Source organism: Occultella gossypii (assembly GCF_019947135.1).
GTDB classification, from domain to species: Bacteria; Actinomycetota; Actinomycetes; order Actinomycetales; family Beutenbergiaceae; genus Occultella; species Occultella gossypii.
Genome location: NZ_JAGSHT010000014.1, coordinates 56,670 through 113,016, shown reverse-complemented (window position 1 = coordinate 113,016; position 56,347 = coordinate 56,670). Strand labels below are relative to the sequence as shown.

The 56,347-nt window shown below is 71.5% G+C and carries 51 protein-coding genes (2 of these 51 only partly in view); 22 read left to right on the top strand and 29 right to left on the bottom strand.

Translation table 11 applies throughout. The features are described 5' to 3' along the window. The 9 genes from KCQ71_RS15690 to KCQ71_RS15650 all read right to left on the bottom strand — a co-directional run. Positions 1–145, bottom strand: the 5' end (the start) of a protein-coding gene (locus KCQ71_RS15690; protein WP_223407545.1) for a hypothetical protein. The gene continues 356 nt to the left of window position 1, outside the view; only the first 145 of its 501 coding nucleotides appear in the window; its start codon is at positions 143–145; its stop codon lies off the left edge, out of view. Next, positions 142–972 (bottom strand): DUF4129 domain-containing protein, encoded by an 831-nt coding sequence (locus KCQ71_RS15685; RefSeq protein WP_223407543.1) that lies wholly within the window; start codon positions 970–972, stop codon positions 142–144. Before KCQ71_RS15685 ends, KCQ71_RS15690 begins: the two co-directional genes overlap by 4 nt. Before the next feature lie 38 nt (positions 973–1,010). Continuing rightward, entirely contained in the window at positions 1,011–1,484 is a 474-nt protein-coding gene (locus tag KCQ71_RS15680) for a dihydrofolate reductase (RefSeq protein ID WP_308116649.1), read from the bottom strand. Between the two features lie 24 nt (positions 1,485–1,508). Continuing rightward, positions 1,509–2,306 (bottom strand): thymidylate synthase, encoded by a 798-nt coding sequence (locus KCQ71_RS15675; protein WP_223407539.1) that lies wholly within the window; start codon positions 2,304–2,306, stop codon positions 1,509–1,511. Positions 2,307–2,367: 61 nt separating this feature from the next. After that, a complete protein-coding gene (locus KCQ71_RS15670; RefSeq protein ID WP_223407538.1) occupies positions 2,368–3,159 on the bottom strand; it encodes a nucleotidyltransferase domain-containing protein in 792 nt (263 codons plus the stop codon). Positions 3,160–3,217: 58 nt separating this feature from the next. Next, positions 3,218–3,991 carry a hypothetical protein gene (locus KCQ71_RS15665; protein ID WP_223407536.1) on the bottom strand — a complete coding sequence of 258 codons (774 nt, stop codon included), beginning with the start codon at positions 3,989–3,991 and terminating at the stop codon, positions 3,218–3,220. 56 nt (positions 3,992–4,047) lie between these two features. Beyond that, positions 4,048–4,473 (bottom strand): OsmC family protein, encoded by a 426-nt coding sequence (locus KCQ71_RS15660; RefSeq protein ID WP_223407533.1) that lies wholly within the window; start codon positions 4,471–4,473, stop codon positions 4,048–4,050. A 52-nt stretch (positions 4,474–4,525) separates the two neighbouring features. Next, positions 4,526–5,080: a maltokinase N-terminal cap-like domain-containing protein gene (locus tag KCQ71_RS15655; protein WP_223407531.1), complete on the bottom strand. Its 555-nt coding sequence runs from the start codon at positions 5,078–5,080 to the stop codon at positions 4,526–4,528. Positions 5,081–5,122: 42 nt separating this feature from the next. Further along, positions 5,123–6,277, bottom strand: coding sequence for a hypothetical protein (locus KCQ71_RS15650; protein ID WP_223407529.1), 1,155 nt, complete (start codon positions 6,275–6,277; stop codon positions 5,123–5,125). Between the two features lie 34 nt (positions 6,278–6,311). Here KCQ71_RS15650 and KCQ71_RS15645 point away from each other — a divergent pair, with 34 nt between their 5' ends. The 3 genes from KCQ71_RS15645 to KCQ71_RS15635 all read left to right on the top strand — a co-directional run bounded on the left by KCQ71_RS15645 (position 6,312) and on the right by KCQ71_RS15635 (position 12,059). Further along, complete coding sequence (locus KCQ71_RS15645; protein WP_223407527.1) at positions 6,312–7,328, top strand: NAD-dependent epimerase/dehydratase family protein; 1,017 nt, start codon at positions 6,312–6,314, stop codon at positions 7,326–7,328. 85 nt (positions 7,329–7,413) lie between these two features. Continuing rightward, positions 7,414–8,391: an NAD-dependent epimerase/dehydratase family protein gene (locus tag KCQ71_RS15640; protein WP_223407525.1), complete on the top strand. Its 978-nt coding sequence runs from the start codon at positions 7,414–7,416 to the stop codon at positions 8,389–8,391. A 56-nt stretch (positions 8,392–8,447) separates the two neighbouring features. Further along, positions 8,448–12,059, top strand: a complete 3,612-nt coding sequence (locus KCQ71_RS15635) for a bifunctional proline dehydrogenase/L-glutamate gamma-semialdehyde dehydrogenase (protein WP_372454044.1) — start codon at positions 8,448–8,450, stop codon at positions 12,057–12,059. 45 nt (positions 12,060–12,104) lie between these two features. Here the strand turns inward: KCQ71_RS15635 and KCQ71_RS15630 are convergent, their stop codons facing one another. Beyond that, a complete protein-coding gene (locus KCQ71_RS15630) occupies positions 12,105–12,797 on the bottom strand; it encodes an NUDIX hydrolase (RefSeq protein ID WP_223407523.1) in 693 nt (230 codons plus the stop codon). Between the two features lie 203 nt (positions 12,798–13,000). Between KCQ71_RS15630 and KCQ71_RS15625 the strand changes: the two genes are divergently transcribed. The 3 genes from KCQ71_RS15625 to KCQ71_RS15615 are packed head-to-tail and all read left to right on the top strand — an operon-like array spanning position 13,001 to position 16,243. Continuing rightward, the gene (locus tag KCQ71_RS15625; protein WP_223407521.1) at positions 13,001–13,912 is read left to right on the top strand and encodes an ABC transporter ATP-binding protein; all 912 of its coding nucleotides are present in this window, start codon (positions 13,001–13,003) and stop codon (positions 13,910–13,912) included. A gap of 22 nt (positions 13,913–13,934) precedes the next feature. Next, positions 13,935–15,083 carry an ABC transporter permease gene (locus KCQ71_RS15620; protein WP_249423076.1) on the top strand — a complete coding sequence of 383 codons (1,149 nt, stop codon included), beginning with the start codon at positions 13,935–13,937 and terminating at the stop codon, positions 15,081–15,083. Beyond that, complete coding sequence (locus tag KCQ71_RS15615) at positions 15,080–16,243, top strand: ABC transporter permease (RefSeq protein ID WP_223407517.1); 1,164 nt, start codon at positions 15,080–15,082, stop codon at positions 16,241–16,243. The genes KCQ71_RS15620 and KCQ71_RS15615 overlap by 4 nt, the downstream gene beginning before the upstream one ends. Positions 16,244–16,303: 60 nt before the next feature. Here the strand turns inward: KCQ71_RS15615 and fdhA are convergent, their stop codons facing one another. Continuing rightward, entirely contained in the window at positions 16,304–17,521 is a 1,218-nt protein-coding gene (gene fdhA, locus KCQ71_RS15610; RefSeq protein ID WP_223407515.1) for a formaldehyde dehydrogenase, glutathione-independent, read from the bottom strand. A gap of 255 nt (positions 17,522–17,776) precedes the next feature. Here fdhA and KCQ71_RS15605 point away from each other — a divergent pair, with 255 nt between their 5' ends. Beyond that, positions 17,777–18,793, top strand: coding sequence for an ATP-binding cassette domain-containing protein (locus tag KCQ71_RS15605; RefSeq protein WP_223407513.1), 1,017 nt, complete (start codon positions 17,777–17,779; stop codon positions 18,791–18,793). Continuing rightward, positions 18,790–19,623, top strand: coding sequence for an ABC transporter permease (locus KCQ71_RS15600; RefSeq protein ID WP_223407511.1), 834 nt, complete (start codon positions 18,790–18,792; stop codon positions 19,621–19,623). The genes KCQ71_RS15605 and KCQ71_RS15600 overlap by 4 nt, the downstream gene beginning before the upstream one ends. 16 nt (positions 19,624–19,639) lie before the next feature. Here the strand turns inward: KCQ71_RS15600 and KCQ71_RS15595 are convergent, their stop codons facing one another. From KCQ71_RS15595 to KCQ71_RS15585, 3 genes are all read right to left on the bottom strand, one after another. Then, positions 19,640–22,798, bottom strand: a complete 3,159-nt coding sequence (locus KCQ71_RS15595) for an ATP-binding protein (protein ID WP_223407509.1) — start codon at positions 22,796–22,798, stop codon at positions 19,640–19,642. A 2-nt stretch (positions 22,799–22,800) separates the two neighbouring features. Further along, positions 22,801–23,151 carry a hypothetical protein gene (locus KCQ71_RS15590; RefSeq protein WP_223407507.1) on the bottom strand — a complete coding sequence of 117 codons (351 nt, stop codon included), beginning with the start codon at positions 23,149–23,151 and terminating at the stop codon, positions 22,801–22,803. Between the two features lie 160 nt (positions 23,152–23,311). Beyond that, complete coding sequence (locus tag KCQ71_RS15585; RefSeq protein ID WP_223407505.1) at positions 23,312–24,283, bottom strand: GlxA family transcriptional regulator; 972 nt, start codon at positions 24,281–24,283, stop codon at positions 23,312–23,314. Between the two features lie 165 nt (positions 24,284–24,448). Between KCQ71_RS15585 and KCQ71_RS15580 the strand changes: the two genes are divergently transcribed. Further along, on the top strand, positions 24,449–25,045 hold the full coding sequence (locus tag KCQ71_RS15580) for a hypothetical protein (RefSeq protein WP_223407503.1): 597 nt from the start codon (positions 24,449–24,451) through the stop codon (positions 25,043–25,045). A gap of 48 nt (positions 25,046–25,093) precedes the next feature. Next, on the top strand, positions 25,094–25,465 hold the full coding sequence (locus tag KCQ71_RS15575) for a DUF4342 domain-containing protein (RefSeq protein WP_223407501.1): 372 nt from the start codon (positions 25,094–25,096) through the stop codon (positions 25,463–25,465). Between the two features lie 18 nt (positions 25,466–25,483). Here KCQ71_RS15575 and KCQ71_RS15570 read toward each other — a convergent pair whose 3' ends face one another. From KCQ71_RS15570 to KCQ71_RS15545, 6 genes are all read right to left on the bottom strand, one after another. Next, a complete protein-coding gene (locus KCQ71_RS15570) occupies positions 25,484–26,650 on the bottom strand; it encodes a DNA glycosylase AlkZ-like family protein (protein ID WP_223407499.1) in 1,167 nt (388 codons plus the stop codon). A 34-nt stretch (positions 26,651–26,684) separates the two neighbouring features. After that, positions 26,685–27,698, bottom strand: a complete 1,014-nt coding sequence (locus KCQ71_RS15565) for a LacI family DNA-binding transcriptional regulator (protein ID WP_223407497.1) — start codon at positions 27,696–27,698, stop codon at positions 26,685–26,687. A gap of 66 nt (positions 27,699–27,764) precedes the next feature. Next, a complete protein-coding gene (locus KCQ71_RS15560) occupies positions 27,765–28,676 on the bottom strand; it encodes a carbohydrate ABC transporter permease (protein WP_223407495.1) in 912 nt (303 codons plus the stop codon). Further along, the gene (locus KCQ71_RS15555; protein ID WP_223407493.1) at positions 28,676–29,683 is read right to left on the bottom strand and encodes a carbohydrate ABC transporter permease; all 1,008 of its coding nucleotides are present in this window, start codon (positions 29,681–29,683) and stop codon (positions 28,676–28,678) included. Before KCQ71_RS15555 ends, KCQ71_RS15560 begins: the two co-directional genes overlap by 1 nt. Positions 29,684–29,810: 127 nt before the next feature. After that, positions 29,811–31,142: an ABC transporter substrate-binding protein gene (locus KCQ71_RS15550; RefSeq protein ID WP_223407491.1), complete on the bottom strand. Its 1,332-nt coding sequence runs from the start codon at positions 31,140–31,142 to the stop codon at positions 29,811–29,813. Positions 31,143–31,411: 269 nt separating this feature from the next. After that, complete coding sequence (locus tag KCQ71_RS15545; protein WP_223407489.1) at positions 31,412–31,912, bottom strand: DUF2505 domain-containing protein; 501 nt, start codon at positions 31,910–31,912, stop codon at positions 31,412–31,414. A gap of 158 nt (positions 31,913–32,070) precedes the next feature. Between KCQ71_RS15545 and KCQ71_RS15540 the strand changes: the two genes are divergently transcribed. Then, positions 32,071–33,525, top strand: coding sequence for a sensor histidine kinase (locus KCQ71_RS15540; RefSeq protein ID WP_223407593.1), 1,455 nt, complete (start codon positions 32,071–32,073; stop codon positions 33,523–33,525). A gap of 58 nt (positions 33,526–33,583) precedes the next feature. On the opposite strand, the gene KCQ71_RS15535 is transcribed toward KCQ71_RS15540, so the two are convergent. After that, entirely contained in the window at positions 33,584–33,832 is a 249-nt protein-coding gene (locus KCQ71_RS15535; protein WP_154793131.1) for a WhiB family transcriptional regulator, read from the bottom strand. Positions 33,833–34,110: 278 nt separating this feature from the next. Between KCQ71_RS15535 and KCQ71_RS15530 the strand changes: the two genes are divergently transcribed. After that, the gene (locus tag KCQ71_RS15530) at positions 34,111–34,551 is read left to right on the top strand and encodes a hypothetical protein (protein WP_223407487.1); all 441 of its coding nucleotides are present in this window, start codon (positions 34,111–34,113) and stop codon (positions 34,549–34,551) included. Here KCQ71_RS15530 and KCQ71_RS15525 read toward each other — a convergent pair. Next, positions 34,548–38,066, bottom strand: a complete 3,519-nt coding sequence (locus KCQ71_RS15525; RefSeq protein ID WP_223407485.1) for an FtsK/SpoIIIE domain-containing protein — start codon at positions 38,064–38,066, stop codon at positions 34,548–34,550. The two genes, KCQ71_RS15530 and KCQ71_RS15525, sit on opposite strands and share 4 nt — an antisense overlap. Before the next feature lie 100 nt (positions 38,067–38,166). On the opposite strand from KCQ71_RS15525, the gene KCQ71_RS15520 reads away from it, so the two are divergent. Genes KCQ71_RS15520 through KCQ71_RS15505 form a run of 4 tightly spaced genes read left to right on the top strand, consistent with a single transcriptional unit; the run spans position 38,167 to position 42,975 of the window. Continuing rightward, positions 38,167–38,775 (top strand): TetR/AcrR family transcriptional regulator, encoded by a 609-nt coding sequence (locus tag KCQ71_RS15520; RefSeq protein WP_223407483.1) that lies wholly within the window; start codon positions 38,167–38,169, stop codon positions 38,773–38,775. Continuing rightward, complete coding sequence (locus KCQ71_RS15515; protein WP_223407481.1) at positions 38,772–40,487, top strand: MDR family MFS transporter; 1,716 nt, start codon at positions 38,772–38,774, stop codon at positions 40,485–40,487. The genes KCQ71_RS15520 and KCQ71_RS15515 overlap by 4 nt, the downstream gene beginning before the upstream one ends. A 42-nt stretch (positions 40,488–40,529) precedes the next feature. Beyond that, entirely contained in the window at positions 40,530–42,560 is a 2,031-nt protein-coding gene (recQ, locus tag KCQ71_RS15510) for a DNA helicase RecQ (RefSeq protein WP_372454043.1), read from the top strand. A 22-nt stretch (positions 42,561–42,582) separates the two neighbouring features. Next, positions 42,583–42,975: a DoxX family protein gene (locus tag KCQ71_RS15505; RefSeq protein ID WP_223407479.1), complete on the top strand. Its 393-nt coding sequence runs from the start codon at positions 42,583–42,585 to the stop codon at positions 42,973–42,975. Between the two features lie 65 nt (positions 42,976–43,040). On the opposite strand, the gene KCQ71_RS15500 is transcribed toward KCQ71_RS15505, so the two are convergent. The 7 genes from KCQ71_RS15500 to KCQ71_RS15470 all read right to left on the bottom strand — a co-directional run bounded on the left by KCQ71_RS15500 (position 43,041) and on the right by KCQ71_RS15470 (position 51,080). Next, entirely contained in the window at positions 43,041–45,635 is a 2,595-nt protein-coding gene (locus tag KCQ71_RS15500; protein ID WP_223407477.1) for an ABC transporter permease, read from the bottom strand. Beyond that, positions 45,635–46,426: an ABC transporter ATP-binding protein gene (locus KCQ71_RS15495; protein WP_223407475.1), complete on the bottom strand. Its 792-nt coding sequence runs from the start codon at positions 46,424–46,426 to the stop codon at positions 45,635–45,637. Before KCQ71_RS15495 ends, KCQ71_RS15500 begins: the two co-directional genes overlap by 1 nt. Positions 46,427–46,549: 123 nt before the next feature. Continuing rightward, entirely contained in the window at positions 46,550–47,263 is a 714-nt protein-coding gene (locus KCQ71_RS15490; RefSeq protein WP_223407473.1) for a response regulator, read from the bottom strand. Continuing rightward, a complete protein-coding gene (locus tag KCQ71_RS15485; protein ID WP_223407472.1) occupies positions 47,260–48,693 on the bottom strand; it encodes a sensor histidine kinase in 1,434 nt (477 codons plus the stop codon). The genes KCQ71_RS15490 and KCQ71_RS15485 overlap by 4 nt, the downstream gene beginning before the upstream one ends. A gap of 186 nt (positions 48,694–48,879) precedes the next feature. Further along, complete coding sequence (locus KCQ71_RS15480) at positions 48,880–49,860, bottom strand: carbohydrate kinase family protein (RefSeq protein ID WP_223407470.1); 981 nt, start codon at positions 49,858–49,860, stop codon at positions 48,880–48,882. A gap of 42 nt (positions 49,861–49,902) precedes the next feature. Continuing rightward, positions 49,903–50,670: an SOS response-associated peptidase gene (locus KCQ71_RS15475; protein ID WP_223407468.1), complete on the bottom strand. Its 768-nt coding sequence runs from the start codon at positions 50,668–50,670 to the stop codon at positions 49,903–49,905. A 122-nt stretch (positions 50,671–50,792) separates the two neighbouring features. Beyond that, on the bottom strand, positions 50,793–51,080 hold the full coding sequence (locus KCQ71_RS15470; protein WP_223407466.1) for a hypothetical protein: 288 nt from the start codon (positions 51,078–51,080) through the stop codon (positions 50,793–50,795). A gap of 96 nt (positions 51,081–51,176) precedes the next feature. On the opposite strand from KCQ71_RS15470, the gene KCQ71_RS15465 reads away from it, so the two are divergent. The 6 genes from KCQ71_RS15465 to KCQ71_RS15440 form a co-directional block, all read left to right on the top strand. Continuing rightward, the gene (locus KCQ71_RS15465) at positions 51,177–51,656 is read left to right on the top strand and encodes an SRPBCC family protein (protein ID WP_223407465.1); all 480 of its coding nucleotides are present in this window, start codon (positions 51,177–51,179) and stop codon (positions 51,654–51,656) included. A gap of 180 nt (positions 51,657–51,836) precedes the next feature. Next, complete coding sequence (locus KCQ71_RS15460) at positions 51,837–53,111, top strand: ABC transporter substrate-binding protein (RefSeq protein ID WP_223407463.1); 1,275 nt, start codon at positions 51,837–51,839, stop codon at positions 53,109–53,111. A 144-nt stretch (positions 53,112–53,255) separates the two neighbouring features. Next, positions 53,256–54,110: a carbohydrate ABC transporter permease gene (locus KCQ71_RS15455; protein WP_223407590.1), complete on the top strand. Its 855-nt coding sequence runs from the start codon at positions 53,256–53,258 to the stop codon at positions 54,108–54,110. Beyond that, on the top strand, positions 54,107–54,997 hold the full coding sequence (locus KCQ71_RS15450; protein ID WP_223407461.1) for a carbohydrate ABC transporter permease: 891 nt from the start codon (positions 54,107–54,109) through the stop codon (positions 54,995–54,997). Before KCQ71_RS15455 ends, KCQ71_RS15450 begins: the two co-directional genes overlap by 4 nt. 249 nt (positions 54,998–55,246) lie before the next feature. Then, positions 55,247–56,155 carry an SH3 domain-containing protein gene (locus KCQ71_RS15445; protein WP_223407459.1) on the top strand — a complete coding sequence of 303 codons (909 nt, stop codon included), beginning with the start codon at positions 55,247–55,249 and terminating at the stop codon, positions 56,153–56,155. Between the two features lie 60 nt (positions 56,156–56,215). Beyond that, on the top strand, positions 56,216–56,347 hold the beginning of the coding sequence (locus KCQ71_RS15440; RefSeq protein WP_223407457.1) for a LacI family DNA-binding transcriptional regulator. Its footprint extends 900 nt past the window's final position; 132 of the gene's 1,032 nt are visible here — the first part of the coding sequence; it begins with the start codon at positions 56,216–56,218; its stop codon lies beyond the right edge, outside the window.

Here is a 56,347-nt window from a genome sequence, read left to right as displayed (position 1 = left end):
CGACGAGCGCTACGGCGAGACCGATCATGAGCGAGTGCGCCGCGTCCAGCCCGATGGTGAACGCGAGCACGGGGCCGCCGACGCCCACCACAACGGGCCAGACCCACCAGCGGCGTCTGCGCCCGTCGTCCGGGTGCACGCTCACCCCTCGTCCTCCGGTGCCGGCCGGGCGGACTCGGCGTCGCGTCTGGCGGCGGCCTGGAGGGCGGTCCAGCTGCGGGCCAGGTCGGCGAGGCAGGTCGAGGCGGTGGTCACGTCGCCGGCGGTGACCGGAGCGGTCGAGAACCGGGCCCGGTGGTAGAGCCGGAGCAGGGTGGCAGTGGCGCGGGGGTCCGCCTCGGTCCGGTCCAACACCCCGGCGGTGAACTCGGTGGGCGTCTGCGCGGGCGCCCGGACCACGCCGGAGCGGGCAGCCGCGTCCTCGAGGGCGAGCCAGGCCGCGACGATGGCGTCCCGCGGCTCCCGGATCTGGTCGAGATGCTTCAGCGCGGCGCTCACGCCCTGCTCCAGCACCGGCAGCTCCGGTTCGGTGTCGGCGACCTCGCCGCCGACCAGCCGGCTCTGGGCGTCCGCCTCGTCCTCGAGCGGCCGCCGCAGGTATGCCAGATACCGCATCAGGAGCGCGATCACGATGACCGCCGCCACCAGGCCGGCGACCAGGCCGAGCCAGCTCAGGTCCGGCACCGGAAGGTCCTCGAGGAACTCAGGCATGCTCGGGGTCGGTTCGGGCGTGGGCTGCTGCTCCGAACCGGTGCTGCTGGGGGGTTCGGCGGTCGTCACGTCGACCTGCCACCGCTCGGTGATCTCCCAGGGCCCGACGGCGGTCGCCGCGAGCACCGCGAACAGGCACACAGCCGCGACCAGCGCCGTGCGCCCGGCGGCGACGATCGGCAGCAGACCGCGTGGATCGTCGGGCCGGGCGCTGCCCCGGCCCGCGTCGTCGTTGGCCTCGGGGCCGCCTGGTGCAGTCATCGTCCGAGCAGCCTACCCAGGTGTGTCGGCCGTCACGTTCACGGGCGCCCGTAGGTCAGGATCCGGAACCGCAGACCACCGGCGCCGGTGCGCCACGGCCCGGCCTCGGTGACCTCCCACTCCGGCCCGATCGGTGGGGCGAAGGTGTCGCCCTCGACGTCCAGGTCGATCTCGGTGACGACGAGGACGTCCGCGTGGGGGATCGCCCGCGCGTAGACCTCACCGCCGCCGCAGACCCAGGCGTCCTCGTCGGCGACCAGCGCGAGGGCGGCGTCCAGGGTGGTGGCCAGCTCCGCGCCGTCGGCCACGTAGTCGGGATTCCGGCTGAGCACCACGTTGCGCCGGCCCGGCAGGGGCCGGAACCGCTCGGGCAGCGACTCCCACTGCCGGCGGCCCATGACCACGGCATCCCCCGCCGTCGTCGACCGGAAGTGGGCGAGGTCCTCGGGTAGGTGCCAGGGCAGGTCGTTGTCGCGTCCGATCACTCGGCCACGGGCCTGCGCCCAGATCATTCCCAGCATGGTCCTCGCTCCGGCTCAGACCGCGATCGGAGCCTTGATCGTCGGGTGGTGGGAGTAGCCGACGACCTCGACGTCCTCGTAGGTGTAGTCGAACAGGCTCGGCGCTGCGTCCAGGCGCAGCGTCGGGAACTCGTACGGATCCCGGGTGAGCTGCTCGCGGACCTGGTCGACGTGGTTGCTGTAGATGTGGCAGTCGCCGCCGGTCCAGATGAAGTCGCCCACCTCGAGGCCGACCTGCTGAGCGACCATGTGGGTGAGCAGGGCGTACGAGGCGATGTTGAACGGCACCCCGAGGAACAGGTCGGCGCTGCGCTGGTACAACTGGCAGGAGAGACGACCGTCGGCCACGTAGAACTGGAAGAACGCGTGACACGGGGCGAGGGCCATCCGGTCGAGTTCGGCGACGTTCCACGCGGACACGATGATGCGCCTGCTGTCCGGGGTCTCCCGCAGCTGGGTGAGCACCTGGTCGATCTGGTCGATGTGGCCGCCGTCGGGCGTCGGCCACGAGCGCCACTGGACGCCGTAGACCGGGCCGAGCTCGCCGTCGTCATCGGCCCACTCGTCCCAGATCCGCACCCCGTTCTCACGCAGGTAGGCGACGTTGGAGTCACCGCGAAGGAACCAGATCAGCTCGTGCACGATCGACTTCAGGTGCACGCGCTTGGTGGTGACCAGCGGGAAGCCGCGGGCGAGGTCGTAGCGCAGCTGATGCCCGAACACCGAAAGGGTGCCGGTACCGGTGCGGTCGCCCTTGGTGGCCCCGGTGGCCAGGACGTGGGCGAGCAGATCCTCGTACTGGGTGTCCGGCATGGAGCCAGTGTAGGTCTGCCCGCAGCGGACTCTCCATGCGTGCCGCGCCGACGGTTGTAGGTCAGCGCCATCCCCAGTGGCGGCGCTGGGCATCGATCGCCCAGTCGTTGATCCTGTCGAAGTCCGCGACTGCAGGGAGCGGCGACGCGTCGTCGTCCAGCAAGGTACGGACCTGGGCCTCCAGGCCGGCGACCTCGAGGGAGACCTCGGTGCGAGGTACCTCACCGCGCTTCACGGACAGGACACGTTCGCGCTCCCGTTCGGGCAGGGGCAAACTCAGCGTTCCCGTCGATGCGATCTCGAACCCTTGATAGGCGAGTCGTAGCGCGTGGCTGCCGTACTTCACGTCCCAGCCGTACTTCTCGATCAGTTCCGGCCGATTGGGTACTTTTCGCTTCGACGCACCCAGCATCCGCTCGTGTTGCGACTGCATGTAGCCGAGGAATCGCTCGACGGCCTGCTGCGACAGGAAGGACGACCGCATCGATCGCAACTCCGTTCCGAGCGGCGTCAGCACGACCAGGGACTCCTCGGGCGCGAACAGCGGCAGCATCACAGTCGGGTTGCCCCTGATCCCCAACCGGAGGTACTTGCGTAGCGAGTACAGGATCAGATCGGTGTCGCCATGACCACTACGCACACCTTCGGGTTGCGTCCGCCAGACATAGTCATCGCGGTACTTCCCGACGCCGAGCGCGTGCGAGGGCGGCTCGATATAGACACCCATCTCGTCGTGATCGTCGGTGCCGGCGATCGCGATTCCGTGCACACCACTGCCGACCACCGACCGCAGGATCTCATTCGGGAGCGCGATCGCCGAGTCGCCGTACTCGACGTTCTTGACCTCCGACATGACGACCACCCTGCCCGACCACCAGAGCCGCGTGCACCCTGTTATCGACCCGCCCGCCTCAGGAGCCGTCCGCCGTGGTCTCGCTGCCCTTCGGCAGCGGCTCCTTGAACAGGTCATCGGGCTCGACCGTCACGGCGGTGCCCTCCACCTCCCGTGTGAAGAAGGCCGGGGCCGGGCCGAACGCCTCTTTGGTGCCACCGATCATCGTCTTGCCCATCAGCCGGCCGCCGGCGAACCCGACCACTGCGCCGACACCGAACGGCAGCAGCCGCCCGAGCATGATCGACCCGCCCTTGGCCGCGGCCACCTTCACGACCCGACCGCGCAGGGCCTTGTTGACGCTCTTCACGGTCGCCACCGGGAGCCGGGTGAGCAGCACCTTCGCCCACGTGACCGAGCTCAGCCCCAGCTGCTGCTCGAACAGTTGCGGGCCCTGCTCGCCGAGCAGGGAGCTCATCAGCAGCGCCCGCCGCCGGTGGACGTCGCCGACGGCGATCCCGTGCACGTCCGCCACCGCCAGGGACAGTGCGCTCGAGGCGGCCAGGAACACGCCGACCTGTCCCGCGGTGAGGGCCACCGCCGCGGTGGTGCCGATCACCGGGAACGCGGCGGCCGCACCGACCGCCGCCCCGGAGCCGCTGACGGCGAGCAGGTACCGCTTCTCGAGGAGGGCGATGATCTCCTCCGGGGAGGCGGTCGGGTTCTTGCGCCGCAGGCCGTCGACGTAGGCGTGCACGCGTCCCGCGGGCACCGTGACAGCCGTGTCGATCAGGCGCTCCAGGGTTCCGGAGCCCTGCTCGCCGTTCTGGTCGTCCTTGGCCCTGCGTCCCATGGGTCCTCCTCGTGGTGCCTGTGCTCGGTGCGGTGTGCTCGGGTGTCGCGGCCGCCCTAGCGGGCGTCGGTGATGCTCAGTGTGTGGGGCATCCCGGCATCCAGTGTGCGCCCCACGGTGCAACCGCGCTCCACGGCGCGGCGCACGACCTCCTCCAGGTCGGCGCGGCCCTGCTCGTCGAGACCGGACAGGTCGAGCACGATCTCGACCCGGCCGGAGCCGTACCGGTTCTCGTCCTCGACCTTCTCGGTCTCCACCCCGACCGAGGCGCGGAAGTCACGACCCAGACGCCGCGACAGCGGCCAGTCGGCGCTCATCAGGTTGCAGGCCGCGAGCGAGAGCTTCATCAGCTCCCCCGGGGAGAAAACGCCCTCGGCGTCGTCCGGTCCGATGCGGACCTCGGCGCCGCGCGCGTTGTGGCCGGTGTAGGTCCGCTTGCCGGTGCGGTCGGCCCACAGGGCCGCGGCGGGGGTGGCTTCCATGCTCCGATCGTGCCATGTGAGCCCGAGCACGCGAGTGCTCGCGTGCCGAGTTTCAGGCGGTGGCGACCACGCCGCTGCCGCCGTCCCAGGTCGCCAGGAGTGCCGGCGACCCGGTCTCGACCGCGCCCGGCTCACGGGCGAGGCGCACGGAGAGCCCGTCGGGTGACGCGGCGGGATCCCACACGGTCAGGCGCACCGTCGGCTCCCGGGTCTCGACGAAGGTGTCGCCCTCCCAGACCTCGAGGGGTGCCTGGTGCTGGAGCCCGGCGAGTGCGCGTCCGTAGGCAGCCATGGCCACGGGATCGCCCTGGCCGTCGTACACCCAGCGCCGGCCGAGGACCGAGTGCTCCGTGGTGGCGATCAGGTGCGCGCCGGCGCCCTCCAGCGGTGCGGCTCGATAGGTCAGCACGGCCTGGCGGACCGGACCGTCCCGGGTGACCAGGAGCGCCTCGATGCCGACCTCGCCGTCCGGGTCGTCGAAGCGGTAGCTGCCGACCTGGCGCAGTTCGCCGGGGCCTTCGAGCCCACCGGAGGCCGGCGTGGCGAGCCAGGTCGCGAGCAGTTCCATCTTGGTCGGGGTGAGGGTCGCGCGGTGGATGATCGCCATGGTGGTCGAGCCTACCGACGTACCGGCGACCGGGCCGGGTGGTCAGCCGGAGGTGGCCGCGTCGCGCGCGGCGAGCAGGCGCAGGTAGCGCACCCGGTGGGCGGCGATGTCGGCCATCTTCACGGCCATGTCGTCGATGAAGTCGACCCGGTACACCGCGTCGGTGAGCACCGAGATGGCGTAGTACAGCCCCGTGAACGTGGCCATGGCCACCGACACCCGGATCAGGGTCTGGCTGAGCACCAGCGTGTCCCCGAACAGGTCCACCTCCTCGCGCCAGCTGCCGCCGTCGATCGCCCACTCGGCCATCAGGCCGGGCGTGATCGTGAGCACACCGAGGGCCAGGAAGAACACCCCGACGCCGACGCTCACCACGATCACCTGGAGCAGCTGGTTGGCGCCGACCATGGCCGCGACATTGGCCCGCTGCGGACGGGTCAGCGCCGGCAGGGCTGCGGCCTCCGGGACCTCCCGCTCGGCCCGGTCGAGGATCTCCGCCGTCTCCCGGGACAGCCGGATCCGCAGGATGAGCACGATCAGCGCCACGAAGAACGCCCCGAGGATCAGGTCCGAGGCACCCGGGGTGTGGTCGAAGACCTGCCACACCTCGGTGGTGTAGAAGAGTGCGATCGAGAAGATCAGCAGCAACGGCAGGAACCGGATCAGCCGCAGCAGCGAGTCCCCGAGCTCCTTGCCGACCCGGGACATACCCCACCAGAGGGTGGCCGCCAACCCGTAGCCGACCACGCCGCGCACGATCGCCAGCAGCACCACGTTGCCGACCGCCACGGAGATCCCGGTGACCCACTGCCCGCCGAAGACCACGGGCAGCACCGCGGGCGCCAGCACGAAGAACACCAGCTCGGCCGTGCCGACGTCCTGGGGGAGCGTGCCCCAGGGCCGCCCCCGGAGCACGTTCAGTCCGGCGTAGCCGGCGAACAGCAGTCCGATCGCGCCGACCAGGACGGCCAGGTTGACCCACCAGGCCCAGTCCAGGCGCACCGCGGCGAACACCTCGAGCAGCATCACCACGACCAGGAACGGGGCAGCGCGTCCGTACACGTCCCGTCGCGAGGTGTGCCCGTGCACGAGCAACGGCAGTCCGTACCTGCGGAACGTGCGTTCGCAGGCCGCGATCTGCGCGGCGGCCTCCTCGGGCCGCGCCGGCGACCGCTCGGATGTTGTGCCGGATGTCATGCAGGCAGGCTACTGGCGACCCTACGGTGGGGTGATGAGCACCGCGCTGATCATCGGCGGCAACGGACAGATCGGCGTCCCCGCGTCCCTCGCGCTCGCCGCCGACGGGTGGCAGGTCCGGGTCCTGCATCGCGGCAGCCGCCCGCTCGAGCCGGACCTCGTCGAACGCGGCGTACGCGAGGTGCGCGGCGACCGCGACGACGAAACGGTGCTCGCCGCCGCGGTCGGCGACGGCGTCGACCTGCTCGTGGACTGCGTCGCCTTCAACTCGGGCCACGCCGAGCAGGTGCTGCGCCATCGCGCGGACCTGGGCTCCGCCGTCGTGATCTCCTCCGCGGCCGTCTGCGCCGATGGTGACGGCCGATACCTGGGCGGGCCGGAGTTCCCGCACCTGGACGTCGGGCGGGGCGAGGACGGCCCGACGGCGGAGCCCGGCCTGGGCGGGTACGCGTCGGGCAAGGTGGAACTCGAGCAGGCGTGGCTCGCCGCCGACATTCCGGCCACCGTGCTGCGGCCCGGCGCGATCCATGGCCGCCTCGCGCAGAACCCGCGCGAGTGGTTCGCGCTCAAAAGGGTCCTGGACGGCCGCACGGACGTGGTGCTCGCCCACGAGGGGCGCTCGCAGTTCCACACCAGCGCCGTCGAGAACATCGCCGAGCTGATCCGCCTCGCCGCGGCCAGGCCAGGGCGGCGAGTGCTCAACGCGGTGGATCCGCAGGCCCCGACCACCACCGAGATCGTGACGGCGGTCTACGCGGCCCGGAGCCGCGATGTCACGGTGCACCCGATGCCCGGCGAGCCGGAGGGGAACGTGGGACTGAGCCCGTGGGGGGTGCCCGTGCCCTTCGTCTTCGACATGTCCCGCGCAGCCGCGGACCTCGGCTACCGGCCGGTCACCGACTACGCGGCCTCACTGGGGCCGTATCTGGACTGGATCGAACGCGCGGCCACCGAGCGGGACTGGCGCGAGGCGTTCGCCGAGTTCGCGGCAGGTGGCGCCGACCTGTTCGATTACGCGGCCGAGGACGCCTGGCTCGCCGCACGCCGGTAGGTTCGTACCTGTCGGCACCGCGCCTGGGCCGATCCTGTGCCAGACCCGCCCCGGCCCACCGGGGCCACGCCCGAGGAGAGACATCGTGACGAGTGTGTTGTTCATCGGTGGGAACGGCCAGATCAGCGCGTCCTGCGTGGACCTTGCCCTGTCCCGGGGGATGGCCGTGACAGTGCTGAACCGCGGGACCACGCACACCCGGACCCTGCCCGACGGCGTCGAGGTGCTGCACGCGGACGCACACGACGCGGCCGCGCTCGGCGAGGCCCTGGCCGGCCGCGAGTTCGACGCGGTGGCCCAGTTCCGTTCGTTCACGCCGGAGCACGCGGCCGCGGACGTCGAGTTCTTCACCGGCCGGACCGGCCAGTTCGTCTACATCAGTTCCGCCTCCGCGTACCAGACGCCACCCGCCGTACTGCCGGTCACCGAGGAGACGCCGCTGGAGAACCCGTACTGGCAGTACTCCCGGGACAAGGCCGAGAGCGAGGAACTGCTCCTCGCCGCGCACGCCGACCGCGGCTTCCCGGTGACCGTGGTGCGGCCCTCGGCCACCTACGACCGGACCCGGGTACCGACGTCCGGCGGCTGGACGGACGCCGCCCGGATGCTCCGCGGTGCGCCGGTCGCCGTCGTCGGCGACGGCACCACGCAGTGGACACTCACGCACGCGCGGGACTTCGCCGTCGGGTTCGTCGGCCTGCTCGGGCGCGCCGACGCCGTCGGTGAGGCGTTCCACATCACCTCGGACTTCGCGCCCACCTGGAACGAGATCTTCACGATCCTGTCCGAGACTCTCGACGTCGAGGCGAACCTGCTGCACGTGCCGGCGACCGAGATGGCCGCCGTGGACGCCGACTTCGGCGCCGGGATGCTCGGTGACAAGGCCAACTCGTTCGTCCTGGACAACAGCAAGATCCGCGCCTTCGTGCCGGAATTCGCCCCGAGCACTACCGTGGAACAGGGATTCGCCGAGTCCGTGGCCTGGCACCTGGAACAGGGCTTCGGACCCGTCGGTGACCCGAAACTCGAGGCGATGTTCGACGAGATCGTCGCCCGGCACTGATGCGACACCCCGTGCCCGAAATGACGTCTCGGGCGCAGAGCACGCAAGATGGGAGCATGACCGTCCCGACCGACCACCCCCAGGAACCGACCCACCGAACGGATCCGGTACGGACCACCGCGGGTTCGATGCCGACCGTGCCCGGGCCGGGCCGGATGCCCACGGTCGACGACGTCGTCGAGGACGCGGTGGCGCTCGCGCACCGCTGGGCGAGCGCGACCCACGCGGGGGAGAGCGGTGCCGAGCGACGGGCCACGGCGCGACTGGCGGCGCTCGTCGCCGACCCGGCCGGGCTCGACCTGGCGGTCCGGTTCGTGGACCGTGTGGCACGTCCGGAGGACCTGAGGGTCGCCGCGGACGAACTGGGCCGGATCCGCGCCGACGCCGCCGGTGGGTTCCTGTCGAAGGCGGACCGTGGCCTGCTCGGGCTCGGGTCCGCGGTGGCCGGTGTGGCACCCGGCGTGGTGGTTCCCCTGGCCCGGCAGCGGCTGCGCCAGCTCGTCGGGCACCTGGTGGTGGACGCCCAGGACCCGGCCCTCGGCGCCCACCTCGCCAAGGCCCGGGCGGAGGGCTATCGCCTGAACGTCAACCTGCTCGGCGAGCACGTGCACGGCGAGATGGAGGCACTGCGCCGCGCGGAGCGGACCCGGGCACTGCTGGAACGCCCCGATGTCGACTACGTCTCGATCAAGGTCTCCTCGCTGGTGTCCCAGATCAGCACCTGGGACACCGCGGGCACCACCAAGCGGGTGCTCGAACGCCTCCGGCCGCTGTACCGGTCCGCCGCGGCGAAGACGCCGGTGGCGTTCGTGAACCTGGACATGGAGGAGTACCGCGACCTCGACCTCACCGTCGAGGTGTTCGAGGCGATCTGCCTCGAGCCGGAGTTCCTCGGACTCGAGGCCGGGATCGTGCTCCAGGCCTACCTGCCGGATTCGGCGGGCGCGCTGCGCCGGCTGATCGCGTTCGCTCGCCGCCGCCGGGAACTCGGTGGGGCGCCGATCAAGGTGCGGCTCGTCAAGGGCGCCAACCTGGCGATGGAGCGAGTGGAGGCCGAGCTGCACGGCTGGACGCAGGCGCCGTTCGGCACGAAGGCGGAGGTGGACGCCAACTACGTGCGGGCCCTCGACGAGGCGCTGCGCGGGGAGTCCCTCGGCGCGTTGCGGATCGGCGTCGCCTCGCACAACCTGTTCGACGTCGCCCTCGCGCACCTGCTCGCGACCGGCCGCGGTGTCGCCGGGATGCTCGACGTCGAGATGCTCCAGGGCATGGCGCCTGCGCAGGCCCGTGCGGTCGCGGCGGACCTGCGCGCCGGCGGTCCGCTGATCCTGTACACGCCGGTGGTGGCGCCGGCGGACTTCGACGTGGCCGTGTCCTACCTGGTGCGCCGGCTGGAGGAGAACGCCGCCCCGGAGAACTTCCTGCACGCCCTGTTCGCCGGCGGGACCGGCCACGGTCATGACGCACGCGCCGTGATGGCCGATCAGGAGGCGCGGTTCCGGGCGAGCGTCGAGGCCCGCAGGACGGTCTCCGACCGACCCCGCCGGACCCGGGAGCGGACGCCGGCGGGTGCAGACTTCGCGAACTCGGTGGACTCCGACCCGGCGGTCTCGAGTACCCGGGACTGGGCGGTGACGGCCCTCGAGGGCCCGGCTCGGGCGCTCACCTCACCCGAGCTGACCACGGTGGCCATGGTGGACGACGTCGTCACTCGGGCCAGGCGCGCCGGCGCCACCTGGGCGGCTCTGCCGGCTGTGGAACGGGCTGCGGTGCTGCGCACCGCCGCCGACGCCATCGAGGCGCGCCGCGCCGACCTGGTCACGCAGATGGCCCACGAGGGCGGCAAGACCGTCGGCGAGGCCGATCCGGAGGTCTCCGAAGCGGTCGACTTCGCCCGGTACTACGCGGACTCCGCCCTCGACCTCGAGCGGCTGTCCGAGGCCGAAGGGCTCGCCTTCACCCCGACCGGACTGGTGCTCGTCACCCCACCCTGGAACTTCCCGGTCGCGATCCCGGCCGGCGGGGTGCTGGCCGCGCTCGCGGCCGGTTCACCCGTGATCATCAAGCCGGCCCCCGCCGTGCCCGGGTGCACGGAAGTGGTGGTGGAGGCGATCCACGGAGCCCTGGCCGAGCACGGGCACGACCGCGACGTGCTGAGCGTGGTGCGGGTCGCCGAGGATGAGGTCGGCCGACACCTGGTCGCGCACCCGCAGGTCGAGACGGTCATCCTGACCGGTGCCTGGGAGACGGCCCGGATGTTCACCCAGTGGCGGGCCGACCATCCCGGCGGTCCCGGGGTGCTCGCCGAGACCAGCGGCAAGAACGCGCTGATCGTGACGCCGAGCGCCGACTACGACCTCGCCGTCGCGGATGTCCTTCGCAGTGCGTTCGGGCACGCCGGCCAGAAGTGCTCGGCGGCCTCGCTGCTCATCCTGGTCGGCTCGGTGGCCGGTTCGGAACGCTTCCGGCGGCACCTGATCGACGCCGTCGCCTCGGTGCGGGTCGGCTGGCCGGAGGACCTCGGCACCACCATGGGGCCGATCATCGAGCCCGCAGGCGGCAAGCTGCTCGACGCCCTCACCCGGCTGGAGCCGGGGGAGACCTGGATGGTGGAGCCGCGTCGGCTCGACCCCTCCGGTCGGCTCTGGTCGCCCGGTGTCAAGGAGGGCGTCTGGCCCGGGTCCCCGTTCCATCTCACCGAGTACTTCGGCCCCGTCCTCGGCGTCATGACCGCCGCCACCCTGGACGATGCGATCGACATCGCGAACGCGGTGCCCTTCGGGCTCACAGGCGGGCTGCACAGCCTCGACGCGGATGAGATCGCCCGCTGGAGCGATCGGATCGAGGTCGGCAACGGGTACGTCAACCGGCACACCACCGGGGCGATCGTGCGTCGTCAGTCCTTCGGCGGCTGGAAGCGATCCGCCGTCGGACCGGGGGCGAAGGCGGGCGGACCGAACTACGTGGCCCAGCTCGGCACCTGGATCCAGGAGCACCGGCCCGCCGGCGCCGGGGTCCCCGGGACCCGGGTGCGCGCGCTGGCGCAGACGCTGGCCGCGCTCACCACAGATCCCGGTGAGAGGGAGTGGCTGGAGGTGTCGATGAGTTCGGACGCCGCCGCCCGCGACGACGTGTTCCGCGTCGAGGCCGACCCGTCGGCGCTGCGCAGCGAGTCGAACGTGTTCCGGTACCGCCCGATCCCGCACCTGACCATCCGTGCCCAGGCGCGCACCCTGCCGATCGAGGTCGCCCGGGTCGCGCTCGCGGCCGAGTGCGCCGGCGTACCGGTGAGTGTGAGCCTCGCCGCGGATGTCGCCGTCGCGGCGAACGAGTCCGCCGCAGGCTTCAGCGACGCGGCCCGTGCCATCGGATACATGGGCTGGCGCACCGAGACGGCTCAGGAGTTCGCCGACCGGATCGCCGCGGGGGACGTGCGCGGGCGGGTGCGGGTGATCGGCCGGGCCGACGACCTCTGGGCGGCCACCGCGGCGCCCGACGCCGACGTCACCCTGCTCACCGGAGAGGTACTCGCATCCGGGCGCAGGGAGATGCTCGGCGTGCTCCGCGAGCAGGCGATCAGCAGCACTCGGCACCGGTTCGGGCACCTGCCGCCTGCGCCGCGGGAACCGGAATCCCCTGGAGCGGCCGCCGCAGCGCCGGCTGGCTGAGATCCCAGCCGGTGCCCGGCGCCGGTTCGCGGTGCCCCGCTCCGGTCACGGCTCGCCCGGCTTCGTGAGCAGGTCGGCGCCGCGGGCCTCGTCCCACCCCATCCGGTAGACGTTGCCGGGGTCCCACGGCACCGTCCAACCGAGCTGGTCGAAGACATGGTCGAGCAGGTTCCCGGTGAAGCCCCACACCCAGCCGGTCGGGCGGCGGAACCCGCGGCTGCCGAAGCCGCCCATGTGCACCGTGGCCCGCGCGGCCGGGTCGAGCAGTTCGGCCACCGGGACCCGAAGCGTGTGCAGGACCTCCCCGGGCGCGACCTCGTCCCGTGCATGGGCCGTCTCCGACCAGGCGAGCACCGGGGTGACCACGAACTCGCTGAGCGGCACCAGCACCGGGGGTAACGGACCGGCGACCTCCACCTGATCGGGGGTGATGCCGGTCTCCTCGTGCGTCTCGCGCACGGCCGCGGCGACGGCGTCCTCGCCGGGCTCGAGCCGCCCGCCGGGCAGGGCGATCTGACCCGGGTGATGGCGCAGCAACGGGGACCGCTGCACCAGGAACAGGTCCAGGCCCGGATCCGAGCCGGCCCGCGCGGTCGGCGTGAACAGCAGCAGCACCCCGGAGCGCCGGAACCCCCTCGAGGTCTCCTCGGAGTAGGCGTGGGCTCCGCCCAGCGGTTCGAACCGGCCGGACGCGGCCCAGGCCGCGAGCTCGGAGAGTTCGTCGCGACGTGGCTGCACGTCAGCCAGCCTACGGGCCAGGTCCGTGCGCCGGTGCGCAGTGCCGGCGCGGACCCTCGCACGGGTGGCTGGGCGAATGCTCTCGCCCGTCGTCGCCCGGGTATGTCACCATGGCCGCGGACGGGGACGATCGACGGCTGGGGACGCCTGTGGCGCATGAGCGCGGAAGCACGACGAGTCGGCGTGTTCTCGAGGTCGAGGAGGTGGTCCGACGATACGGCGAACTCACCGCCGTCGACGGGATCTCCTTCGAGATCGCACCCGGCGAGACGTACGGTCTGCTCGGCCCGAACGGCGCCGGCAAGACCACCACGATCTCCATGATCGCCGGGCTGCTCGCAGCCGACTCCGGAGCGGTCCGGGTGCTCGGTGAGCAGATGGGCCCGTCCCGGGTCGCCGTGAAGCGGCACATCGGGCTCGTGCCCCAGGACCTGGCCATCTACCCCGAGCTCAAGGGCCGGCAGAACCTGAACTTCTTCGGTCGGCTGCAGGGCCTGCGCGGCAAGGAACTGACCACCCGTGTCGACGAGGTCCTCGATCTCGTGGGGCTGACCGACCGTGCAGGTGATCCGGCCAAGGAGTACTCCGGCGGCATGAAGCGCCGCCTGAACATCGGGATCGGACTCCTGCACCGGCCCACCCTGCTCATCCTCGACGAGCCGACCGTCGGCGTCGACCCGCAGTCGCGCAACGCCATCCTGGAGTCGGTGGAGGCGTTGTCAGGAGAGGGCATGGCGGTGCTGTACACGACCCACTACATGGAGGAGGCGGAGCGGCTCTGCGACCGCATCGGAATCGTCGACTCCGGGCAGCTGCAGGCCGAGGGCACCCGGGACGAGCTGATCCGGCTCATCGGCGGGCTGGACCGGGTCCGCCTGGACGGTTCCGGTGACCTCGCCGCGGCCGCCGACGCCCTGGGTGACCTGGCCGCCGTCGAACAGGTCGACGTGGACCGCACGGGACTCTCGCTCGCCGTCCGCGAGGCACCGACCGCCGTCGCCGAGCTCGTCACCCGAGCGATCGCGGCGGGTGTGACGTTGGCGGACGTGGAGATCACCCGCCCGAACCTCGAGCAGGTCTTCCTGCACCTCACCGGCAGAGCGTTGCGGGACTGATCCGATGCGACAACTGTGGGTGATGACCTCATCCGACCTGCGCCAGCGCCTCCGCGACAAGTCGGTGATCATCTTCTCGCTGATCGTGCCGCTCGCCCTGATGTTCGTGTTCAACCTGGTCTTCGGTGGGACCGACGAGATCGAGCTCGAGCCGGTGACGGTCGCGGTGTCCGCGCCGGCCGACGACGAGGTCGCGCAGACCCTGCTCGATGCGATCACCGGGACCGGCGTCGTGGACGTGACCGTCGAGCAGGTGCCGGCGGAAGTGGCACGGACCGCGGTGGCCGACGGCGAGGCCAACCTGGCCATGATCGTTCCGGAGGGTTTCGGCGAGGACGTGCTCGCCGGCACCGGTGGCGACCTCGAGTTCGTCGAGGGGGACACCTCCGGCCTCGAGACCGGCGTGGTGATCGTCGTCAGCCAGTCGGTCCTCGACGCCTACGCAGCCGGCACGGTCGCGGCAACCGCAGGCGGTGGGCTCGGTCTCGACCCCGAGGAGCTCGGGCGCGTCGCGGTCGAGGCGGCCACCGCCGGGCCGACGGTCGAGTCCACGGAGGGCGAGACGTCCGATGAACAGTTGGGGCAAGGGGCCGCGCTCGTCGCCGGGCAGGCGGGCCTCTTCCTCACCTTCACGGTCGGCTTCGGGGTGCTCGGACTGATCTCCGAACGGCAGGAAGGCACGCTGGCCCGGCTCCAGTCGATGCCGATGCGCCCGGGTCTGATCGTGCTCGCCAAGGCGCTGACCGCGTTCGTCCTCGGCGTCGTGGCGACGTCCGTCCTGCTGACCCTCGGCGGGCTGTTCTTCGACGTCTCGTTCGGACCGCCGGCCCTCGTCGGGCTGCTGATCCTGTCCGTGGTCACCGCGATCACCTCACTGACCTTCATCGTGGTGCGGGTTGCCCGGACGGCCGAGCAGGCCGGCATCATCCAGTCCATCCTGGCCATGGTGCTCGGCATCGCCGGCGGCGCGTTCTTCCCGGTGACAGCCTCGGGCTCGCTCGCCAGGGTTCTCGATCTCAACCCGATCGCCGCGTTCACCCGCGGGCTCGGCATCACCTCGAGCGGCGGCGGGCTCGCCGACCTCGCTGCGCCGATCGCGATCATGCTCGGCTTCGCCGTGGTGATGCTCGTGGTGGCCCGGCTGATCCCCGACCGGGGGGTGTCCCGATGAGGGTCGTCGGTGCCATCGCCGGGGTGGAGCTGCGACGGTTCCTGCGGGACCGCTCGAACCTGTTCTTCGTGTTCGTGTTCCCGCTGATCCTCGTGGTGCTGATCGGCTCCCAGTTCGGGGCCGCGTCGTCCTCGGGCCGGGTGGTGATCAGCGGCGCAGACTCCTCACTTCGCGCCGCCCTGGTGGCCGAGCTCGAGGAGGCGGCGGTCACGGTCAGCTACGCCGGCGCGGACGCCGCCAGCGAGCAGATCGCCCGCGGCCGGGTGGATCTGGGTCTGGAGCTCACCGACGAGGCGGCGGCCGCGTTCGACGCCGACGAGGACCTGACCGTCGTGGTGACGTCGAGCTCGAGCGGCGGCGCCATCACCGCCCGGCAACAGGTCGATCGGGCCCTGAATGCGCTGCAGCTGCGTCTACGGCAGGAGGCCGCGCTCGTCGGCGCGGGCGCGGACCCGGCAGCCGTCGACGAGGCACTCGAGACCGCCGCGGCGCAGGTGGTGGCGCCGACCGTGACGGTGACGAACACCTCCAGCATCTCCGAGGCCTTCGCGGGGGCCTCCGGCTTCACGGTAGGTGCCTCCGCGCAGGTCCTGCTGTTCGTGTTCCTGAACACCCTCGCCGGGTCGGCCACCATGATCCAGGCCCGCAAGTACCGGGTGGTGGCCCGGACCCTCGCGGCGCCGGTCGCCACCGTGCAGGTGATCGGTGGTGAGGCGCTGGGCCGCTGGGTGATCGCGATGGTCCAGGGGCTGTACATCATGCTCGGCACCGCCCTGCTCTTCGGCGTCGAGTGGGGCAACCTCGCGCTTGCCACACTGATCCTCGCGATGTTCGCGGCTGTGGCCGCCGGTGCGGCGATGGTCGTGGGGTCGGCGCTGGACAACGACAGTGCCGCCTCCGGGCTCGGTGTCGGTCTTGGTCTGGTGCTGGCCGCGCTCGGCGGGTGCATGCTCCCGCTCGAACTGTTCCCGGACTCGCTGCAGACGGTCGCCCACTTCACCCCGCATGCCTGGGCCTACCAGGCTTTCGCCGAGGTGACCCGGCGCGGGGGTACCTTCGCCGATATCGCCGGCGATCTCGCGGTGCTGCTCGCCTTCGCCGTGGTGCTGCTGGCGCTCGGCTCCGTGCTGCTGCGGCGCAGCCTGGCCCGCGCCATCTGACCGCCGAAACCGGACCGCCCGACGGCCCCCGCACGGGGGCCGTCGAGCGGCGCCCGGGACCTACGCGGCGTCGAGGTAGCCGTTCGGGTTCAGCACATACTTCTGTGCGGCGCCCTTGTCGAACTCGGCGTATCCCCGTGGTGCGTCCGCGAGCGTGATCGCGGTCGCGTTCACGTTGCCGGCGATGTGCACGCGGTCGTGCAGGATGGCCATCATCAGTTCCCGGTTGTACTTCATCACCGGGCACTGACCGGTGGTGAAGGACAGCGACTTGGCCCACCCGGTGCCGAGGCTGAGCGAGAGGGCACCCTTCTTGGCGGCCTCGTCGATCCCTCCCGGGTCGCCGGTCACGTACAGGCCCGGGATGCCCAGCGCGCCGCCGGCCGCCGTGAGATCCATCAGGTCGTTCAGGACCGTCGCGGGTGCTTCGCTCGCACCCTCACCGTGTCCCTTCGCCTCGAACCCGACCGCGTCGATCCCGCAGTCCACCTCCGGAACCCCGAGGATCTGCTCGATCTGTTCCACCGGGCCACCCTTGGTCAGGTCCACCGTCTCGCAGCCGAACGACTTCGCCTGCGCCAGCCGGTCGGCGTTCATGTCGGCGACGATCACGGCGGACGCCCCGAGCAGCAACGCCGAGGTCGCCGCGGCCAGGCCCACCGGGCCCGCACCAGCCACGTACACCGTCGAACCCACGCCGACGCCGGCGGTCACGGCGCCGTGGAACCCGGTGGGAAAGATGTCGGAGAGCATGGCCAGGTCCAGGATCTTCTCCATCGCCTGGTCCTTGTCCGGGAACTTCAGCAGGTTCCAGTCCGCGTAGGGCACCAGCACGTACTCGGCCTGGCCGCCCACCCAGCCACCCATGTCCACGTACCCGTAGGCGCTGCCCGGCCGATCCGGATTCACGTTCAGACAGATCCCGGTCTTGCGCTCCTTGCAGTTGCGGCAGCGCCCGCAGGAGATGTTGAACGGCACGGAGACCAGGTCGCCCACGGCGATGAACTCCACACCGGGACCCACCTCCACCACCTCGCCGGTGATCTCGTGGCCGAGGACCAGGTCGGCCGGTGCGGTGGTCCGGCCGCGCACCATGTGCTGGTCCGAACCGCAGATGTTCGTCGCGACCGTCTTGAGGATGGCGCCGTGCGGCACCTTCCGCCCCACGTTCGCGGGATTGACACCCGGTCCGTCCTTCAGCTCGAACGTGGGGTAGTCGATGTCGATCACCTCGACCACGCCCGGTCCCTTGTACGCCACGGCCTTGTTGCCACCCATGTCTGAATCCCTTCACCTCATCGTGAACCCCACCGATCCGGCGGGGCACTACCGCGTGACACGCGGCCGAGGCTCGCGGGCTGCAAGCCGAGCAGGACAGGGATGTCGGGTGACCCGGCTGCTCGGCAGCGTGGGCACGCTCCCGAGTCTAGGTACCGTGACGGTTTCGGCAAGCGCGGGCGGATCCGGCTCGACCGAACCTGCGTGAAACCGGTGCGAGGGCATCGTGAAACCGGGGCGTCCGAGCATGGACCCATGACCACGAACACACTCCTGTCAGCGCAGCCGCACACCGGCGGCACCCACGAGATGGCCGTCCGGACGGAAGGTCTCATCAAGGACTTCGGCGAGCTCCGCGCCGTCGACAACGTCGACCTGGAGGTCCGTACCGGAGAGATCTTCGGCGTTCTCGGGCCGAACGGTGCCGGAAAGACCACCACGTTGCGGATGCTGGCCACGCTCCTCTCGATCGACGGCGGGCAGGCGGAGGTCTTCGGCGTCGACGTGGCACGGCAGCCGCACGTGGTCCGCCAGCTGCTCGGCGTCACCGGCCAGTACGCCTCGGTGGACGAGAACCTCACAGCCACTGAGAACCTGGTCCTGTTCGGTCGGCTGCAGGGCGTCGGTCGAGCCCGGGCGCGCACCGTGGCTGCGGACCTGCTCGCCGAGTTCGGACTCGAGGACGCCGCGAAGCGGCCGATCTCGGAGTTCTCCGGAGGGATGCGCCGCCGCCTCGACCTGGCCGCCAGCCTGATCACCCGCCCACCGCTGATCTTCCTCGACGAACCGACCACCGGCCTCGACCCGCGTACCCGCGGCCAGATGTACCAGACCATCCGCAGCCTCGTCGCCGACGGCTGCACGGTGCTGTTGACCACCCAGTACCTGGACGAGGCGGACCAGCTGGCGGACCGCATCGCGGTCATTGACGAGGGCCGCAAGGTTGCCGAGGGCACGCCGGACGAGCTGAAGACCTCCGTGGGCAACTCCACCCTGCAGGTCCAGCTCACCGACCCTGCCGAACTCACGACGGCGGCCGAACAGATCCACCGGCAGCTTGCCGTCGCGCCGGTGCTCAACCGCCTGAACGGCCAGCTGAACGTGGCCCTCGAGTCCGCCGACCAGGCCGGTGACGTACTCATCGCGTTGCGCACCCGAGGCGTCTCGGTCGCCTCGGTGAACGTGAGCAAGCCCAGCCTGGACGAGGTGTTCCTCGCCCTCACCGGCCATGGCGCCTCAGCCGACCCCACCACCGCGAAGGATCCCCGATGACCACCACCACAGCGCCCACCGCCCCCCGCGTCCTCCCGGACCGGGTGGCCGCGACCAGCCCGCACGTGTCCCTGCGGGGCACCATCAGCCAGACCCTGACCATGGCCTGGCGTGCCACCAAGAAGATGCGGCGCAACCCGGAGCAGTTCTTCGACGTCACCCTCCAACCGATCCTGTTCACCGCCATGTTCGCGTTCATCTTCGGCGGCGCGATCTCCGGGGACGTGGCCAGCTACCTGCCGCTGATGATCCCGGGCATCCTCGCCCAGACCGCGCTGACCACCTCGATGGCCACCGGCGTGCAGTTGCGCGAGGACATGGACAAGGGGGTCTTCGACCGGTTCAAGTCGCTGCCGATCGCCCGTATCGCGCCCCTCGCCGGACCGATGGTGGCCGATCTGCTCCGGTACACGATCGCGGCCACGATCACGTTCGGCATGGGCATCCTGATGGGCTACCGGCCCGGTGGTGGTGTCCTCGGAGTGCTCGCCGGTGGCCTGCTCGTGGTGATCGCCGGCTGGTCCCTGGCCTGGGCGTTCACCTGGGTGGGCACGGTCGCCCGGTCCGCGCAGAGTGTGCAGGGCATCTCCATGATGATCATGTTCCCGCTGACGTTCCTGTCGAACGCGTTCGTCCCGGTGGAGACACTGCCGGACTGGCTGGCCGCGTTCGTCCGGGTGAACCCGGTCTCGCACGTGGTCTCCGCCGTGCGGGACCTGGCCAATACCGCGACGGTGAGCGCGGAGGTGGGCTGGGCGCTGCTGGGTTGCGCGGTGGTGGTGGCGATCTTCGCCCCGCTCTCGGTGCGCAGCTACCAGCGCAAGATGTGAGGCCGGCCGATCACGGTCACAGCTGCGCGACGACGGCGGTCGCGTCCTCGCGCAGCTGTGGCCCGGTCCGTTCGGCGTAGTCGGCCCGCACCCGGTCCACCAGGTCCGCGGGCAGTTCTGCCAGCACCGTCTCCGCGCTCTCCCAGGTCATCAGCGGGGTGCTGCGGCTGTAGGAGAAGCCGTGCCCCAGCAGCAGCAGCCGGGCGCTGTGCTCGGGGCTACCGAGTCCGCGCCTCGCGGCGAAGAGGCCGAGTGCGAACAGCACCGTCCCGGTCACCGGGTAGTCCAGGTACCCGGCCTCCCCACGCAGCAGCGGGAGTGCCTTGTCCCGCAGCACCCGGTAGAGGTCCAAGCCGTCGTCGCTGTGCAGGGCGTGGGCCACCACGGCGACGGACTCGCCGAACAGTGACCATGGCTCGTAGCCGACGAGCCCGTCCAGTCCCGGGAACCGCACCCCCCGCATCCCCTGCAAGGCACGTCGATACAGCGCCAGCGCCGTCGGCACGTCACCCCGGGCCAGGGCGATGTCCGCCTGGCCGGTGCCGAGCACGGCTGAGATCCCGAACACCAGTCGAGTGGTGCCGGCCAGTTCCAGGGTCGCGTTCATCAGCTCCTCGGCCCGATCGACGTGGCCGCGCTGCAGGGCGCACATGGCGAGGTGGGCGTGCACCGCGATCTCGTCGTCGACCGCGCCGAGCTCGCGCAAGGGGCCGACGGCGGCCCGGGCGTGTTCCTCGGCCTCGTCGACCCGGCCGATCTGCAGGTACATGGACGCGAGCTGGGTGCGCAGCGCGGTGGCCCACGCGATGCCGTCCTCCGGTCGACACAGCCGCAGGGCACGTTCCGACACCTCGATCGCGGCGGCGACCTGGCCGTTGTTCTCGAGGCCGTGACCTGCCCACATGAGAGCCAGCCCGGCCAGATGCCGATCCGGTCCGTCGCCGAGCCGCAGCAATTCCTGCAGCCCCTCACCCTGTTCGTCGGACATCGCTGACATCAGGGCGATCCGGGACTGCGCGGCGATCCGGGGATCGGCCGAGTCCGACCCGATCTCCGCCAGCGCCGCGCGTGCGGCATCGCGTCCCGAGCCGCCGAAGAACAGCAGGTGCACCACCATGGCCGCGTAGGTCTCACGGGCGTGATCGAGAAGCTCGGGCGGCACCACGTAGCCGGCCATCGCCTCGTGGACCGCGCCGACGAGTGCGATCACCCGGGTATGGTCGCCGCGGATCTGCCAGTAGCCGCACAGCACGGACATCAGCACCAGTACCGACGGCGGATCCGGCTCGGTCACCGCCTGCCGCAGCACCTCGGCCAGGTTGCCCTCCTCCGCGCCGATCGCGGCGACGGCCTCCACCTGCCGTGTGCTGAACAGCGAGCGGTGTGCGTGCTCGGCCAGGTCCACCGCCCAGTCGCGCTGTGCCCGGGTGGCGCTCCGGTGCTCGCCGGCTCCCGTGAGTTGCATCCGGCCGAACTCACGAACGGTCTCCAGCATCCGGTACCGCACCGAGTGCTCGAAGTCCTGGACCGTGAGCAGCGACTGGTCCACGAGTCCGCTCACGGCGTCGACGGCGTCCGGTCCGAGCACGAACTCGGCCGCGGCGAGCGTGAAACCGTCCTGGAACACCGAGAGCCGGCGCAGCGCGCGCCGCTGCTCCTCGGTGAGCAGGTTCCAGGACCAGTCGATGACCGCGAGCAGGGTCTGGTGCCGGTCCGGGGCGCTCCGGTCGCCGCCGCGGAGCAGTTCGAACCGGTTCGTCAAGCGAGCGCTGACGTCGGCGACCGACATCACCCGCACCTTCGCGGCGGCCAGTTCGATCGCCAGCGGCAGGCCGTCCAACCGCTCCACGATCTCCCGGACCACCTCGCCGTCGAGGGTGACCCTCGGCCGCGCCGCCACCGCGCGGCGTCGGAACAGGTCCTCGGCATCCGGGATCGCGAGCTGGTCCAGCGCGTACACCCGTTCGGCGGCGATGTTCAGGGGCGCGCGGCTGGTCGTCACCACCCGCAGTTCACGAGCGTTCACCACGAGGAACGCGACCAGGTCCGCGACCGCGTCGACCACGTGCTCGCAGTTGTCCAGGATGAGCAACGTCGGTGCCGCGTCGAGCTGCTGGGCGATCCGGGCCCGGACGTCCGAACGCTGGCCCGGGGTCAGGGTGCGTCGCCCGCTCACCGAGTCCCGAACGCCGAGGGCCGAGCCGACCTCGCCGATCACGTCCTCGGGTGCGCCCACCCCCACCAGTTCCACGAAGTGCACGGCGGGTTGGGTCGCCTCCCGGCCGAGGACGTGTGCGATCCGGGTCTTGCCCAGTCCACCGGCACCCACGATCGACGTGACCCTGGACTCGCCGATCAGGGTGCGCAGGCGCCGCAGGTCGTCGTCGCGGCCGAGCAGGTCGGTCGCCTCGAAACGCAGCCCCTCCCGGACCGGACGGTCGGCCGCGAGAAGCTCGGAGTGCAGTCGCTGCAGCGCCGGGCCCGGCTCCGTGCCGAGGGAGTCGATGAGGCGGCCGCGGTAGCGGGCGAAACGCTCCAGTGCCGCCCCGTGGCCGAGCGTGGCTGCCTCGGATCGGAGCAGGGCCTCGAGGACCTCCTCGTCGTGAGGATGGGTGGCCGCGGCCTCCGTCAGCAGTTCCACGGCGTCGGCGTGCGCGCCGGTTCGGCTCAACCCGACCCCGAGCAGCTCCCGTGCCTGCGCGGCGAGCCTGCCGGCAGCAGCTCGCAGGGCGGGCATCGGCACGGCGGCGCCGCGACGTGGGCTGTCCGGCTCGGATCCGACACCCCCTGGGGCAGCGCCGAGCTGGGTGGCTTCGCGTGCGCAGGCCACGGCTCGCGTCAGATCGCCGTTGGTGAGTGCGCTGCGCGACTGTGCCACCAGGTCGGCGAGGTGGAGTACGTCCACGTCGATGCGGGGCAGGTCGAGGCGGTAGCCCCCCGCCGTACGGGCGATCGCCTCGGGCACCGTCGCAACCCTCGCGCGGGCCACCACCACCTGCAGTGCCTTCGCGGGGTTCGTGGGCGGGGCCTCACCCCAGAGGCCGGCCACCAGCGCCGAGTCACTGCTCTGTGCGCCCGGCGCCGCGGCGAGCAGTGCCAGCAGTTCGGCAGAGCGCCCGGTCACGGCGGTGCCGCACCAGGTGACGTCTCCGATCAGGGCGAGCCGCGTCGGCACGGTCAGCGGCTGGGGTCCGGGGACGTGTCCCGGCCGGACCTCTCGCCGGTGGACTCGGCGCCGGTGGACTCGGGCGGGCCCGGGTGAACCGTGCCGGTGTCCTCGCCCGGCGAGTCACGGGCGTCATCCGCTGCGGCTTCTCTCGGTGCGCGTTTCGCGGTACTGCGGGCGTAGCCGAACGCCGCCACCAGGAACGTCGCCGCGAAGATGGCTGGGGTGGACAGGAGCGGCGCCGACGATTCCCCGATGGACGCCATCATGGCGACGACGGACACCAGTGCGACCGCCAGCCACACGACCGAGGGGATACGACCGAGGCCGGCGGAGCGCCCACGCTGTCGAGACGAACTCATGCATCGATGCTAGTCCTCGCCCTCGGATGGCCGAGGCAGCCCGGTCACGCGATGAGCACGAAACGAGAGGCCCGAGCGTTCGGGTCGCGACCAGCGTGGCGGAATCGTGCACCGACCATCGTGACCCCGTGCCGCCGGCGCTGCGCGGTGACGATCGGGGCTACGGCACGGCCAGGGAACGGGTGTGCGTGCTGCGCATGTTCCGGGGACTGGTGCCGTACCGGCTGACGAAGGCCTGACGCAGACTCTCGGCGGAGCCGAAGCCGCATCGCCGCGCGACCTGGGACATCGAGAGCTCGGTCGTGGACACCAGGCGGGCGGCCAGTTCGAGGCGGATCCGGCGTACGGCGCTCGCCGGTGGGAGACTGAGTCGGTCCTGGAACACCCGGGTCAGTTGTCGGGTGCTGACTCCGACGAGATCGGCGAGTGCGGACGTGCGCAGGTCCCCGTCCGGATGCGCCGTGGCGTGGTCGAGGACGCGCTTGACGAGGGCATGGTCGGTGCGCGGCGCCGCGGTGAAGATACTCATCTGAGCCTGGTTCGCCGGGCGCTGGAGGTAGGTGACCATGCCCATCGCGACCCAGCGGGCGAACTCTGCACCGTGGTCCTCCTCGATGAACGCCAGGGTCAGGTCCAATGATGCGGTCACCCCTCCGGAGGTGGCGACCTTGCCGTCCCTGACGTAGATCGGCCCGGGGTCAAGACGGACCCTGGGGAAGCGTTCGGCGATGTCCGCCGCGTAGAACCAGTGCGTGGTGGCGCGCCGACCGTCCAGCAGACCCGCCGCTGCGAGCACGGAGGTGCCGGTGCAGACCGAGGCGATCCGGCGCGCCCGCGCTGCCAGGCGCCGCACATGTTGGGTCAGGTCCGGGTTGCGACTGGCCTCCACGTGGCCGCGGCCACCGGAGACGATCACCGTGTCGGCCCCCGATACCTCCGCCAGGGCTCGCTGCGCTCCGAGCCGCAGGCCCGAGTCACAGATGATGTCGCGCCCGTCGATGGTTGCGAGCTCGATGCGGTAGCTCGGGCTGGCGCCGAGGCGGTTGGCCAGTGCCAGTGCGGACGTGACGCTCGAGATGTCGACGAGTTCGGCACCTTCGAATCCCACGACGACGACGCTCATGGTGGCCATGACCGCAAGCGTAGACAGATGTTCGCGAGACCGGCAGATGTCTCGTGGGACACGTATCCAAGAATTACGGCCACACCCCGCCAGATGACGATCCAGGTTGGCATCGTCGTGTCGGCCGGCCAGCCCGAGCCCGGGCGGCGCGGTGATCACGACGAGGGAGCGACCATGACCACCACACGCAGGATCGAGACCGAACACCGGACCCGCTCCGGGGGTGCCATCACCGCCTGGGTCGTGCTCGGAGTCGTCAGCGGACTGGGCATGACCTACGGGCTGGCGGCGATGCACGGCGAGTCGATCATCAACGGGACCACCACGCTCACGCCCGCCACCGCCGTCGGGGTTGCAGCCCTGTGCTACCTGGCCGCCGCGGCCACGCGGACCCGATGGGTCGCCTGGCTCGGCGTGCCGGTGTTCAGCGGCCTCGCCTTCGCAGGGCTGCTCGGGGTCCTGCCCTGGTGGACCCTGTTCGTACTCGCCGCGGTCGTCCTGCTCGGGGTCGGGGTGCTCCTGGGGGCCGGCCAGGTCACCGCGGTCCAGGCCGCCGCCCTGCTCGGATACTTCGGGATGGCGATCGTCGCGCTCCAGCTGAGCGTGCAGCTCGGACTGGCGATCGCGGGCGTGACGCTGGCCGCCCACGCGTTCTGGGACGTCAAGCACTACCGCAGTGACGAGGTGGTCTTTGGCTCGCTGGCGATCTTCTGCATCGGCCTCGACCTCACGGTCGGTGCCATCTGCGTGGCGCTGGCGATCGCCGGTTGACGCGCAGGGGGTGGCGTCCCGACGGGGGCCTCGGCGAGGATGGGACGCATGGACGAGAAGCAGAACGATGGTGAGAAGACCTGGTACGAGGAGTTCAGCGTGTCGGGTTCGGAGTTGCTCGACAAGGTCAAGGACCTGGTCCACGAGGGCAATGTGCGGCGGCTCTACATCAAGAACAGCGACGGCCGGACCCTCCTCGAGATCCCCCTCACCGCGGGCGTCGCGATCACGGCCGTGACCGCCGTGTTCGCTCCCGTGCTCGTGGCGGTCGGGGCGGTCGCCGCCCTGTTGACGAAGGTCACCCTGGGGGTTGAGCGGGAGGGGGAGGCCGCCCCGGACCCGGCGGACCCTGCTCCGGCCGGCCCGGACGCTCCGGGGCTCCCCGGGGTGGACCCCGCGCCGGACGAGGACGCGCGGTAGCACCCGCACTGGGGCCGCCTATTCGTCGACGAGGCCGCCGAACTCCCGACCGCGCCACCGGGCGAGCTCCGCGCCCTGGTCCTCGACCACGCGGCGCATGGTTGGGCCGGCCGACGGCCAGGATGTGAAGCGGATGCTGACGGTCCCGCCCTTGGCGAGCGGGCGCCAGGTGCCGAGGATCTCACCCCCGGCGGCGACCGCACCGGGTCTGCCGATGGCGCGGAACAGGTCCTTGCGCTCGGCCTCGTTCGGCACCAGCAGGTCCCGGTCCTTCGCCTGCAGCAACGGGTCGAAGGCACCGAGCAGGCGCACGCCGGTTCCGTCGTCATCGCCTCCCGACCTCTCGGCCTCGACGAGGGCGGCCACGTCCGACTCCAGCAGCCACGTCGGACGACCCGCCACGTCCACGGCGACGGCGTCCGTGGGCCAGGACGCGACCACGTCCCGGACCGGGGCATCCAGGTAGCCGGCCACTTCCTTCTGCGTGGCCGGGCCGAGCAGGTGCAGGTAGGCACGGATGACCTGCAGGTGCTCGGGTGCATCGCCTGGACCTCGAGGGGCGCGGGCCGGGCCGTGGCTCCGGCGGCGCCAGCCCGGGATCCGGCGCAGCACCGGGGGCGAGGTACCCGGTTCCAGCTCCAGCCCGGCGTACAGCGCGCTGAGCCGGAACGGCTGCTCGTACAGGTGCGTGGCCTTGCAGACCCGGCAGTAACGTAGGTACGGCTCGTCGACGCTGGCCGTCAGTTGCGCGGACATCTCACCCTTGACGGTCGGCTCGGTGACTATCTCGCGCATATGCCCGGCGACCACGTCGAGCGCGTCGAGGACGTCGATCCCCGCCCGGCGCAACGGCTTGGACGCGTCGAACACCCGCTTCGCGGCGTCCGCCTCGGAGAACGGTGAGACCGCCTGCATCACCCCGGGCAGGTCGGCCCGCCGGTAGGCGTGCGGGGCTCCGCGCAATGTCCACGCGAGCGCCAACTCGGTCTCCGCCGTCGCCGGGTCGACGCCGCGCAACCACAACGCCCAGGCGGACCCCATCGGGCCGGTGTCCTGCACGCCCAGGTCGAGCGCGGGCGCCTCCGCGACGCTGACGGGCCCGGCCTGGGCCAGACCTTGACGGCGCCAGCGGTACCGCAGTGCGCCGGCGCGCGAGACGGTGACCGCGGGCCGCTGCGCATCCATCCACCCAGGCTAGACCTGGGCACCGACCCTCGACTCAGGCGGACTCGCGCACCACGAGCTCCGTCGGCATGGTCACGGGCTCGAGGATGGGACCGCCCTCGAGTTGCGCGAGCAGCATGGCGACCGCTTGGGTGGCCATCTCGTCGACCGGGTTCACCACGGTGGTCAGCGGTGGTTGGGTGCGGGTCGCCAGTTCGAGGTTGTCCATGCCGACCACGGCGATGTCCGTGGGGATCGCGCGCCCACTCGCGCGGATCGCGTCCATGGCCCCGCTGGCCATCAGGTCCGAGGCGACGAACACGGCGTCGAGGTCGGGGTGGCGGGCGAGCAGACGGGTCATCGCGTCGCCCCCACCCGCCACGGTGAAGTCGCCGCGTTCGACGGCGTCGGCCGGCAGGCCGTGCTCGGTGAGCACGTTGTGCCAGCCCTGGAGCCGGTCCGCGCCCGCGCTCATGTCCGCGGGACCTGCCACGGTGCCGATCCTCTTCCGGCCGGAATCGACCAGGTAGCCGGTGGCGAGCGCAGCGGCCGCGACGTTGTCCACGTCCACGAACGTCAGGCCGGGGTGCTCGGCGAACGGGCGGCCCAGGAACACCGTGGGCAGGCTGACCTCGGCCACGGACCGCCACAGGTTGTCGTTCGCGTGGTGCGAGACGATGATCGCGCCGTCGGTGTGCCGGCCGCGGATGTACCGGTCCAGGCGGCCATCGCCGTCGCCGGGGCTGCCGATCAGCAGGACCATCTGCAGCTCGGTCAGCGCCAGCGCCTTCGTCACGCCGCGCAGGGTCCCCGCGAAGAACGGGTCGTTGAAGACCCGTTCGTCGGATTCCGGCACCACGACGGCGATCGTGTCCGTCCGTCGGGTGACCAGCGATCGGGCGGCCAGGTTCGGGCTGTAGCCGAGCTCGCGGATCGCCGCCAGTACCGCTTCGCGGGTGGCGTCCTGGACCCGCTCGTCCCCGTTGACGACCCGCGAGGCCGTGGCCCGCGAGACACCGGCCGCGCGCGCGACATCCTCGAGCGTCGGAACGCCGGTTCGTCGTGACATCGTGCTGGCCCGCCCTTCGCCGTGAGTGCTGGTGCTCAAACTATCCGTCCCGGGCGCCCGCACGGGTCAGCCCTTGACCGCGCCGGCCATGATGCCGCTGACGAGCTGCCGTCCCGCGACCACGAACAGGATCAGCAGGGGGAACGTGGTGACCAGCACCCCGGCCATCACGAGGGAGTAGTCGGTGAAGTAGTTCGCCTGCAACAGCTGGACCGCCATCGGCAGGGTCGGATTGTTCGAGGTGAGGATGATGAACGGCCAGAAGAACGCGACCCAGTGCTGCACGAACGTGAACAGAGCGAGCATCGCGGCGGCGGGCCTGGCGGCGGGCAGGGCCACGTGCCAGAACGTCCGGATCATCGACGCGCCGTCCACCCGGGCGGCCTCGATGAGCTCGTAGGGGAGTGCCTGGTCCAGGTACTGGGTCATCCAGAACACTCCGAACGCCGAGACCATCGCCGGCACGATGACGCCGATCAGGTTGTTCGCCCAGCCGAGCTCGGTGAACAGGATGAACATCGGCACGATGCCGAGCTGGGTGGGCACGGCCATGGTCGCGATCACGAACACCAGGAGCGGCCCGCGGCCCCGGTAGCGCAGTTTCGCGAACGAGAAGCCGGCCAAGGTCGAGAACGCTACGACCGAGACCGCGGCGCTGACCGAGATGATCATCGAGTTCACGAACGCTTTGCCGAACGGGACGCGGCCCCCGAGCACCTCGGCGATGTTCGCGAACAGGTTCCCCTCGGGCGCCAGGCCCGGGATCGGGTTGCGCGCGATCGATACGGCGTCCGAGGATGCGAGCTGGAGCGTGTAGTAGAGCGGGTACACCGCGATCAGCAGGACCACGGCGAGGATCGCGTATGTGACCCAGCCCGGCCGGCGGTTCGCGCCACCGGTCGCGCGCCCGCGTCGCCGGGCCGCCCAGCGCGCGGCTCCCGGCCCGGCGCTCTGCGCGATGACGGGGATCGAGGACATCAGGTCTCCTTCGAGGAGGTGGTGGGCCCCGTGGCGCCCGCGGTGGGAGTGCGGCCGGCGTCGCCGGAGCCGCGCGCGAGCAGCCGGGCGGCGCCCCGCGGGGAGTCGCTGGTGGCGATCCGGCGCGAGACGAGGAAGTTGACCAGGGCCACCACGATGATGAGCAGGAACAGCAGCCACGCGATCGCGGCGGCACGGCCGAAGTTCTTCTGGTTGCCCCAGCCGACGTCGTACATGTACATGGCCACGGTCATCCAGTTCCGGGACGGGCCGCCGAGACCCTGGTCGTCGAACAGGCGCGGCTCGTCGAAGATCTGCAGCCCGCCGATGGTGGCCGTGATGATGACGAAGATGATCGTCGGCCGCAGCTGCGGCACCGTGACCGAGAAGAACTGGCGCAGCCGGCCCGCGCCATCGATGATCGCAGCCTCGTACAGCTCCTGGGGAACGGCCTGCATGGCGGCCAGGAAGATCAGGGTGTTGTAGCCGGTCCAGCGGAAGTTCACCATCGTGGCGATCGCGATGTGGCTGGTCAGCCGGTCCGAGTGCCACCCGAGCGGCTCCATACCGATCTGGGTGAGCAGGGCGTTCACGAGGCCGGAGTCGTCGGCGAACAGCCGGCCGAAGATGAGCCCGACGGCGACGGGCGCGACGATGAACGGCAGCAGCACCCCCATCCGCCAGAAGGTCTTCGCGCGCAGGTTCGCGTTCAGCACCGCGGCCAGGGCGAGTGCGGCGATCACCTGCGGGACCGAGGACAGCGCGAAGATGCTGAACGTGTTGCCGATGGCCTTGAGGAAGGTCGGCTGGGCGAACACGTCCCGGTAGTTGGTCAGCCCGACGAACTCGCCCTGACCGCCGAGCAGGTTCCACTCGTGCACCGAGACGAACGCGGTGTACAGCAGCGGGAAGGCCCCCACCACCGCGAACAGGATGAAGAACGGGGAGATGTACAGGTACGGCGAGACCTTGACGTCCCAGCGGCCCATCCGCTGCCGGAACCCCATCCGGCGGGCCGCGGCCTCAGGGGGCGGGGGCCCCGGCGGCGGGGGGGGGGTGTTGCCGCTCCTGCGGCCCCCCCGGGGGGGGGGGGGGGGGGGGGGGGGGCCCCCCCCCCGACCGGTGGGCGATGGGCTAGAGGCCGAGGTCGGCGACCGCCTGCTCGGCGGCGGCCCAGGAGTCCTCGGCGTTCTGCTCACCGGTCACATCCACGCGAAGGATGGCGTCCTGCACGGTCTGGTGGATGGCGAAGTAGTTCGGGCCCTTGTAGGGCAGGAACCCGAGCTCGTCGACGGCGAGGGAGCGGCTGGCGAAGATCTCACCGACCGGGGCGTCATTGAAGAACTCGTTCGTGGCCCCGGTCAGGTCCGGGTTCTCATAGGCGTCCACCTGGCTCGGGAACGTCCCGGCGTTGCCGAAGGCCTGGACCTGGATCTCGGGCGACGTGAGCCACTCGGCGAGGGCCTGGGCCTCCTCGACGTGCTCACCGCCGGCCGGCACGGTCAGGTAGGAGCCACCCCAGTTGCCGCCGCCACCGGGGAAGACGTCGGCGATGTCCCAGCCCTCGACCTCGGCCGCGTTGCCCGCGATCGGGCCCTGCATCCACGCGGGGCAGAGCATGGTCGCGAACGCGTTGTTCTGGAACCCGGCGGTCCAGTCCTCCTGCCACTGCTCGAAGCCCGCGGACAGACCGTCGTCGGTGGATGCGGTCAGCACGGCGTCGTAGGCCTCGCGCACCTCCGGGTTGGTCAGTCCGACGGGCGTGCCGTCGCCCTCCTCATAGGCGAACTCGACCTGGTTGATCATGCCCTGGTAGATCGAGACGGCCGAGTCGTACCAGGCCGAGTCGGAGGCGCCGACGAACTGGCGACCGACCTCGAAGTAGTCGTCCCAGGTGGCATCGGCGCCGCCGAGCAGCTCGGCGACCTCGGCCCGGTCGGTGGGCAGGCCGGCCGCGGCGAACAGGTCGGAGCGGTAGCAGATCGCCTGCGGCCCGACGTCGGTGCCGTAGCCGAGCAGTCGGCCGTCCTCGGTGGTGGCCGCGGCGACCTTGCTCTCCAGCCAACGACCCTCGACGGCCGGGTCGGAGAGATCGGTGAAGTAGTCGGGGTACTGCAACAGCTCGGCCAGCCAGTCGACCTCGATGGCTTCGATGTCGCTCAGGCCCTCGCCGCCGGAGGCGAGGTTCGTGGTCAGGTTGGCCCGGGCGTCCTCGGCACGGGCGGCCAGCACGTGCTCGACCACGATGTTCGGGTGCTCTTCGCTGTACTGGGCGAGGAGCTCCTCGGTGTAGCCGAAATCGTTGAACGTGGCGACCATGAGGGTGATCTGCTCACCGTCGCCGGAGCCGCCGTCTGTGGTCGAACCGGTCTCGCCACTGCCGGCGTCGCCGCCGCCGCAGGCGGCTGTCAGGGCCAGGCCACACAGGCCGGCCGTTGCTACCAGTGCTCGTGTCCTACGTCGCACGATGACTCCTTCGTCGTGGTGCGGCTGGTGCCGCAACCTGGTTGGGGTGCCGGGTCGGTTCCGGCGGTCGAGGGTTTGTGGAGGTGTTCCGGGCAGCTTTGTCCGGAACGGGTAAGAGCGCTCTCACGATCGGGCGACCGTGCCCTGAGAGCGCTCTCAGGGATTGCACTGATAGTGGAACACGTGCGGCCGCCGCGTCAAGTCCCGTGACCGAACCGCAATCAAGAGGGTCGGCCCGGACGTGCGATCGGGGCTGTGCCCCGAGTGCCTCAGCGCTCGGTCAGCCACTCCTGCGCGGCCCGGCGCTCGGCGTCGAGCACGTTCTGTACCGCCTCCACGACGGCCCGCTCCACCGGTGCGCCGAGGAACGGCACGTTGACCTTCGCGTCACCGTCGTAGCGGACCCGGGAACTGGCCTCGCCGGTGGGTTCGAGCTCGGTGGTGCCGGTGGCTCCGGCCGGCGCGCCGGACACGTCCAGCGTGAAGGTCCCGCTACGCCGCCCGTCGGCCTCGGCCCCTTGCCAGACCTCGACGAACCGGACGTCGATCGAGGCGCCGACGAAGGAGCGCAGCGCCGTCGGGATCTTGTCGGTCGGCATCGCGCGCCGGGTCAGCACGGTGAAGCCGCCGTCATCGCCCGGCGTGACCTCGATGGCGGTCGACGTCGCACCGGTCGCCTCGACCTTGCGTCGCACGAACTCGGGATCGGCGAACATCTGAGCTACGCGCGTGGTGTCCGCGTGGTAGTCGATGGCGGCATCGAAGCGCATGGCTCTCCTCGCTGGGCGGTCGGGCCGGCCGGCCCATCTGTGAGCGTAGCGAGGCGCCGCTCGCGGCACACCCCGGTCACCCCTGCCGCACCGATCGGCCCCCGCTCGCCGTGGCTCGCCGTCGGTCCCGCGGTGCGTAGGCTACGAGCGTGTCCACGATGGGTGACCTGATCGAGAACCACAGCGACCTGAGCAGCCAGGACGCCGAGTGGCTGCATCTGCTGGTGGGGGACTGGCAGGTGATCTCCGACCTGTCCTTCGCCGACCTGGTGCTCTGGCTACCCACCACCGACGGTGACCTGGTGGCGGTCGCACACGCGCGTCCCTCGACCGGGGCTACCGTCCACCACGACGACGTCGTCGGCCGGCGCGCCCCTGCCGGGCTCCGGACGGCGCTGCTGCAGGCCCTCGAGACCAAGGAGATCAACCGCGCGCGCGAGGCCCGCTGGAACGGGTCGTTCGCCATCCGCGAGGAGGCCATCCCGGTGGTGCGGGCCGGTCGCATCCTTGCGGTCGTCGCCCGTGAGACACACCTCGGTGCGAGCCGCACGCCGAGCCGGCTCGAGCTCAACTACGTGGAGTCCGCGGACGAGCTCTGCGGAATGATCGCGCGCGGTGAGTTCCCGCTGGCGAACGCGGCCACCGGCCCGCGGCGCGGCGCTCCCCGGGTGGGTGACGGCCTGGTCCGGCTGAACAGCGAGGGTGAGGTCCTGTACGCGAGCCCGAACGCGCTCAGCGCGTTCCACCGGCTCGGTGTCAGCGACGAGGTCGTCGGGCAGTCCCTGGCGGAGGTGATCACCCCCCTGCTCGAGGACCACTCGCCGGTCGACGAGTCGCTCCCGCTCGTGGTGATGGGCCGGGCGGCGTGGCGGACCGATGTCGAGGCACGCGGGGTCAGCCTGTCCCTGCGAGCCGTGCCGGTCACGGAGTACGGCCAGCGCGTCGGGGCGGTCCTGCTCGTGCGCGACGTGTCCGAACTGCGCCGCCGCGAGCGCGAACTCCTCACCAAGGACGCCACGATCCGCGAGATCCACCACCGCGTGAAGAACAACCTGCAGACGGTGGCCGCGCTGCTCCGGTTGCAGGCGCGTCGAACCGACTCGGACGAGGCGAAGTCCGCGCTGAACGAGGCGATGCGTCGGGTCGCGACCATCGCGACCGTGCACGAGGCGTTGTCGCAGACCATCGACGAGGTGGTCGACTTCGACGAGGTCTTCGGACGCACCCTGCGCCTGGTGGCCGACGTCGCCGCGGGCGAGGCGCACGTGAAGACGGTGCGCGAGGGGGCTTTCGGTCGCGTGCCGGCGACCGACGCGACCGCCCTGGCGGTCGTGCTCACCGAGCTGGTGACGAACGCCGTCGAGCACGGGCTGGCGACCACCGGCGGCACCGTGACGATCAACTCCCGACGGGATGGCCCGATGCTCCGCGTCAGCGTCATCGACGACGGCGTCGGCATGGGCGAGGACCCGCAGATGAAGGGCCTCGGTACCCAGATCGTGCGTACGCTCGTTGCCACCGAGCTCGACGGGACCATCTCCTGGCAGCCGGTCCCCAGCGGTGGCACCGAGGTCGTCCTCGAGGCCCGCGTCGGCGAGTTGCGCGACTACTGAGACACGCGAACGGCCGGACCGCCATGGGCGATCCGGCCGTTCGAGAACAGGCTTCGAGTCAGCCGGCGCGACGGGCGCGGGCGGTCCGGCGCTTCAGCGCACGGCGCTCGTCCTCGGACATTCCGCCCCAGACGCCGGCGTCCTGACCGGACTCGATCGCCCACTTCAGGCACGTGTCCACGACGGGGCAGCGACGGCACACCGCCTTCGCCTCCTCAATCTGGACGAGCGCGGGGCCGGTGTTCCCGATCGGGAAGAAGAGCTCGGGGTCTTCGGTCAGACAGGACGCGTTGTGACGCCAATCCATTGCGTTCTCCTAGCGTGGGCGCGTGCGAGTGCGTGGCCATTTTTCAGACCGAGTTGGGTGGGGGGAGTTCCGCTACTCGCGTGAATCTCTGGGAACAACTTTCACATGGTATTTGAACGTGCACAAGGGGTTACGACAAAGTTTCAACTTGGTTGCCGTGAGACATTGTTCACAGGCTGGACACCTTGAACGGAATGCTCGTCGTGTGCTCGCCAGGTGCTCCACGCCCGACGGCGGGGCTCGGCCCGGGTGGTTCGGCGCGCCGTAGAGTGGTGGCCGTGTCTGCGACCTCCACGCCCCCGGAATCGGACGCGACGAGTCCCGGCGAGCGGCCGTTGCCGCTCCGGATCGGCCTCGCCGTGGCGCTCCTCGAGGCCGTGGCGCTCGCCGTGATCGGTGTCGTCTCGCTGGTCCTCGCGCTCTCGGATGACGCCACGTTCGTCTCCTTCGCGGCCGGGGTGCTGGTGTTCCTGGTGCTGATCGCCGGCCTGCTGTTCCTGGCCGTCCGGGCGCTGTGGAACGGCAAGCGCTGGGGCCGGGGCCCGGTGATCACCTGGCAGTTGCTCCAGTTCGCGGCGGGGGCCTCCTCGTTCTCCACCGTGGCCTGGTGGGCTGCCACCGTGCCGATGGTGGTGGCCGTGGTGGTGATCGTGGCGTTGCTCCTGCCGGTCTCGCTCGCGGCGACCTCGGGCGCCGGCCGACCGGACGCGATCGCCTAGCTCGCAAGCTGGATCGGGGTGAGCCGGCCGCCGTCGACCAGCACCCCGCGGCCCGGTCCGGGATCGACGTCGGCGTGCCGGCGCAGATCAACCCCGGTCAGGTGTGCGGCCGGTCCGACGGGCCCGAGGACAACCATCAGTGGCGCCTCCCGCAGCCGCGCCCCGACCTCGTGGTAGAGGCCGAGGAGCGCCTCCGGGCGAGCGGCTGCGACCAGCGCGAGGTCCATGCGCTCGCTCGCCTCGGCGACCGCGGTGAGGGCTGCAACCGGGAGCCGGTCGGCGTCATCGAGGAGCAGGACCGGGCCGCGGGCGCCCGAGGTTCGGGCCGTACCAAGGGCGGCAGGGCCCCGGAGGGCGTCGAGCCCGTCGGGCCCGTCGATGACCACACGGCCGCCGGCCCGCAGTTGCCCGCCCAGCATCCGGAGCGCACCGGTGCGCCCGGAGCCGGCCGGTCCGGCGACGAGCCAGGTGCCGCCGTCCGGCAGGTCACGCACGATCGGCGCGGCATCATCCCCGCCCACGCCGAGCACGAGTCCCACCCGTACGGCGTGAGGCCCGCCCAGGTCGGTCAGTGGGACCGTGGCGGGCAGTGCGACCAGGTGAACGGGAGCCTGGGCCGGGGCGCGGTAGGTGTCCGGGGCGGCCACGGCCAGCGCGACCTGGGCCACCCGGGTCGCGCCGGACGTGATCAGCACGCCCCGACCCGCCGGCCAGCCGGTGCCCACGAGATCCCTCGGAACCCCGGCGAGCAGGGCGTCGCCGACGTCCTGCGGTCGTAGCACCAACCGGTCGGCGACGAGCGGCGCCCAGCGGGTTGGCGCACCGGCACAGGTGAACACCACCCCGACCCCGGCCCTGCGGGCCCGGCGGAGCAGGGCGGTCATCAGGTCCACGCCGGTGCCGATGCCGCCGGCCTCGTCGAGTGCGCGGCAGAGGACGTCGACGTCGTCGACGAGCAGCACCGCCGGAGCGACGGTGCCCCCGGTGAGCAGCTCGATGAGCCGCCGCGCACGGCGGGAGTCCTCGGGTCGGCACCAGGTGCCGTGGGTGGGGGCGTCGGTCCCGGGCGAGGTACCGCTGATCCGGGGGACGATCGCGGCCAGGTCCTCGGCGATCACATGCGTCGCGAGGCCGGCCCGGTGCGCCACCTCGGCCAGCGTGCGCAGCGCGGTGGTCCGGCCGGATCCGGCCGGACCGCTGACGAGCAGGGTGGACCCGGGCGGCCAGGACCAGGTGCCGAGGGTCTGCTCGTCGGGCAGGTCGGTACGCAGGAACGGCAGCGCCGCGGGAGTGGGCCGCACCCGCCCGGCGTCCGGTGCGCCGTCGGGCTCCGCGCCCGCGGCGCCGAGCTCGTCGACGCTGAACCCGTCGACGGCGAGTTCGGCGACGTCGATGCGGTCGGGCAACGGCTCGGCCCACGGGCGTGGGCGCCGGGTCCGCCACGGCTCGCGTGCCTCGAGGTCGGCCGCGGCCGCCACGATCCGGCCCACCAGGGCACGGACCGCGCCGGCGTCCGGTGGGCCGGTCCAGGGCACCTGCACGATCGTCCGCTCGCCGGCCAGGACCACCGCGCGCCCCGGGACCGGCGGGAGCCGGGCGGCCGAGGCGTCACCGACGAGGTCGATCGAGTCGGCGTCCTCGAGTACCCGCAGGCAGATCCGCACGGTGAGGTTGGCGCGCATGTCCGGTGTCACCGCGCCGGCCGGCCGCTGGGTGGCGAGCACCAGGTGGATGCCGAGCGAGCGGCCCTGAGCGGCCAGCCGCACGAGCGCGTCGAGGAAGTCCGGGTGTTCGGCGGCCATCGCCCGGAACTCATCGACCATCACGACCAGGGCCGGCGGACGTTCCTCGGGCGGGACGCGGGCCCGGTGTTCGGCGAGGGTCGACGTGCCGGACGCGGCCAGCAGTCGTTCGCGGCGGCGCAGTTCCGCGCGCAGGCTGGCCAGGGCCCGGGCGGTGTCCGCGGCGTCCAGGTCGGTGAGCACCCCGGCGGCGTGCGGCAGGTCCGCGACCGGTCCGAACGTCGCGCCGCCCTTGTAGTCGATGAGCACCACTGCCAGGTCCGCGGGGGAGCGGGCGTGCGCCAGGCCGAGCAGCCACGACAGCAGCAGCTCGGACTTGCCCGACCCCGTCGTGCCGGCGACGAGGGCGTGCGGCCCGTCCACGCCGAGGTCGAGCCGGAGCGGACCGGCAGGGCCGACGCCGATCACGGCCGACAGCCCGGAGTCACCGGCCCAGCCGCGGACGATCCCGGCGACGTCGCCCGGGCCGACCACCTCACCGATCGGGACCATTGCGGCGAGCACCTCGGCTTGGTGGTTGGCCGCGGCGATGGCGGCGCACACCCTGGCCGCCCAGCGCTCGCCGACCCGACGGTCATGGCCGGGGCGGACCTCGATGGTTCGCTCGCACCAGGGCGGCACCTCGGTCAGGTCCCGGGCCAGCACGATGCGCACGCCATCGGCGCCCGGTGGCGCGTCGGGTCGTTCGGCCACCTGGATGGTGAGCCGTTCGGGCTCGCCGCCGGGAGCGCGGTGCGGGAACGTCGCAGCCCAGGCCCACGTGGCCGGCAGGTCCAGTCGCAGCCGCGTCGGCGGGTGCCGCGCCGCGAGCCGGCAGACCAACCAGCGAGCGAGCGCAGCCACGTCCTCGTCGTCCCCGACCAGGGCAAGGGTGCCGGCCACCCAGGGCTGGTATCGGTCCCGTTCGTGATCGCGTCGCGCGCGAGCGGTCGACGGCGGTCCGCGCCGCCGGGTGGGCTGGCTCGCGTTACCGATCTCCCACCGGGGCACGTGGTCAACGGCCCGTTCGGGGGCGGCGTGCGCCGGTGCGCCGGCGCCCATCAGGAGCCCGGCCGGGTCGTCCGGGCCGGGATCGGGCTCCGGTTCGGCGGCGGGTACCTCCGGCCGGCCCCGGTCGCTGCGTCGTCGTCGTCGTTGTGCCCTCAGCGGCCACAGGACGGAACCGAGCAGCACCAGCGGGAGCGCGATCGCCAGGATGAGCCGCCACGCACCCGAGCCCGAGAGCAGCAGCGGTACGGAGGTCACGCACATGATCAGCGGGAACATCAGCCGCCCGAGGAGACCGTCGCCCACGCCCGACGGCTGCGCCGGCCCGGGCCGGTCCCGCAGCGAGGGGTGACGCCGAACCTCGATGACACTCGCGCCGGCCCGGATCAGGTCACCCTCGCGCAGGGCACGCCACCGGGTCCGCAACCGGCGCACCCGTCCGCCCGGGGCGGGCGGACCTCCGCGCGAACGCACCACGGCGGTGCCGTTCGCCGAGCCCAGGTCCCGGGCACGCAGGCGCCCGCCCCGTGCGCTGACCAGGACGTGCTCACGGGAGAGCGACGGGTCCTCCAGCACGAGCGAGGCCCTCGGGCCACGGCCGACCAGGACCGGCTCGACGCCGAGCGGCGCCACCCAACCCAGGTCCGGTCCGTCCACCACGGCCAGGTGGAACCGGGTCGTGACCGGAACGGGTCCCGCGCGCCCGGTGGGCGTATCTGTGGGCATGCCTACGATGCTCGCCCTCCGCCGTCGGGCGTGTGCTCGGCCTGTGGATGAAGCCGGCGGGGACCTTGTCAGATTTTTGCAGTCATGCAAAAATGCACGAGTGCAGGAAACATCGCTCAGGGAGCGCAAACGCGCCGAGACCTGGGGGACGTTGCACGAGACGGCGGCGGCGATGGTCCTCGAGGACGGCCTCGGCGCCGTGACCGTGGATGCGATCGCCGCCCGCGCGAACGTCTCGACGCGAACGTTCTTCAACTACTTCCCGACGAAGGAACATGCCGTCGTCGGCCTTCGGCGTCCCCATCTCGACCCGGCCACCAGGCAGGCGTTCCTCGACGCACCCCAGGACGGGCAGTTGCTGAAGCGGACCACGCGACTGCTCCTCGCGGTCGCGAGGACGGCGTCCGGCAGCGCCCTCAGCCGTACCCGACGCCGGGATATCTTCGATCGGCACCCCGAGCTGGTGCGGCACCGCACCGAGTCGTTCCGGGAGACCGAGGCGATCGTGACGGAGATCGTCACCGACCGGATCGCGCTGGTGATCGGCCACGAACCCGACGAACCGCACGTGCGGATGCTGATCTCGATGGCCTCCGCCGCACTGACGTTCGCCGCCACGAACGACCCGACCTTCATCCTTCGCGATGACGTCGACGGCATCCTCGATGACGCCGTCGACCTGCTCCGAGAGGTAGTACAGAAGTCATGACAACCGCCCCCACCGCTCCCGGTGGGTCGTCCGGAACCCTGCTCGACCGGCGGGCCCTGGCACTGCTGTTCGCCGGGCTGATCCTGTCCATGCTGCTCGCGTCCCTGAACCAGACCATCCTGGCGACGGCACTTCCGACGCTGGTCGGCGAGCTGCAGGGCGCCCATCTGATGGTGTGGGTGATCACCGCCTACATCCTGGCGTCGACAGTGATGATGCCGGTCTACGGCAAGCTCGGCGACCTCATCGGTCGCAAGCCGCTGTTGGTCGGCGCGATCGTGCTGTTCATGGTGGGGTCGGTGGTGAGTGCGCTCACCCTGAACATGACCGGACTGATCGTGGGGCGCACCATCCAGGGCCTCGGCGGCGGCGGGTTGATCATCCTGTCCCAGGCGATCATCGCCGACGTGGTCCCGCCACGGGAACGTGGCAAGTACATGGGGATCATGGGTGGCGTGTTCGCGTTCTCCTCGGTGGCCGGGCCGCTTCTCGGCGGCTGGCTCACGGAGGGTCCGGGCTGGCGGTGGGCGTTCTGGATGAACATCCCACTCGGCCTGGCGGCGTTGGCGGCGGCGATCTTCCTGATGCCGCTGCCGCGGAGCCAGCGCGGGCGGCCGCACCTGGACCTCGCCGGGATGGGCCTGATCGCCGTCGGCACCACCTGCCTCGTGCTGCTCGGCACCTGGGGCGGGTCCCACTACGCCTGGAACTCACCGATCATCCTGGGCCTGATCGCAGGCACCCTGGTCGCGGCGGCGCTGTTCGTGTTCGTCGAGGGCCGCACCCGGGAGCCGATCATCCCGCTGCACCTGTTCGCGGACCGCAACTTCAATCTGACCACGGTCGCCGGGCTGTTCATCGGCATCGGGATGTTCGGCGTGCTGGGCTACATGCCCACCTATCTGCAGATGGTCGCTGGGCAGGACGCCACCGCGTCCGGGCTGCTCATGGTGCCGATGATGGGGTCGATGCTGGTGACCTCCACCGCGGGGGGCTGGTACGTGAGCCGGACCGGGCGCTACAAGTGGATGCCGATCGTCGGGTCGGTGCTGATCGCGGCCGCGCTGGTGGCCCTGTCCACCCTGTCGGTCGGATCGCCGATCTGGCTGGCGTGCGTCTACCTCGGGGTCCTCGGGGTGGGGCTGGGCGGGACCATGCAGATCCTGGTGCTGGTGGTCCAGAACTCCTTCCCCGTGACGCAGGTCGGTACCGCCACTGCCGCGAACAACTTCTTCCGGCAGATCGGCGGCACGCTCGGGTCGGCCGTGGTGGGCAGCGTCTTCACGGCTCGCCTGCTGAGTCTGCTGAGCGAGCGGCTGCCGGGGGCCGAGGCGTCGCTGGAGGGCGGCACGAGCGCCCTCACCCCGGACGTGGTCAAGCACCTCGACGACGCCCTCCGGATCCCGATCGTGGAGGCCTACAACGACGCGCTGACACCGACCTACCTGGTCATCGCACCGCTCGCGGTGCTGGCGGCGATCCTGCTCTGCTTCATCGACGAGAAGCCGCTCGCGACGCGGATCGTGCGGGAGGCCCCGGTCGAGTCCGTGGTGCCCGCCGACTCCCCGGTGCCTGCGGACCTCGCGGCCGGCGCTCGGGCACGGGTTCCGGGCGTGCCGGCCGTCGATGACGTCGCCCGGGCGGACCTGGACCCACTGGCCGAACCGGACCCGCGCGCCATCGAAGGCACCTCCGCGGGGAGCAGGCGCTGACCCCTGGGCTGGACCGTCGGTCCCGGCGCTTAGGCTGGCCGGGTGGCTGAGGAGAGCAGGGGCGATGTGTCGCCGGTCGAGGACCAGTGGGGCGCGCCCCCGCAGGACTGGGACGAGCCGCCACCGGACTACCTGAGCGAGTGGGACGTGCCCGAGGCTCCGGCCGGCGCCCCCGCGGCGCGCTCGGCCGTGCGCGACCGGGCCGCTCGCCCCGCCCAGGCAGCGCCGGCCGGACCGGCACGGCCCGCCCGGCCGGCCCCGCCGTCGGCGAGTTCGCCGCTCGAGGCGCTCACCGCCGTCTGGGGTTACGACTCCTTCCGCGGGGAACAGGCCGAGATCATCGACACCGTGGTCGCCGGCGGGGACGCACTCGTTCTGATGCCGACCGGCGGCGGCAAGAGCCTGTGCTACCAGATCCCGGCCCTGGTCCGGGAGGGCACCGGCGTGGTGATCAGCCCGCTGATCGCGCTCATGCATGACCAGGTCGACGCCCTTGAGCAGGTGGGGGTGCGCGCCGCGTTCCTGAACTCGACCCAGTCGGCCGCCGAGCGACGCGACACCGAGGATCGGCTGCTCGCCGGGGAGCTCGACCTGCTCTACCTGGCCCCGGAACGGCTGTCGGCGGCAGCCGGGCTGCTGGACCGCGCCCACGTCGCCCTGTTCGCGATCGACGAGGCGCACTGCGTGGCGCAGTGGGGCCACGACTTCAGGCCGGACTACCTCGCCCTGTCGATGCTGCATGAGCGCTGGCCGGATGTGCCGCGGATCGCGCTCACCGCGACCGCGACCGAGGCCACTCGCGCCGAGATCGTGGCGAACCTGGACCTCGGCGAGGCCCGGGTGTTCGTGTCCAGCTTCGACCGGCCGAACATCGCCTACCGGATCACGCCGAAGGCCCAGGCCCGCCCCCAGCTCCTGCGACTCATCGAGGAGTACCCGGCCGAGGCGGGCATCGTCTACTGCCTGAGCCGTGCCTCCGTGGAGCGCACCGCCGAGTGGCTGGTCGGCCAGGGACACACCGCCCTGCCGTACCACGCGGGCCTTCCGGCGCCGCAGCGGGCCGCGAACCAGTCCCGGTTCCTGCGCGAGGAGGGCGTCATCATGGTCGCCACGATCGCGTTCGGCATGGGCATCGACAAGCCGGACGTGCGGTTCGTGGCGCACCTCGACCTGCCCAAGAGCGTCGAGGGCTACTACCAGGAGACCGGCCGGGCCGGCCGGGACGGGCTGCCCTCGACGGCGTGGCTCGCTTACGGCCTGCAGGATGTGGTGCAGCAGCGCCGGATGATCGCCGACGGCGAGGGGGACGCGCAGCGTAAGCGTGCCCAGTCGCTGCACCTGGACGCCATGCTCGCGCTCTGCGAGACGGTGCAGTGCCGACGCCAGCAGCTGCTCGCCTACTTCGGTGAGGCCGGCGAGGCCTGTGGCAACTGCGACACCTGCCTGTCCCCGCCGAAGTCCTTCGACGGCACCGTGCCGGCGCAGAAGGTGATGTCCACGATCCTGCGGCTGCAGCGCGAACGGGGTCAGCAGTTCGGGGCCGGGCACGTCGTCGACATCCTGCTCGGCCGCGAGACCGAGCGGATGGTCAAGTTCCGGCACACCGATCTGAGCACGTTCGGCATCGGCACCGAGTTGGGGGACACCGAGTGGCGGGGCGTGGTGCGCCAGCTCCTCGCGCAGGGGTTGCTGCAGGTGCAGGGGGAGTACGGGGTGCTCGCGCTCACCGACGCCGCCGCCGACGTGCTCGGCGGGCGCCGCGAGGTGATGCTGCGCATCGAACCCGAGCGCACCCGGGCGCCCCGGTCGGCGAGGTCGGCAGCGACGAAGGGTGCCGTCCTCGATCTCGACGACTCCGGTCAGGAGCTCTTCCAACGGCTGCGCACCTGGCGGGCGGAGGTGGCCAAGGAGCAGGGTGTGCCTGCGTACGTCGTCTTCAACGACGCCACCCTCGCCGGGATCGCGCAGGCCCGTCCGGCCGACGAGGCGGCATTGAGCGGGATCTCCGGGGTGGGGGAGGCGAAGTTGGCTCGCTACGGACCGGCCGTCCTCGGAGTGGTCGCCGGCGGGTGAGGCCGACGTAGGCTGGGCGACCATGGCAACCGCCGACGCGTCCCGCGTGCGCGCTCCTGGCCCGGCCGCACTGACGTCGATGATGTTCGCCGTCACCGGCGTGGCCCACCTGCTCCGACCGCGGACCTTCGATGCCATCGTGCCCCGGATCCTGCCCGGGCCCGCCCGCGCCTGGACGATCGGTTCCGGTGTGATCGAGCTGGTCCTGGCCGGCGCCGTGTGGAACCGGGACACGCGCGGGGTGGGTGGGCTGGCATCGGCGGCGTTCCTGGTGGCGGTGTTTCCCGCGAATATCCGCACGGTGCGGCTCATGCGGGGCCGGAGCGCCCGGGCGCGAGCGATCGCGTGGGCACGGCTCCCGGTGCAGGTGCCACTGGTGATCCTGGCCCTGCGGGCCGCGACCGACCCCCGCTGAACCGGTCCTGCCCGGCACCGGACCCCCTCCAGATCCAGTGCCGGGCAGAGTCTTGCGGGCGGAACTCAGTCCATCGCGAGCGCCGCGACCGGCGGTGTCCGCGCCGCGGTGCGGGCCGGCACCACCGACGCGAGCAACCCGGCCACCAGGGCGATCACGACCACCATCCCGAGGTCGCGCCACGGCACGGCCAGGGTCACCTCGCCCACCGAGGACAGCATCACGGCGGTCCCGGCCCAGCCGAAGCCGAGCCCCGCGATGATCCCGAGGGCGGCGCCCGCACCGGCGATCATGACCCCTTCGACGGCCATCATGCCGCGCAGCTGCCCCCTGGTCAGGCCCATCGCGCGCAGCAGAGCCGACTCCCGCCGTCGTTCCAGAACCGACAGGGAGAGCGTGTTCGCGACCCCGACGAGCGCGATCACCACCGAGACGGCGAGCATCCCGAGCACCACCGCGAGGAGGGTGTCCACCACGGAGGTGAAGGCGGCGCGTTCCACGGCTGCCCCGGCCACGGACACGGTCGGCGCGTCGGTCGTGGCGGACAGGTCGGTGAGCACGGTCTGGATCTCCCGGACCGTGGCGACGGCATCGACGTCGTCGGCGAGGCGCACGGCCATCGCGTTCTCGACGGGCGTCAGACCGAGCTCGGCGAATGTCGCGGGCGTGACCATCGGATCGGTCCCGCCCAGCTCGGTGACCACTGCGGTGCGCTCCACCTCGGAACCGTCCTCCGCCGTCACCGTCACCGGGTCGCCGTCGACGAGGTCGTACCAGTCGGCGTAGATCTGCGGCATCACGATGGTGGCATCGGTCAGGCCGGCTGCCACCGCCGGGTCGCGGAGCACCGGGCTCAGGTCCTCGAGTTCGACGGACTGCGCGACCGCCTGCTCCTGGGAACCGTGCACCCCGAGGGTGACCGTGGCCAGGCTCAGAAGGGCGGATTCGGCCACGCCGTCGGTCTCGGCGACGACATTGATCTGGGCGCGGTCCAGGGCGACATCGGAAGCACCGAGTGAGACGGTCACGTCCACGGGGTACTGGGTGGCGAGTGCGTCTCCGAGGCTGTCCTTCGCGGCGGCCGCGCCGGTGGACATCATGGTGACCAGGGCCACCCCGATGAACAGGGCGCTGGCGGTCGCACCGGTGCGGCGGGGGTTACGGACCGCGTTCGCGGTGGCGATGCGCCCGGGCACCCAGCGGGACAGGACCCGGCCCGCGAGCCGGATCAGCGCCGGGACCACGAACACGGTGCCGATGAGCAGGCCGAGCACGGCGCTCAGCCCGCCGAGCACCCCGATGCCGAGCGCGATGAGCAGCCCGCTCTCCGCGTCGATGCCACCGAGCCCGCCGGCGATGGCGACCGCGAGCGCGAGCAGACCGACGCCGGCGACCACCAGCACCAGGGCGAAGGCCATCCTGACCCGTCCGGCGCCGCGGGCGTGCTCGCCCTCCACGGGGCGCAGCGCCGCGAGCGGCGCCACCCGGGTGGCGATCCGGGCCGGGACCAGTGCCGCCAGCACCGTCACCACGGTGCCGACGAGAACGGGCACGATCACGCTGACGGCGTTCACGTGCAGGGTCCGGTCGAGCGGGACGTCCAGGTTCAGCCCCGCCACCACGGTGAGCCCGACGGCCATCAGCACCGTGCCGAGCACCAGTCCCGCGATCGAGGAGACCAGGCCGACCACGAGCGCCTCGATGAGCACGGTCGAGCGGACCTGCTCCTTGGTGGCGCCGACGCAACGCAGCAGGGCCAGGCTGCGGGTGCGCTGGGCGACCAGCACCTGGAACGTGTTGGCGATGACCAGCGCGGCGACGGCGAGCGCGACGGCCGCGAAGCCGAGCGGGAGCACCACGAACGTCATGTCGTTGCCCGTGATCTCCGCCGCCTTGCGCTCGGCCTGTTCGGTGACGGTGAGTACCTCGGCCGTGCCGTTCCCGGCCAACTGCGCCGCCACCGCGTCGAGGGTGGCCTCGGTGTCCGCGCCGTCGTCGATGGCGATCAGGATCGAGGACCACGTCGAGGCGTACTCGTCGGCCTCGATCTGCCAGCGGGTGAGCTCGTCGGCGGGCACGTAGGCGTTCGGTGAGCCGTAGGCGAGGCCGCTGTTCTCCTCGATCAGACCGCTGATCCGAAGGGACTCGGCGTGCGGCGCCCAGGTGCCGTTCTCGGGATCGTCCGGATCAGGGGACCATGATTCCCAGGTCGCCTCGATCTCGTCGCCGGGCTGGACGTCGAGCCGCTCGGCGATGTCCACGCCGAGCGAGACCTCCCCGGCCGCGGCCGGTGCCGACCCGGTGGTGTAGACCGCGGGGGACAGCCGCGGGTCACTGGCCGCGCCGCCGATGTTCACCCGCTCGGTGCGTCCGCCGGCGCCGAGCTCGGCCCCGAAGGAGTACAACGGGTCGGCCGCGGCGACGCCGTCGGTCTCCCGGATCCGGTCCAGAGCGTCGGCGTCGAGGTTGTACGTCGGGTCGTCGACCACGAGGTCCGCGTCCGCCAGCTGCGCGGTGACCGCGTTGTAGGTGGTCTGCTCCAGCGTGGCCGAGGCGAGCAGGGTCACCGCCACGAAGGCGGTGCCGAGCAGGATGGCGATGCCGGCGGCGGCCAGCCGGCCTGCGGACGTGCGCATCTGCGCCAGGGTCAGGCGCAGCATCAGCGAGCCGCCTGGGTCTCGAGACCGCGCAGCGCGTCGAGCCCGGCCAGGACCGACTCGGGGGTGGGGTCGTCGATCGTGCCGGCGATGCGGCCGTCGGCGAGCATCACGACGCGGTCGGCATAGGCGGCGGCGGCCGGGTCATGGGTGACCATGACGATGGTCTGGTTCAACTCGCGCACGGAGCGGCGCAGGAACGAGAGCACCTCCGCGCCGGAGCGGGAGTCGAGGTTTCCGGTGGGCTCGTCGGCGAAGATCACGTGCGGGCGGGTGCTCAGCGCACGCGCGATCGCGACGCGCTGCTGCTGGCCACCGGAGAGCTGGTGCGGCTTGTGGCTGAGCCGGTCCCGCAACCCGAAGGTGTCCACGAGCAGGTCGAGCCACGTGGGATCGACGGCGGTGTTGGCCAGTTCGGAGGGCAGCGCGATGTTCTGCTCCGCGGTGAACATCGGCAGCAGGTTGAAGGACTGGAACACGAACCCGACGCGCTCACGGCGCAGGATCGTCAGCTGCTTGTCGGTGAGCGTGGTGATGTCCGCGTCACCGAGGATCACCTGACCGGAGGTGGCGGTGTCCAAGCCTGCGAGCAGGTGCATCAGGGTGGACTTGCCGGAGCCGCTCGGGCCCATGATCGCGGTGAACACACCACGTTCGAAGGAGACGTCCACGTGGTCGAGGGCGGTCACGGCCACCTCGCCCTCGCCGTAGATCTTGGTGAGGTCGACGGCGCGCACCGCGCTGGTGGACTCGCTGCGGGGCGGGCCGGAAGGCACTGGGGAGGTCATACTCATGAACCTATGGTCCGGCTGCCCCGGCCCGCGTCGCGCCCCGGTCGGGTTCGTGGATCATCCCGTGGGTGGACTCTTCGCTGGGCGGGTCGGCCCGTCGGTGGGGCCGGTCGATGCCCGACGGCGTCAGGTGCCCGGGCTGACCAGTCCGGTCTCGTAGGCGGTCACCACGGCCTGGACACGGTCCCGGACGCCGAGCTTCGCGAGCACGCGGCCGACGTGCGTCTTGACCGTGGCCTCGGCCACGAAGAGGTCGCCGGCGATCTCGGTGTTCGTGCGGCCCCGAGCCATCAGGATCAGCACCTCGCGCTCGCGGTCGGTGAGGGCGTCGAGGACGGCGGCGGGCGTCTTCTGCTCGTCCGGCAGGACGGCCGCGAGGTGCTCGATGAGCCGCCGGGTGCTGGAGGGTGCGATCACTGCGTCCCCCTGGTGCACGGTGCGGATCGCGGCGAGCATCTCCTCCGGGGGCGTGTCCTTGAGCAGGAACCCGCTCGCGCCGGCCTTGATGGCACGCAGGACGTACTCGTCGAGGTCGAACGTGGTGAGGATGACGATCTTCGGGATGGTGCCCTGCCGGTGGGTGTCGGGGTCGGTGAGGGCGGCCGTGGCGGCGAGGCCGTCCATCATCGGCATTCGCACATCCATGAGCACCACGTCCACCTCGTGGGAGGTGAGCAGCCGCAGTGCCTGGGCGCCGTCCCCGGCCTCGAGCACGACCTCCAGGTCGGGCTGGGAGTTGATCACGAGGGCGAACCCCGCCCGGACGAGTTGCTGATCGTCCACCAGGGCCACGCGGATCGGCGCGGTGGGAACGTCGGGGAAGGCGCCTTCGAGGGTCATGCGGTGGAGCCCTTCAGTGGGTTCGGTCCGGATGGGGCCGGTGGCCCGATGCGCGGTGTGGGTGCGGCGCCGCCCGGCCCGGGATCGGGAGCCGGCGCGGGTGGGGACGTGGTGGTGGGCCGAGGGCCGGGCGCCCGGCCCGACACCGGAGCGGGAGGCGGCGCGGTGATCGGGGTGAGCGGCGCCGTCGCCGGGTTCGGCGCCAGCCGCGGCCCGCGCCCGCCGGGCAGCGGGATCTCGGCGCGGACCCGGTACCCGCCGCCCGGGCGCGGGCCGGTGGCGAGGGTGCCACCGAGCATCGCGGTGCGCTCGCGCATGCCGAGGAGGCCGTGGCCGGCGCCGTCGGTGGTGGCGGCGGCGCCGCGGCCGTCGTCGTCGATCTGGAGGACCAGCCCGATGGGCGTCCACTGGACCAGGAGCGTGGCGTGCGCGCCCGGGCCGGCGTGCTTGAGGATGTTCGTCAGGGCTTCCTGGGCGATCCGGTAGACGGTGAGGCCGGCACCGGGCGGCAGCGCGCGGGCCTGGCCGACCCGGACCACCGAGACCTGCAGGCCGGTGTCCCGGACGTGCTCGGCGAGGGTGTCCAGGTCCGAGTCGTCCGGCTGCGGGATCAGGTCGCCATCACGTGGGTCGTCGCTGCGGAGCACGCCGAGGATCCGGCGCATGTCCGCCAGCGCGGCCCGACCGGTCTCGGAGATGGTCGTGAGCGCGCGGGTGGCCGCCTCGGGGTCCGCGGACGCGGCGTACCGGCCGCCGTCGGCCTGCGCGATGACCACCGAGAGCGAGTGCGCCACGATGTCATGCATCTCCCGGGCGATCCGGGCCCGCTCGGCGGCCGTCGCGATCTTGGCCTGCTGGTCGCGCTCGATCTCGAGGCGAGCCGCCCGGTCCGCGAGTGACTCGACCTGGTCCACCCGGGCCTTGCGCACCATGGCGATCGCCCAGGTGATCATCACGAGCGCGGACAGGAACGCCATCGCCGCCCCGGCCACCAGCAGCAGGTGCACGGGCGCCTGGCCCGACGTGGCCGCGTAGTACCCGCTCAGGATGAGACACCCGAGCAGTGCCGAACCGAGGGCGGTTCTGCGGGCCCACATCGGCCCGTAGACGGTCACCGAGTACAGCGCGACGAAGATCAGCGAGTCCGCGAAGATCAGCGGCGCTCCGGCCAGGAAGTGCGCCAGGGCTGCCGCGTACACCACGACCGACGAGTGCACCGGGTGACTGCGCCGCCATCCGATGGCCACCGGCATCACGAGGGAGGCGAGCCCGCCGACGGCAGCGCCGGTGGCCGGGTACCCCATCGCCACGGCGAATGCGACGGACGGGAGCCCCACGAACAGCAGCGCGACGCCGGCGAACACGGCGTCGACCGCGTTCGGCGTGACCCGGCCGGTCCACGCCACCGGCGGCTGGGCAGGGGCACTCATGGGACCCAGCCTAGGAGCCGTCGTCGCATCGGGCGTCCCACCGGGGGCGGAAGGTGGCGTCCACCCCCGGGATTACGGCGACTCCGGTCCCGTGGTCGGGGACGGGTGAATGCTCCAGCGCAAGCGTCCGGACGGATTCGCTGGAGCAGCTGTGAGCCAAGTGGCCGGAAGGTCGTGACGCGGTCGTCAGAGGCGCAGATCGCGCATCCGTGGCGCGACCTCCGCGGCCGCCTCGTCGCCGTAGGCGGCGGTGAACCGCTTGAGGAAGGTGTTGCCGAACCGGTACTCCTGGGTCCCTGTCACGGCGATCACGTAGCTCGCCAGGAGCGAGCCGATCTGGGCGCAGCGTTCCAGGCTCACGCCCCAGGACAGTCCAGCCACGAAGCCGGCCCGGAACGCGTCCCCCATGCCGGTCGGGTCCAGGGTGACCTCCTCGCGGGCGATCGGCACGTCGGTCCGCTCGCCCCCGGAGTAGATGCTCGAGCCGTCCTTGCCGCGGGTGATCACCCGGTGCTGCACCCGGCTGAGGATCTCCTCGTGGGTCCAGCCGGTCTTCTGCTGGATCACCGAGTCCTCGTAGTCGTTGGAGAACAGGTACGTGGCGCCGTCGATCAGACTGCGGATCGTCGGCCCGTCCATCCAGGCCACCTGTTGCGAGGGATCCGCCAGGAACGGGTAGCCACGGGTGCGGCACTCCTCGGTGTGCCGAACCATCGCTTCCGGGTCGTTCGGGCCGACCAGGACCAGGTCGATCCGGCCCGCACGTGCCTCGATCGGCCTCAGCTCGATCTGCCGGGCCTCGGCCATCGCTCCGGTGTAGAAGGACCCGATCTGGGCGTTGTCGGCATCCGTGGTGCACACGAATCGGGCGGTATGGGCGGTCTCGGAGACCCGCACCGGCCAGGTGGCCACGCCGTGCCGGTCCAGCCAGGCCCGGTAGTCGTCGAAGTCGGCGCCCACCGAGCCCACCAGCAACGGCGTCAGGCCGAGAGCGGCCAGCCCGAAGCAGATGTTCGGGGCGACCCCGCCGCGCTTGATCTCGAGTTCCTCGACCAGGAAGGACAACGAGACCCGGTCGAGTTGCTCCGCGAGCAGGGAGTCGGCGAAGCGGCCCGGGAAGGTCATCAGGTGGTCCATGGCGATGGAACCGGTCACGGCGATATTCACCTGCCGAACGGTACCCGCCGCACCGGCGCGACGTGCCGCGTTTCAGACCGGCTGGATCAGTTCGGGGGAGTTGTTGCGCACCGAACCCACCTGCGCACCGACCTCGTGCCAGGACACCGCCGGCGCGGGGGCGGCGAGAACGGCGAGCGCCTCGCCGGGATCGGTCACGCTCGGGTCGAGCCAGGTGGCCACGCCCTCGGGCGTCAGCATCGCGGGCTCACGGTCGTGGATCTGCTCGAGTCCGTCACGCGCGTCGGCGGTGACGATGGTGGCGCTCAGGACCCACCGGTCCGGATCGTCGGCCGCCTTGGACGGGTCCGGCCACCAGGCGTACAGGCCCGCGAAAGCGACCGGGGAGCCGTCGGTCGGGTGGATGTAGAACGGGGTGCGGTCCACCTTCTTCGTGCCCGGGACCGGGGTCTTGTGCCACTCGTAGTAGCCGTCCGCCACCACCACGCACCGCTTGGACACCAGCGGCTTGCGGAAGGCGCTGGACTCGGCGAGCGACTCGCTGCGCGCATTGAACATCCGTGCTCCGACCGACAGGTCCTTCGCCCACGCCGGAACCAGTCCCCACCGGGCGAGGTGCATCTGCCTGCGTACCGAGGACTCGGCGTCGGTGCCGGGCGCGCTCTGCTCGACGTCCGCCGTCGCCGCCTTCGGGGCGCGATCGAGGACGATCCGGATCGGATCGGTCGGGGCCACGTTGTAGTTCGCCGCGACCTCGGCGGCGGCGTCGGTGACGTCCTCCACGTCGAAGGCATCGGCGAGGTCCTGGGCCTCCCGGAACGAGGCATAGCGTCCGCACATGCCCCTACTCTGGCACCGGCCACCGACGCCCGCCGACCGCGCACCCGCGACGGCGACCTCGAACGCGACGACGGCGAGGTCAGCGAGCCGGGTGCGAGGTCACCCGTGGGGCGGGCGCGGGCTCACGGACCCCAGCCGAGGTACGGCTCGACCACCGTCACCGACGTGATCCAGACGGCGGCGGCGAGCACCGGGACCAGCAGCACCCAGGACGGGTGGTCGCGGTACCAGCGCAGGCCCAGGGTGAACAGCGTCACCCACGCGACACTCAGAACGAGCGCGCCCCACGTCGGCGCCACCACACCCGCTGCGACGTAGAACGGGAGCTGCGCGACCATGAGCAGGAGCCCGAGCGACGCGACGACGGTCTCGAAGGGGTGCGCGCGGCGCACCTGGACGACATCGGCCATCCCCACACGATAGTTGGCGGGGACGCTCCGCGCCCGGCAGTCTGGTCCCGGATCGGGCACGGGCCCGGCACAGCACGACGGCGTGGGGAGGGTGCGGTGGTGGTCGGCGTCTTCACCTTCACGTCCACGTGGCACGCGGACGCGACACCCGCGCAGGTCTGGCGGGTGCTCTCGGACGCCGCGACGTGGCCGCAGTGGTGGCCGGACGTGGTCGCCGCGACCGTCGTGCGCCCCGGCGACGCCGATGGCCTCGGCCAGCGGACGGTGCTGACCGTGCGCGCACCGACCGGCTACCGCCTCCGGTTCGGGGTGGAGCTCACCGACGTCTCGCCCGGTGCCTTCGCGCGCGCCCGGGTGGTGGGGGACCTGGACGGGGCCGGCGCCTGGTCGCTGTCAGCCGACGGCGAGGGGGTGGTGATGGTGATCGTGTGGCAGGTACGGGCCCGACGGCGGTGGATGCGTCTGGTGTCACCGCTCGCCGGGCGGTCGTTCGCTCGCGCGCACGCCGCCGTGATGGCCGCGGGCCAGCGCGGTTTGCGTTCTGCCCTGGCCCGGGTCCATAGTGATGGCCCCTGATCCGGCGGCCCCGTGAGAGCGCTCTGAGTGGCGGTATTCCGCCGAACGAACAGGTCACAACTTGGCGTCGGTTTGGTGCCCCTGGAGGCCCCGGACGCACGCCGGGAACAGAATGAGGAACGTCCCCGCCACGCGGCGGGTGACACGTCCGGAATCGGACCAACCACGAAGGAGTGACGTATGCGACGCATCGGTGTGGTGGCCACGGCCGCCGCGATTGGCCTCGCCCTGACCGCCTGCAGCGGCGGTGGCGACGGCGGCGGGGACGGGGACGAAGGTGGTGGCGGCGGCACCGACGTCGAGGTGTTCACCTGGTGGGCCGCCGGCTCGGAGCTGACCGGGCTGGAGGCGCTCGAGGCGGTCTTCGCCGAGCAGCACCCGGACTTCACGTTCGTCAACGGTGCGGTTGCCGGTGGTGCCGGTTCGGCCGCGAAGGACCTGCTCCAGACCCGCCTGCAGGCGGGCGACCCGCCGGACACGTTCCAGGCGCACGCCGGCGCGGAACTGACCGACTACATCGCCGCCGGACAGCTCGAGGACGTCTCCGACCTGTACACCGAGTTCGGCCTCACCGACGCCTTCCCGCAGGATCTGATCGATCTGCTCACGGTGGACGGGAACATCTACTCGGTGCCCTCCAACATCCACCGCTCGAACGTGGTCTGGGCGAACCCCACCGTGCTCGAGTCCGCCGGGATCGACCCGGCGGCGGTGCCCGCGGACATCGACGCCTGGATCGCCGACCTCGAGACAGTGCAGGCCACCGGCGTCACGGCGCTCTCGGTGGCGACCACGTGGACCCAGGTGCACCTGCTCGAGACGGTCCTCATGGCTGACCTCGGCGCGGAGGCCTATATCGGCCTGTGGAACGGCGAGACGGACTGGACGGGTGCGGAGGTCACCGGTGCGCTCGAGCACTTCGAGACGCTGATGAGCTTCACGAACACCGACCGGGACGGCCTCGACTGGCCGGAGGCCACCCAGATGGTGATCGACGGAACCGCCGCGTACAACGTCATGGGCGACTGGGCGGTCGCCGCCTTCGAGGAGCAGGGCGTCGAGCGAGGCGCCGGCTTCGTGGACTTCCCGGTCCCGGGCAGCGACGGGCAGTTCGGCTTCCTCGCCGACTCCTTCACCCTCCCGGTCGGGGCGCCGAACCCCGACGGCGCGACGGCGTGGCTGGAGACGGTCGGCTCGCTCGAGGGCCAGGTCGCGTTCAACCAGGCGAAGGGCTCCATCCCGGCCCGGACCGACGCGGACCCGGCGGACTTCTCCGAGTACCAGCAGTCCGCGATCGAGTCCTACGCGAACGACGCGATCGTGCCCTCGCTGGCCCACGGGGCCGCGTCCCCGATCGCAGTACTGAACGCCGTTTCGGACGCCACCAGCAAGTTCACCACCGGTGGCTCGGACCTGGCGACCTACCAGCAGGAGCTGGCGGCCGCCGTCGGCTGATGCCTGGGTGCGTGCCCGGGCGCCCAGGTGCCCGGGCACGCACCCACGCCCACGCCATGTGCGCGCCCATGACTGCCGTCGAAGGGGAGATCCGTGAAGACCATCAAACGGTGGGGACCGCCGGTCCTGCTGCTGACCCCGTCCATGATCCTCATGGCCGTGTTCGTCTACGGCCTGATCGTCGCGAACTTCGCGACCTCGGCCACCGACAACCACACCGCCGCTCAGGCGACCGGCGTCCAGCCGACGGTGTTCGTCGGCATCGGCAACTACCTCGACCTGCTCGCGTCGGACGCGTTCCAGCACTCCCTGAAGAACCTGCTCCTGTACACCGTCGTGTTCCTGGTGGGCACCATGGTCATCGGGTTCATGTGGGCGTGGCTGCTGGAGCGGCCGATGCGCGGCGAGGGGATCTTCCGGTCGGTGTACCTGTTCCCGATGGCGGTGTCCTTCATCGCCTCCGGCGTGGTGTGGCGGTGGCTGCTGAACTCCAACGAGGGGGAGCAGGCGCTCGGGCTGAACCGGCTGTTCCAGATGGTCGGCCTGGACTTCCTGCAGAACCCCTGGTGGAACAACATCACCTGGGGCATCGCGGCGATCGCGCTGCCGGCGATCTGGCAGCTGTCCGGCTACGTCATGGCCCTGTTCCTGGCCGGGTTCCGGGGCGTGCCGGTGGAACTGCGTGAGGCCGGGCGGATGGACGGCGCCAGCGAGTGGCAGGTGTACCGGCACGTGATCTTTCCGCAGCTCTCGCCGGTGGCCCTGTCCGCCCTGATCATCATCGGCCACATGTCGCTGAAGGCGTTCGACCTGATCATGTCCATCTCGAAGCCGTCGAACTACCAGACCAAGGTGCCCGCGGTGGACATGTACGTGTTCAAGTCGAGCTTCGACTACGCGAACTCCGCGGCGGTCGGCGCGATCCTGCTCATCATCGTGGCGGTGCTCGTGATCCCGTACCTGATCTACACCAACCGGAAGGAGGTGAGCGGACGATGACCGCGACCACCACGCCCGCCGCCCCCGGCGTCGGCGAGCTCGCTCCGGCGCCCCGGAGGCCCAAGGGCCGGTTCTCGGCCGCTCGCACCGTCCGCTACGCGATTCTGCTGTTCTCGCTCGTGATCGTGCTGATCCCGGTCTACGTGCTGCTCGTGACGAGCTTCAAGGGCCCCGGAGACGCGACGCCGACGAGGGCCTGGGCGTTGCCCCAGCTGTGGATCGCCGACAACTGGATCACCGCCTGGGACACCCTCGCTCCGGCGATCGGGCGCACCCTGCAGATGGTGATCCCGGCGTCGATCATCTCGGCGTTCCTGGGCTCGATGAACGGGTTCGTGCTGTCCCGCTGGTCCTTCCGCGGGGCGAACGTGGTGTTCACCCTGATCCTGTTCGGGATGTTCATCCCGTACCAGGCGGTGATGATCCCGCTGAACCAGATCGTGCTGGACATCGGACTGCCGAACGGCGTGCCGACTCTGATCCTGCTGCACGTGATCTACGGCATCCCGATCACGACCCTGATCTTCCGCAACTACTACGAGTCCGTGCCGCACGAGCTGATCGAGGCGGCCCGGATGGACGGCGCCGGCATGCTGCGCACCTACGCGTGGGTGGTGCTGCCGATCTCCATCCCGAGCTTCGTGGTGGTGCTGATCTGGCAGTTCACGTCGGCCTGGAACGACTTCCTGTTCGCGGTGTTCTTCTCCACCCCGAACACCGGCCCGGTCACGGTGGCGCTGAACAACCTCGCCAACGGCGCCCAGCTGCAGAACTACGGGGTGTCCATGGCCGGGGCGTTGTTCGCGTCGCTGCCGACGCTGCTGGTCTACATCATCCTCGGGAAGTACTTCGTGGGTGGCTTGATGTCCGGGTCGGTGAAGGGCTAGGGACTGCCGCGGGGTGCGCCCCGATGGCCCGCCTGATCGTCGTCGCCGAACGCGACATCGTTGGCGTCTCCGGTGAGTTCGGAGCCAACAACCTCACGTTCGACGGCGGGGGACGCTCTGCTGGTGCGAGGATTGGAGCGGACCCTGGCCATCGAGCGCTCAGGTGCCGGGGGCTCGTGACCCACCTCACGTGATCTGACATCTGATAACGATTTGGTTACGATGGCTCGGCTCCGTTACCGATCGATCGTGAGGAACTTCGTGCCAGTAGGCCGTCACCGTGCCGCCGAGACCCGGCGCACGCCGTTGTCCCGGATACTCGGCGCCGCCACTGTGGGCGCGCTCGCGCTCGCGAGCCTGGCGGCCGCGGTTCCGGTCGGCCCGAACCCCGCGACCAGATCGACGGCGGAGCTTCCCGTCCCGTTCGAGGCCACCGATGCCGCTGCCGCAGCTCTCGACGAGCGCGCCGAGGAGGTCGCCCAGCGGTCCGAGGCACGGGAGCCGGTCGACACGCCCACGCCGACCGCGGCCGCCGCACCGAGCGCGCCCGAACCCGAACCCGTGCCCGCGGTGACGGGCCAGCTGTGGGTGACCTCCGCCGTCAACGTGCGCTCGGGACCGTCCGCGGACGACGAGAGGCTGACCACGCTCGCGTGGGCGGACCAGGTCGACGTGACCGGCGAGAGTGCCGACGGGTGGACGCAGGTGATCTGGGACGAGCGCGTGGCCTGGGTGAACTCGAGCTACCTCGCCGCCGAGGAACCGATCGCGACGGAGCCCGAGGACCAGGGTGTCTCCAGCGCGGCATGCGCCACCAGCGCGGAGATCGAGTCCTCGCTGGCTGCGAACGCTGCGGCGGCCTATCGGGCCGTGTGTGCCGTGTTCCCGGGCGTCGCCTCCGCCTACGGCGGCTACCGCGCCGGCGACGGTGGCGACCACGGCTCCGGGCACGCCCTCGACATCATGGTCACCGGCGCGTCCGGGTGGGAGATCGCGCGGTACCTGCAGGCGCACGCGGGCGAGCTCGGCATCACCTACCTGATCTTCGAGCAGCAGATGTGGATGGCCGGCGACGCCGCCGGGGCCTGGACGTACATGGCAGACCGCGGCAGCGCCACGGCCAACCATTACGACCACGTGCACGTCAGCACGTCCTGAGGCGTGTCACCGCAGTGTCCTGGCTACCATGGTGACCTGACACGAGTTAGGAGCGCGGCGTTGACGGTCACCAGTGCGGACGTGGCACGGCGGGCGGGGGTCTCCAGGACCGCCGTCTCCCTGGTGCTCAACGGGCGCGGCGAGGGCAGTATCTCCGCGGCGAACCAGGCCAGGATCCATGCGGCCGCGGCC

Excerpts from the sequence above, each read along its gene's own strand:
- KCQ71_RS15685 (WP_223407543.1), bottom strand. The coding sequence starts at position 972 with ATGACTGCACCAGGCGGCCCCGAGGCCAACGACGACGCGGGCCGGGGC.
- KCQ71_RS15680 (WP_308116649.1), bottom strand. The coding sequence starts at position 1,484 with ATGATCTGGGCGCAGGCCCGTGGCCGAGTGATCGGACGCGACAACGAC.
- KCQ71_RS15675 (WP_223407539.1), bottom strand. The coding sequence starts at position 2,306 with ATGCCGGACACCCAGTACGAGGATCTGCTCGCCCACGTCCTGGCCACC.
- KCQ71_RS15670 (WP_223407538.1), bottom strand. The coding sequence starts at position 3,159 with ATGTCGGAGGTCAAGAACGTCGAGTACGGCGACTCGGCGATCGCGCTC.
- KCQ71_RS15665 (WP_223407536.1), bottom strand. The coding sequence starts at position 3,991 with ATGGGACGCAGGGCCAAGGACGACCAGAACGGCGAGCAGGGCTCCGGA.
- KCQ71_RS15660 (WP_223407533.1), bottom strand. The coding sequence starts at position 4,473 with ATGGAAGCCACCCCCGCCGCGGCCCTGTGGGCCGACCGCACCGGCAAG.
- KCQ71_RS15655 (WP_223407531.1), bottom strand. The coding sequence starts at position 5,080 with ATGGCGATCATCCACCGCGCGACCCTCACCCCGACCAAGATGGAACTG.
- KCQ71_RS15650 (WP_223407529.1), bottom strand. The coding sequence starts at position 6,277 with ATGACATCCGGCACAACATCCGAGCGGTCGCCGGCGCGGCCCGAGGAG.
- KCQ71_RS15645 (WP_223407527.1), top strand. The coding sequence starts at position 6,312 with ATGAGCACCGCGCTGATCATCGGCGGCAACGGACAGATCGGCGTCCCC.
- KCQ71_RS15635 (WP_372454044.1), top strand. The coding sequence starts at position 8,448 with ATGACCGTCCCGACCGACCACCCCCAGGAACCGACCCACCGAACGGAT.
- KCQ71_RS15620 (WP_249423076.1), top strand. The coding sequence starts at position 13,935 with ATGACCTCATCCGACCTGCGCCAGCGCCTCCGCGACAAGTCGGTGATC.
- KCQ71_RS15615 (WP_223407517.1), top strand. The coding sequence starts at position 15,080 with ATGAGGGTCGTCGGTGCCATCGCCGGGGTGGAGCTGCGACGGTTCCTG.
- fdhA (WP_223407515.1), bottom strand. The coding sequence starts at position 17,521 with ATGGGTGGCAACAAGGCCGTGGCGTACAAGGGACCGGGCGTGGTCGAG.
- KCQ71_RS15605 (WP_223407513.1), top strand. The coding sequence starts at position 17,777 with ATGACCACGAACACACTCCTGTCAGCGCAGCCGCACACCGGCGGCACC.
- KCQ71_RS15600 (WP_223407511.1), top strand. The coding sequence starts at position 18,790 with ATGACCACCACCACAGCGCCCACCGCCCCCCGCGTCCTCCCGGACCGG.
- KCQ71_RS15590 (WP_223407507.1), bottom strand. The coding sequence starts at position 23,151 with ATGAGTTCGTCTCGACAGCGTGGGCGCTCCGCCGGCCTCGGTCGTATC.
- KCQ71_RS15585 (WP_223407505.1), bottom strand. The coding sequence starts at position 24,283 with ATGGCCACCATGAGCGTCGTCGTCGTGGGATTCGAAGGTGCCGAACTC.
- KCQ71_RS15580 (WP_223407503.1), top strand. The coding sequence starts at position 24,449 with ATGACCACCACACGCAGGATCGAGACCGAACACCGGACCCGCTCCGGG.
- KCQ71_RS15575 (WP_223407501.1), top strand. The coding sequence starts at position 25,094 with ATGGACGAGAAGCAGAACGATGGTGAGAAGACCTGGTACGAGGAGTTC.
- KCQ71_RS15570 (WP_223407499.1), bottom strand. The coding sequence starts at position 26,650 with ATGGATGCGCAGCGGCCCGCGGTCACCGTCTCGCGCGCCGGCGCACTG.
- KCQ71_RS15565 (WP_223407497.1), bottom strand. The coding sequence starts at position 27,698 with ATGTCACGACGAACCGGCGTTCCGACGCTCGAGGATGTCGCGCGCGCG.
- KCQ71_RS15560 (WP_223407495.1), bottom strand. The coding sequence starts at position 28,676 with ATGTCCTCGATCCCCGTCATCGCGCAGAGCGCCGGGCCGGGAGCCGCG.
- KCQ71_RS15555 (WP_223407493.1), bottom strand. The coding sequence starts at position 29,683 with ATGGGGTTCCGGCAGCGGATGGGCCGCTGGGACGTCAAGGTCTCGCCG.
- KCQ71_RS15545 (WP_223407489.1), bottom strand. The coding sequence starts at position 31,912 with ATGCGCTTCGATGCCGCCATCGACTACCACGCGGACACCACGCGCGTA.
- KCQ71_RS15540 (WP_223407593.1), top strand. The coding sequence starts at position 32,071 with ATGGGTGACCTGATCGAGAACCACAGCGACCTGAGCAGCCAGGACGCC.
- KCQ71_RS15535 (WP_154793131.1), bottom strand. The coding sequence starts at position 33,832 with ATGGATTGGCGTCACAACGCGTCCTGTCTGACCGAAGACCCCGAGCTC.
- KCQ71_RS15525 (WP_223407485.1), bottom strand. The coding sequence starts at position 38,066 with ATGCCCACAGATACGCCCACCGGGCGCGCGGGACCCGTTCCGGTCACG.
- KCQ71_RS15515 (WP_223407481.1), top strand. The coding sequence starts at position 38,772 with ATGACAACCGCCCCCACCGCTCCCGGTGGGTCGTCCGGAACCCTGCTC.
- KCQ71_RS15505 (WP_223407479.1), top strand. The coding sequence starts at position 42,583 with ATGGCAACCGCCGACGCGTCCCGCGTGCGCGCTCCTGGCCCGGCCGCA.
- KCQ71_RS15500 (WP_223407477.1), bottom strand. The coding sequence starts at position 45,635 with ATGCTGCGCCTGACCCTGGCGCAGATGCGCACGTCCGCAGGCCGGCTG.
- KCQ71_RS15495 (WP_223407475.1), bottom strand. The coding sequence starts at position 46,426 with ATGAGTATGACCTCCCCAGTGCCTTCCGGCCCGCCCCGCAGCGAGTCC.
- KCQ71_RS15490 (WP_223407473.1), bottom strand. The coding sequence starts at position 47,263 with ATGACCCTCGAAGGCGCCTTCCCCGACGTTCCCACCGCGCCGATCCGC.
- KCQ71_RS15485 (WP_223407472.1), bottom strand. The coding sequence starts at position 48,693 with ATGAGTGCCCCTGCCCAGCCGCCGGTGGCGTGGACCGGCCGGGTCACG.
- KCQ71_RS15475 (WP_223407468.1), bottom strand. The coding sequence starts at position 50,670 with ATGTGCGGACGCTATGCCTCGTTCCGGGAGGCCCAGGACCTCGCCGAT.
- KCQ71_RS15470 (WP_223407466.1), bottom strand. The coding sequence starts at position 51,080 with ATGGCCGATGTCGTCCAGGTGCGCCGCGCGCACCCCTTCGAGACCGTC.
- KCQ71_RS15460 (WP_223407463.1), top strand. The coding sequence starts at position 51,837 with ATGCGACGCATCGGTGTGGTGGCCACGGCCGCCGCGATTGGCCTCGCC.
- KCQ71_RS15455 (WP_223407590.1), top strand. The coding sequence starts at position 53,256 with ATGATCCTCATGGCCGTGTTCGTCTACGGCCTGATCGTCGCGAACTTC.
- KCQ71_RS15450 (WP_223407461.1), top strand. The coding sequence starts at position 54,107 with ATGACCGCGACCACCACGCCCGCCGCCCCCGGCGTCGGCGAGCTCGCT.